Genomic DNA, 47,172 nt, shown 5'->3' with positions numbered 1-47,172 from the left:
TTGGATACCTGCGCGAAGTTGCCGATCCTCTCCGGCGACATGTATATGACTTCACCACCGTTCTGTATTACCTTGATCACCTCACGCCTCGCTATTGTTGGGAAGTGGTCCTGGGTCACGCCGGCTAGTATCAGTAGCTTTGTATAATCACTGTCCCAAGCACCATACTCCCACCACGCACCACCCATTGCGTATGATCCACCGGCGGCAACATTAAGTGCGCAGAAGCCGCCGTGACCTCCTTGATTTGGTGTGCCGAACATTGCTGCGAACCATGTGTTCTCCGCTGGGTTGTATTGGTCCCTGCCTGTGAAGTAGACGAACTTGTATGGGCAGCACTCCCTAATCTGCTTAAGCCCCAGGAAGCCGTACTTCCAACCCCTCTGGGTTAGGAATGATGCGTTATCGCCGTTTATCAATATGTCAAGCATGTCGTCATATGTTATCTCAATGAAGTCGCCCTCGCATCTCTCGCTCGTTGGCACCCTCAATAATGGAGACCTAAGCCTCGCTGGGCTTAGGTAGTGGAGCATTGCTGATGCACCTATGCCGCATGTGGCACCTTCGTTCATGGTGAATATGGACCCAGCTATGAACCTGGGTAGCTTCGTCTGTCCACTAATTATGACCTCAACATTGCACCTACCCAAGCAGCCGTAGCAGGTTGTAAAGGCGACAACATCACTAGGTATCCCAGATGCACCACTACTCTGCTCAAAGACCTGGCTGAATAGGTACATCTCCTTCCTGACAGCTAGGTAAACCCCAGTGACTACCGCTGTTGCCCCAACCAGCTTCAGGAAGTCCCTTCTAGTTAACATGACTTCCGCCATGCCCCCTCACCCCCACCATGGACCCCATTGGGGCTCCGCATTAACCAGCGGTGTGAACGGGGCATGGTAGTAGGCTACCGCCATCACTATGTACCTAAGCATGTAGCCTCCTAACATGACGGCTATGAATATTACTAGGATAGCCCACTTGGCGAAGGTGCCCATTGGGTCAACCTTGAATAGGGCAATCTCAAGGAGCAGTGGTATTGCTATGCCTAAGGTTATGACGAAGCCCCAGAAGTACGGTGCGTAGGTCTGCAGTAGAAGTTGAGTTAACGGTATCCTAGCCTCATAATGGTTTGCGTAGGCCACGGTTAAGAATAGGGCCCATGAAAAGCCCTCGAAGATTACTGCAAGTAAATCTACCCAGCCTAATTCATGAATCAAACGCCTAGCATCAAAGGCCCCACCATCAGTCTTAACACCTGGTGTATAGAAGAATCTCGCCACCAATAGTGAAAAGGCTGTACCGTAACCAAGCCCTGAGGATAACCAAAGTATTGGTAAGGTACCATTCCACCAGTATGACTTACCTCCAGCGGCCGCGAATAGGAAAGCTGTGTACACTGTTGCAGCTATGCCAGTTATCATAACCAAGTAGTCTAGGGTTAATCTAGTTGGCCTAACTAACCTAGCTAGCCCAAGTGACCTAACTAGCTTAGAGGTTGCCCATGGTAAGTAAAATATGACCAGGAATATTAATCCCCATATGACCATGCCCCCAAGAAACATAACACCCCAAGCCATCCATGATTGGGCTAACCTACCGTTTGGGTAACCAATTAATATTATATTACCGGCCCTCGGCGGCTGACCCAGGTCTATTATGAAGAAGGCTAGGGCAGCTAGTATGAATACCCAACCGGTAACCATGTTTATCTTAACCATCCTCTGCGCCTTACCCCTAACATCATAAAACGCCGCCAGCAGCATTGTCATGCTGCCAAGCGCCGTTAAGAATATCGCAGCCGCAATGCGCCAGCCCCATATCATGTGGAAGCCAGGTGGTACATATGGGCCCCATCCACTCATAACGCTCAACCTTTAAGATTAACCAATCACCTTAAGGCTTACTTTCAGGCTAGGAAAAAGTGGATGATTTAATGATGAAGTTAGCATAGATTTAACTTTCATGAGTTAGAAATTTAAGAGTGTCGGTTAATGTATTAAGAGATTAATTAGGTTATTGGCAATTGGGCACTCGCCCAGCGTATACCCATGAATTCTACACCTTAAGGCTAATGTCCTATACCTAATTGCATCACCCTGACGACCCCAAACCATCAATGCGGCCTCGCAGCTATCCTTGAGGGTTACCGTTGGGAAGAGTTCCAGTATTGCCTTAGCTATAACCCTCTCAGCTGACTTAACGAGGGCTTCATCGCCTATGTATTCGCTTATCGCCTCCCTCACTGGCTTCTTCCTAAACTTCTCCGGTAGTATCAAGAACACTGTCCTTGGGAATGAGTCTACGCAAATACCCAGTACGCTGAGTCTACGCCTCTCCATACCCTTAACTAGTAGCTTCACGTAGTTGAACACCTCATCATCACTGAACTCCTCCAGTCCCCAATTCTGCTTAAGTCTCCTTAGACTTGCGGTGGCTAGCTCATTATTAACCAACCTGCTTCCAGTAATGTAAAGGTACAGTATTGTGAAGTAACCCTTAGTGGTGATTGTATAATTACCCCTACTCATCTTAGCTAATATGCCGTAGTTCATTAATTCCAGGGCCCTCCTGTAAAGAGTGGCTATGCTCACGTTTTCGATCATGGATATTTTATATAGTGAAAAGCCCTCAGCATCACGAACATTTAACCCCTTAAACATAGACCCTAATATTAAATACTTAAGTATAATCATGTGAACCATGTCTAAGGCAACTCCATTGACGGGGTGAACCATATTAGTGATTGCTACTATGCCTATTTATTTTTCTAACTTAGTCATAAATTTGACTATTTAATAATTTGTCAATTTTATAGTAAATACGAGATTTTACTCTTTTTCTCTTTTCCTACTAATCATCGTTGAGATGGCTGCACCGGTTATGTAAAGCATGGACATGGTTACCCCTATTATTGTTTCGATAACCCCTCCTGTAGTTCCTGGAGAAACTATTAGTGCGAATATGAAGCTTACTAAGACACCCCAGCGCCAGTACCGCCACCAGGTGGATGCCTTAACCAGCCTGAACTTGGTTAGCAGTACCATTATTAACGGGGTCTGGAAGGCTAAGCCCATTGAGAACATTAGGGATAGTACGAATTGAACAAAGGATCTTAGGCTTATTGTCGGCGCTACATTAAGTGACTTGGCGTAGAACAAGAAGAATTTAAACATAACAGGGATTATAACTAGGTAGGCGAATAATGCACCCAGGGCGAAGAGGCCCATTGCAGGTAGCACTGATGCCTTAAGCGCACGCTTCTCATGCTCGTAAAGCCCTGGTGATACGAAGGCCCAGAACTCCCATAGGATTATCGGTAGGGCTATCACTATGGCCAGGAATAAGGATACTTGGGCAGCCGCCAGGAGAGGGTCAAAGGGTGATAACGTTATTATCTCAACTCCCCTGGGCACCATGGCGTGTATGAAGAATTTTATTACCGAGACCGAGAATGAGTCATCTATGGAGGGCATAGGCACTATGATTGGTATGCCCGGTGGGTTAACGTCAACTACGCTGTACTTGAAGGCGAAGACTAGGATAAAGGCCACTAAGATGGCGTAGAGTGCCTTCCTCAGCCTGTCAATCAACTCCACCACGTGGCTGATCAGCGGCTGCTCCTGCATTCCAACTAGCTTCTTAAATCAACGTAATCTAAATAAGCTTTCTTCCAGGATTTTGAAAAATTCACGTGAAGCCTAGCCTAGATCAGCATGTAGCTTAACGACGGGTGTGGGTGGAAAAGTTAATAAACCATCGGCTTTATTGACCCTAGGCGGCCGTGGTCTAGCGGTCTAGGATGGCGGCCCCCCGTGCGGCGGTGCGGTTGAAAACTAATCATCTTTATTAAGGCCCTCACCGGCATTTTAAGACATGGTTAGCGTGAGGGATACTGAAGTGGTAATGCTCGAGATGGTTCAGCCCTTTGACGCCAATTCGATAGGTAGATTATTCGGTGGTAGAATCCTTGAGTGGATAGCCAACGTTGGCACGGTGGCTACGGTCAGGTTCTCAAGGGGGCCAACTGTGCTGGCTTACATGGATAGGCACTTCTTCCTAGCCCCAGCCTTCATAGGGGATACCGTGACGCTTAGGGCTAGGGTCGAGTACGTGGGTAGGTCATCAATGGAGACTTACATTGAGGCAATCAGGAGGCACAACGGCGAGGAGGTAGTAATGACCATGACCACTGCCTCCTACGTGGCCGTTGATGAGTATGGGCAGCCCAGGTTGGTTAAGAACGAACTCAAGCCAAATCCTGATGAATTGATGATTTACAACAACGCTAAGGCTAGGTATGAGGCTAGGAAGGGTAGGATTGCCAATAGGCGTGAGGAGAGGTATAATGTTAAGGACCCGACGGAGGGCCTTAGGTGGAGGGTTGAGTCAAGTAGGTGGGTTACACCCCAGGACGCCTTCATGGCTAACATGGTTTCGGCAGGTAGGCTACTGGCCTGGATAGACAACATAGCCGCGTCACTGGCAAGTGAATACGCTAAGTCTGTGGTGGTCACAGGCTCAATAGACGACACGATCTTCTACTCCCCGATACGTACAGGTGAGATTGTTAGGATTGCCGCAGGGATAACCTACGTGGGGAGGAGTAGCCTAGAGACCCTCATCCACGTGACCACTGAGGATGCCTACGGTAATGTTAAGAGGGTTTGCACAGCCTACTACACCTACGTGGCCATTGACGACAAGGGAAGGCCCCAACCAGTTCCACAGTACCAGCCGGCCAATGACTATGAGAGGAGGCTCTTCGAGGAGGGGGCGAGGAGGAAGGCCCTTAGGGATGAGGAGATTAGGAAGCTTAAGGAGACTAGGTTAATCAAGTGATTAACTTAACACCACTTGGCTTAGGCATCCTCCTAACCAGTTCAGGTATCGTTATTGCCTCACCACCAGCAGCCTTAATCTTATCAACGGCTGTCTTTGAGAATGACCAAGCGGCCACAGTGACTTTTTTACTCAACTCACCGTCGCCAAGAACCTTACCCGGCACGACAGCTATGTCACCGTCGTTGAGCAGCCTGTTTAACTCACCCACGTTAACAATAACCCTACTCCTCCTAGGCCTACTAAGCAGTTCAGCCACAGTGGCCCATAGGGCGGCGTTGTACTGCCTGTGAGCCTTCTCAAGGAACCTAACCGTCATCCTCAGGTGGGGGTTTGTTGACTTCAACTCCACGGCTACGCCCCAGGTGCTATTCTTAAAAAACTTAACCTTAAGTCAAGCAACCCAGCATGGGCATACCCTACTTACTGATAGCCCTAGCCGTGGCCCTGTTAATGGATTACGCATACCCAATGCATAGGGGCTTCATGTACCTCATACACCCAGTTCACTTAACGTACAGCTTAGCCATAAGGCTGTATAGGCCGTACTCAGGCAGGGCGTGGGGGGTGGTTGTGTGGCTCCTCTCAACGCTACCCATCCTAATAGCCTACACGGCGCCAGTCTTCATCATCCCCCTGGGTAATGCCTCAATCGCCATAATCATGTTGATCTACGTGGGCTTTGTCATTAAGTTAAGCATCTCACTAAGGCTACTCCTAAATATTGCTTGGGATTACGTTAAGGCTGTTGAATCGGGGGATTTAACCAGCGCCAGGGGGCTTGCCCAGCAGTTGGTTAGGAGGAACGTGTGGGTCCTCGATGAACCCCACGTCCACTCAGCAGTAATTGAATCACTCTTCGAGAGCCTAGTGGACGGATTCTCATCACCACTACTTTACCTAGTAATCATGGGTCCGGTGGGGGCTATGCTGCAGAGGCTGGCTAACACCATGGATAGTGCACTAGGCTACATAGACGAACCCTATAGGCGGGTGGGCTGGTTCTCGGCTAAGGTAGATTCCATACTTAACTATGTACCAGCCAGGTTAACAGCTCTATTAATAATGCTGGCGGGCCTATTAATAGGGAGGAGACCTAACCTAGGCATCTACCTTAGGTACAGGTCAGCCACCAGGAGCATAAACGCTGGCCACCCCCTGGCGGCTGCATCATCAGTGCTGGGTGTGGTTTTGGAGAAGGTTAATGAGTACAGGGTTGGTGAGGGTGAATTACCCAGCTACAACGACCTACTCACGGCAATTAAGCTGGCTGAGGCTGCCTCAGCCCTAGTGCTATTGGTAACTGTATCCTGCCTAGCCGTAGCATCCTCACTGAAGCTGGGATTACTGGGCTCGTTAATTTAATATGGCGGTTAGGCAATTACCTTATAAGGTATGTGGATTAACCACCGGCGATCATAATCCACGGCTTAACCGGCCTAGGATTTACGTGGCTCACCAGTTATGGCACCTTAACATTAATGGTTTTTAAACGCTGTCCCGGTGCTAAGCCTGGGCATGAGTAGTGTTGAGGTTAGGCGCCTGGTTAAGGTGTATGGAGATGTTGTGGCGTTGAACGGCATTGATTTATCGATTAGTAAGGGTAGGTTATTCGCGTTAATTGGGCCTAATGGGGCAGGGAAGACGACCCTACTCAGAATAATAGCTGGCTTGAATAAGCCGACGAGTGGTGAGGTTTGGATTAATGGGGTGCTGGTTGCCTCACCTGAGGCTGGCGTATTCATACCACCGGCTAAAAGGGGTGTTGGGGTTGTGTTTCAGAACCTAGGCCTATACCCGCACATGACAGTCTACGATAACGTAGCCTTACCCCTCAGGGTTAGGCATGTACCCAGGCTTGAGGTGGATAGGTCAGTCAGGTTAATAGCTGAGGAGCTTGAAATCAGCGACCTGCTGAGTAGGTACCCAACCCAGTTGTCCAGCGGGCAACAGCAGAGGGTGGCCATAGCCAGGGCCCTCGTGGGTAACCCCAGCATACTCCTAATGGATGAACCATTCAGCAACCTCGACGCTAGATACAGGCCTACGGCCAGGGAGTTGGTTAGGGGCATTCAGAGGAGACTTGGAATAACGGTTATCATAGCCAGTAATGACCCATCGGACGTAATTAACCTGGTTGATGAGGCTGCCGTGATTATTAAGGGTAGGGTTGCCCAAGTCGGTGAACCAGTCAGCCTGTACAGGGAACCAGCCTCATTGGAGGTGGCTGGCCTAATGGGTGAACTTAACGTAATCGAGGCCGTGATTACCAATCCTCTTTCACGGGAAGCCAGGGAGGTTTACCTTGGGGTTAGGCCAGGGGACTTAACAATAGCCAGCGGTGATTCTGGTTTAAAGGACTACGTTGAAATCGGTACTGGGGTTGTTGAAGCCGTGGAGTTTCAAGGCAATTACAACTTGGTCTTGGTCAACGTCAATGGCCGCATCTTAAAGATGGCAACTAACCTAACCCCCACCGCGGGTAGTAGGGTTACCATAGCAGCCAGGAGGAGCGGTATCATGCTTTTTAGTAAGGCTAATGGCAGGTTAATCAAGGTTAACGATGGGGATATTTTAGTATCCGTGAAGCCTTAGTGGGGAAGCCTTGATGATTAGTAAGAGGGGTGGGTGATGCTGATGTTAATCTTTACAATAATATGAGAGTAAGTGTAATAAGCCAAGGAATACGTCATGCAGTTTATGAAGGCCACAATAGTTATTATAGTGGCCCTTACTTTAATCACTGGATTACTCACTGGGTATTACGTGCTTGTGGGTAGGGGTGACGCCAACCCCAGGATCCCGGTTATAACCGCCTCGCTGTATGCTGAGTTGTTTAAGGAGGCTGGCGTTGGGGCTGGTGTCCCAGTTGCAATAACGGCTATGGGTTCTGTTGAGGCTGCTAGGCAGGTCCTGCTTAACCCGGGTTACTACGGGATATACGCCTCCATAGATCCGTACATTTTGACGTCAATATTGTACCCTAGTCACGATGCGAGCTGGTACATTGCCATAGCCGGCGATGAAATAGTGATAGCCTACTCACCCAAACTCCCAGAGCCACTAATGGGTGAGGTTAAGAACCTAACAGCGGAGGAGGCGGCAGCCCTAAAGACCGGCAATTACCAATTAGCGGTTAACATAACGGTCAAGTTCCTCAACCTAATGTCCTCAAACTACACCATTAGCCTTGCCAGGAGGTATGGGGCTTATGTAATAGGAGCCTCAAACCCCAACACTGACCCTGAGGGGTATAGGGCTTTAATGGTTCTTCAACTAGCCGGCATAGCCTCAGGTATTGGGGTGGGTTATTACGTTAACCTGTTTAATGAATTGAATAGGACTGGGGAGGTGTATGAGGTTTTGGCGGGGAGTGAGCTATTGGGTCCTCTACAGTTAGGTAAGGTTCTGTTCGACATAGCCATATACAAGTCCTCGGCTGAGGTGGCTAACCTGCCCTACTTCCCACTACTACCCATGATTAACCTCGGTGACCCCAGTTACAGTAACCTTTACTCTGAGGCATCAGTCACAATAATCGTTAATGGGAAGCCACTCGTCATAAGGGGGGCACCTATTCAACTGGCCGTGACGATACCAAACCAGTATAGGTATAAGGATGAGGCCGTTAAACTGATACTGTTTCTGATATCTCACCGTGGCCGTGAGTTAATGAGGGGGCTGGGCATAACCCCAATTAAACCGGCCATAATCTACGGCAACTTAACCCAGGTACCCACCCAGTTGAGGCTGTTGGTGAATTCAAGTGAGGTGGTCTACAATGGATAATGGTTACCTACCCTTCTACTTCTCAGTAGTGATACTACATGATTTTATTAGTAGCACCACTGGCTACGCTCATATACATGGGTTTAGCGGACCCCCTTAACCTGCTGTCTATATTCACTAACAGTCAATTCACGCAAAGCCTAACCTTAACCTTCACGGGTGCCATGACTGCGGCGGCACTTGGCCTATTACTGGGCGCCCCTGTCGCGTATGCGTTGGCAAGGGGTATGGTGCCTGGGTGGGCTAGTAGGGTCACCTCGGCGTTATTATCCTCACCAATAACCATACCCCACACCGTGGTTGGCTTAGCGATACTCATAATGGCGTCACCCCTATCACCAATACCCCTGGTTAGGCGACTACCCATAGTGAACTCACTGCTTGGCCTAGTACTGGCCTACTTCATAGTATCTTCACCAATAGCCGTAGGTTCACTGGTCCAAGTCTTCGAGAGGATTGACCCAGTCTACGAGGATGTTGGGTTAGCCATCGGCATGAGTAGGATGCGTGTCTTCACAAAATTAATACTACCCATGACAATTGGCGAGGTGGTGGAGTCCTATCTACTGGCATGGGCTAGGGCCATAAGTGAATTCGGTTCAATAGCCCTAGTAGCCTACTACGTAATCACCCCACCACTGTTTAACTATGTCTACCCAACCTCAGTGCTTGTGTGGTACTACTACGAAACATATGGGTTAGAGCCGGCGTTAAGCTACGCCGCAGCCACATTACTCGTTTCACTGGTGGTGCTTGTCATCATGGAGGCGGTTAGGCATTACCTCAACAGGCCTATTAACGGTTAACCGCCAGTCACGTTAACCAGTATGAGTGAAACCATGTTAACCTGAGTGCCCGTGGGGCCGGTTACGACTAGGTCGTTTAGCCTGCTGAACAAGGTGTATGTGTCGTTATTGGCCAGGGACTCGTCGATGCTTAAACCAGCAGCCAACGCCCTAGACTCCGTGGTGTGGTCAGCATAGGCGCCTGCGGCATCCGTGTTGCCGTCAATGCCATCGGTGGCTAGGGTTAGTATTGATACCTTGCCTTGACCACTGACGGACTTGGCGAAGGAGGCGGCCAACTCCATTGTCCTACCACCCCTACCACTACCCCTAACCGTCACGGTTGGTTCACCACCAGCCAGTAAAACACCCCTCCTCAGCAACGTACCCCTCCTGGCCGAGTCCAGGGCCACCGACGCCAAGGCTCTCCCAACCTCCCTAGCCTCACCCTCAAGCCTAGACGTCAGTATAACTGACCTAAACCCAAGTTCACTTAACATGGTCTTTAAACCTCTTAAAACGTCCATGTTGGTTAAGATAACCCTATTAAACGCCCTCAGCCTCTTCGGCGTTTCAGGCACCACTCCCTTAACGCCGTCCTCAAGGAGACCCTTAACCACCGCTGGCGCACTACCCCAGATCCCCCTAACCTTAAGCACATTGACTGCGTCTACGAAACTAGACTTATCGGGCACCGTTGGTCCACTAGCTATTAGTGATGGATCATCACCAGGTACGTCACTCACGTACAACCCAACGACGCTGATGCCCCTACTTGTGAAGTACCTGGCCAATTGACCCCCCTTAACCATTGAAACGTGCTTACGCACTGTATTAATCTCACTGATGCTCATGCCTGAACTCAACATTAGCCTATTCAACTCCGTCAAGTCCTCGATTGTTAAGGGTGGCCTAGGCAACTCCACCAGGGCACTACCACCGCCACTGATTAGGAAGATGACCAAGTCACCCCTGCCCAGCGTCCTAGATAATTCAATGATCTCCTCAGCCGCCTTGATGCTTAGGTCGCTTGGCAGTGGGTGCGTGGATTCAATAACCTCAACACCACTAACCCTAGGCTTAACCCAACCCCTGGGTATCACGGCTAAAGCCCTCGTCACCTCAATGGAACCCAGTGCACCGTCGATAAGCCTAGGGGCGGCCTTGCCAATAGCCACCACCGCCACATGCCTAGTCTTAAACCTCCTACCGCAAATTTCAACTAAGCCAATACCCAATTGCCTTAGGCACCTCTTAACCACGGGGGCTGGGTCTGATAGCACTAGAATGTGGTTAACTAGTTTAAAAGCCAAATTCCTACCCTGGTACGTAACCGACGCCATGAGCCACCCACCTGCTTAACTGGGGGCCTGTGCGAAGTGTTAATAAGCGGCTTTTAGCTCTTAATTAACGTGAGGATACTGGCTACCTCTGATGTTCATTCACCACACCACCTGGGTGAGTTTAAGGATAGTTTAGCAAGTATTGACCACGTTGATGTTGCACTATTAGCCGGTGACATGGTTGACGGTGGTAGGGTTGAGTACTACAGGATCATCCTGGATCTACTTAAAGGTAAGGCAGACTCAATAATAGCTGTACCAGGTAACGAGGAGTATGATGAGAAGCTGAGAGGGTTAAGGGGATTGAACGGTATGATACTGCTTAATGATGAGGAGGTGGTGGTTAACAATGTGAGGGTAATCGGATCCAGAGGTATCTTGGATAGGCCAACCAAGTGGCAGGAGAGGAATGTTAAAAATATTGGGGAAGTGTATAGAAGGAGGGGTGATTGGTTAATCAGTAGGCTTAGGGGGCTTAGAGGAGCCATACTTTTAACGCACTATTCACCAACATACGCGACCCTTGAGGGTGAGGATGAGGCCAATTACCCATTCCTAGGGACGAGGAGACTTGAATATGCATTATCAACAGCTAGGGTCTTGGCTATACATGGCCATGCTCACCGTTCAAGGGTCAGGTGCGTTAGGCTAGGTGAATCAACAGTGGTTAACGTAGCCTTCGAGGGGGCTGGTTCACCATTCATAATTGATTACAGCAACGGCGCTGTGAACATAATTGAACCTGATGAATACCGTGAGTGCAGGGAGGTCAAGGTTGAGGGTAAGGTTAAGGGGGCTAGGTCCATGGGCCTTGACGAGTGGCTTAAGTAACGGCAGATTCCCTTTTAAACCAGCCATGGATTTACCTAAGGCTAATGAACATCAACGTGAAATATCAAGAACTCGTGGAGTCACTGGTCAAATGCAGGTTGTGTGATAGGTTAGTTAAGTATAGGGAGAGTGTTAAACCATCACTTAGGTTTATGGGTGAGGAGTACTGGAGGAGGCCTGTACCACCGTGGGGTGATTTAAGCAATTCAAGGTTAATGATAGTTGGCCTGGCTCCAGCAGCCCATGGCGGTAATAGGACTGGGAGGATGTTTACCGGTGATTCAAGCGCCAAATTCCTTTTCAAGGCGCTTTACCAATGTGGTTTATCCAATAACCCATACAGCATTAATAGGGCTGATGGGACCATTGTTAAGTGCGTTTACATAACCTCTGTAGTTAAGTGCGCACCACCTGGCAATAAACCCGCAACCATTGAGTTAAGGAACTGTGTCTCTAACTGGTTTGTTAGGGAAATGGAATTAGTTAGGCCTAGGGTCATTGTAACCCTTGGTGCCGTGGCGTGGAGTGGTGTCCTAATGGCCCTTGGTTTAAAGGCCCCCTTTAAACACGGCAAAATCCTTAGGCTGAATGGTTTAACGATATACGCCAGCTACCACCCAAGTCCGAGAAACACAAACACAGGTAGGTTAAGTCTCAACGACCTGGTTAACATCCTTTGTGCAGCCTCTAGGGAGGCTGGTTGCTTTAATCCTCGACATCAAGGAACCCCTCAGGGGTTACGTTGACCCTGTAGGTCTTTAGTGGAGCCTTAACCTGCATGTACTCGCACGGCGCGTCAGGCCTAACTGAGGGCTTCTCAATCATCTCACCAGTCCTCACGTCGTACTTAGCCAGGTGGGCTGGGCAAGTGGCCACGTAACCATTAACGTCAGTTAATAGGGCGCAACCCATGTGGGCGCAGACCGCGTCCATGCCGTAGAACCTATCCCCATACTTAACTATCAGGATGGGTTTATTGTTAACCCAGGCTATGATTGAATTCCTCCTCTCAAACACCTTAACCAGTATGTTAACCCTGAAACCCATGAAACTCAACCAAAATGCACCACTTATAAGCGTTACCCGAATGTGAAGGGAAAAGATTATGGTTTTGAATTTTAATATATCACTTACGGGTTGTTACTGGGCATAGCCCCAGTCGTTTATCTTCAGCTTGAGCACGTACCTCAGCGTTAGCATGCTGCCTATCATGACCATTATTAGGAATAGGAAACTTGAAACAGCCATTTGTACGTCGCCACTCAATATGTGACCACTGGCGCACCCATTAGCCATCCTAGCCCCGAAGAGCACTAGGTAGGCTCCAAAGAAGGAGCCGAGGAACCTCTTCCATGTTGAGTAGCCGAACCTGTGGGCCCAAACCCTCGGTATCTGCGGCTTAAAGCCCATGAATCTCCTTGATATGAACAGAGATGATATTAAGCCGCCTAGGAACGTGCTTAAGTCTGTTATGGGTTCCCAGCCGATCTCACTGAAGGGCTTATTAACCGGTACACCATTAACTATGTGCATACCGCCAAAGAGCTGGAAATATGGGTTAGAGGCAGCCCAATACGGGTTAACTAAGTAAGATAACTGGGCACCTATCCAGGAGTAGGTTGTTGACTCACCGAAGATTTGGTGAAGTATTATCACTGCGACGGCCTCTATGGTGAATGCCGCACCCAACACCAGTATGAACCTCGCATTCCTAACACTACTCTCATTTATCAACTCAACCAGGAACCTGTTCTGGTTAGGGTACTTCGCTATGTCATCGTTCATCATGTCCGTGAACCTTATGGTGGTCTCCTTACCAATACCAGCCAAGTGTGGGCCGCAGGCGTGCTTAATGGGCTGCTTGGGGTACCTGGGTAGGAATAGGAAGACCAGGAGCATTATTATGCCGAACACTATAGCCCCCTCAAACATCCCAACCTTATCACTGAAGGGTATTCCAAACAACTGGGGCCATGTTATGGTGCCGAAGTTTAACGCATCCCATAGTGGACCCCTAGCCCAGCCGAATATCACAGACCAGGTGAAGGCGCCAAGTAGGCCACCTAACACTGCGTAAACAGCATCCCTCCTACCCTGCCCAAGGGCTATCCATATGGTGCCCGGGAAGTAACCAGCTAAACCAACCCCAACACCGAACAGTAAGCCCCCAAGCACTATGCCACCGATGAAGAGCGCCTTAATGCCGAAGTTGGGGTGTGTGAATAAGTTTAACCCATATAGTAAAATTGCGCCAAGGCCTATTGCAAATCCGAAGCACGCCACCAGGAACCTATCCTGTAGCGCCATAACTCTAAATAATGTGTCAGGATCTGAGAAGTTCCAGAGCTCAAGCGGTATGGCCAGTGGTAGAGCGGCAAATATACCAAGCCATAGTGGGGCCTTGGTTTCATGAAGAACAACCTGCATGTATATACCGCCTAGTAGCATAGCCAGCGCCAGGGCTAGTAGAGCCCAGCTGGCTATTGAGACCACCATCCTATCCTTCTCGTAGACCGTTTCCAACTTCACCTAAGTCACCTCAAAAAGGTTAGCCAGCTAGTCCAAAAAATACATACTTAGCCAAATATTTGACAATATTATGCTTAATTAAACATATGGTCCATTGTTTGACCAATACTTTTAAGAGTACATGGTGTAAGGCCTTAAGGCGCTATCCCGATGATGGAAAAGGTTTAGTAATTATATCAAACCATGCAATACCTAAATCATTCCCGGTAAAAGAGGAGCATTAAAAATACTAGGCCCTTCGCCTCATCTTATTGGCCTTGGGGCATTATGCCGTATTTAATAGCCTCATTGAATAGTTCATGGAGTACGGTTAGGTAATCCTCGTCACCATTCTCGACATTGTCCATGCGCTTCTCAACCATCCTAGTCCTGTCCTCGCTTATGAGGCACTTGAAGTTCACGCCGCATTGATTAATTAAATTGTTGAACTCAGCGTCCTCCTGAGCCTTATTACGCCTCGTGCTTAGGTATAGCTTAGCCAATTCCCTATCGCTGGATAGGCATACGTAGGTTAATACACCGCGCTTCGTGGGTATTAGGACCTTGGTTGCCCCAACTGCCTTAACGTAACCCCTCCTCTTAAGGGTCTCTATTATCTTGGCGTAGGTTGATGGCCTGCCTATACCCCTTCTCTTCATCTCGGCGACAATGTCACCCTCCCTGTATGGGTATGTCGTGTGGACAGTCTTGACGGTTACCTCATCCTCATCGGTTATGGGTAGTTCCATTGATGATCCTGGGAATTGAGTGATCCTTATGGTTGGGTATATGGCTAGGAAGCCCTCCTTAACTATGCCCGTTACGAATTCATCGCTCTTAGTTGATAGTACATCGCCGTTGCGCATTAACCTGACCTCAACCTTAATCCTCCTAACGACGCCGCTGGGCATTTGGCTTGCTATGAACCTCCTGAATATCAGGTCGTAGAGCATTATGTGCCTATTAGTTAACTTAAGCTTAAGCACGCCGCTGTCTATTAGGCTCCTCAACTCCTCGGCATCAATGGGCCTCGTAGGCCTAATACACTCATGGGCACCCTCCTCACCTGCACCCCACTCCCTAGCCGTAAACATACCCTCACCAAACCTGTTGGTTATGTAATCCTTAGCAACGTTAATGCCTACCGCTGAAACCCTGGTGCTATCTGTCCTGTGGTACGTTATTAAACCCATTTCAAACAGGTCCTGGGCAAGTTTCATAACCTCCTCAGTTCCAACCCTAAGCCTAGTGGTGGCCTCGGTTAGCATTGAGTCCGTGGTGAAGGGTGGAGGTGGGTTAACCTCCTCTTCACTCTCACTAAGCTTATTGATAACCAGCCTCAACTCACCCTTGTTCTTAGCCACATCCCTTAAGTCATGCCTAACCTTAGCCGTTTCATCACCATTAGTGGCCCTGTCAAAGGAAACATCAATGAATCTGCCATCACTGAGTCTCTTCCTAACGGTAAGCCTAATCACCCTATTCCTCCTGTACTCAATGTACCTGTCTATTATCCACTTTAGCACGGGGGTCTGGACCCTACCAGCCGACATGTTCCTGTCGTTGAAGGCTCTCTGGAGGTATGAACTGAGACCGAAGCCAATCCACCTATCCTCAATGCGCCTAACCAGCTGCGCCTTAACCATACTGCCACTGACGCCCCTTGGGTTAGCTAGGGCGTTCATTATAGCCCTCTTGGTGACCTCGTGAAACTCAATCCTCCTTATGTCCTGAACGAAGGGCCTAAGCATGTTGTAAACGTCCCAGGCTATCTTCTCCCCCTCAGAGTCCGGGTCCGTGCCTATTAGAACTAGGTCAACCTCAGTTGCCAGGTCCCTTAGCAGGTTAACAATACTCTCACTGCTAACCAGTGGTGTGTTGTCGAATGGGCATGTGGTGACTTCATCGGTGAATGTCCTCCCGCAGGTTGGGCAACGCTTTATCGTTGAGTATATTGGTATGAAGTTGCCGTCAACCTTCAACACTGAGTAGTAGTCCCTAACATTGCTTGACACGTACCTGGCCACGTATTCAACGTCCCTGCCCGTTGACTGGGTGAACTGCTCAGTGGCCAACTCGAAGACATGCCCCTTGGTGGCCACTATGTTGAGGAGTAGGTTGCCTGAGGTAACCTCGTAAACCATCAGGTTGCCGAGCACCCTAACGCTGGGTTTACCGAAGAAGTTGGCTATAGTCCTCGCCTTGGTGGGTGACTCAACTATTATGAGGGTTGATTTAAGTGGGTCAATCTGCCTTATGCTGGGTGGTACGTTACCGCTCATTATCTGCCTAATCAACTCCCTCTCCTCATTAATGGTCTTAAGGAGTTCATCAATGTTAAAGTCCTCGTACTTAATGAACTGGAAGTCAACTAGCCTGTACTTCAAGTCCCTGCTTAGGCTATTGAAGACCGCCTCATTATCCACTATAAGCACCGATAGTCCGTGCGTTATGCCCCCCAGGAACATCCTCGACGCCCTACCGGTGCCCTGAATGTAGGCTGGTGAGTCTGGTAGGATTACGTATATTTCATTACCCACACGCTGTATGTTCACGATTGACTTGCCCATGGCCTCCTTCACTTCATCCCTGTTAAGCAACTCCTGGGCTAGCTTAACGGCATTGCTAATCACCTCAGATGCGTACTTATCAAAGCCCTGCAGCTGCTCACCGCTCTCAAGGGCCTTAATCAACTGGTTAATCCTATCCTGGCTCATGGTCATTATGTTCCTGAGGCCGGCGACTGCCTTATCAATCCTCAACTTGTACTCGTTGGGGGCTATGACCCTGAGAGAGGAGAGGAGCATTATGTAGCGCCCTGGGTTAAACTCCTCCATTGAAAGCCTGAACCTCATCTTAGGCACGCCGGCGAACACAACGTACCTGATCCTATGCGGTAGGTCAATACCCCTAACCAGGGCTGACCTTAAGGTTGCCAGGCCTATTAGAACCGGTATTAAACCCTCCTCAAAGCCCTCCAGGAGCTTCCTCTTAGGCTTCAGGTAAAGCCCAACGTTAACCCCATTATCAGCCAGGTACTTGGCCAACTCCTCGGCGAATTCCCTACCCATGTCGGTGGGTACGTAGATTATGCCACCATCACCAAGTCTCCTCACCACTTCAAGGATTATGCGCCTCACGTCACCCCCAGGCTTAATGTAGAGGTCCACTATGTTTCTAAGCCCCTCAGCCCTACCACCAACATCGAAGCCCAGTATCTCCCTGAATAATGCGGCGCGGGCCGTCCTCCTAACCCTAGTTAGCATACCGCTGACCACCAGTGAACCTATTACCTTACCCTCGAGCATCCTCCTCAGCTCACTCAACCTGGTCTCCCTCTCCTTCTGATCCCTGGCCTTGGCAACCTCAAGGGCCTTATCTATGGCTTCCCCCGGCACCCCAAGTAGCAGTAGGAGCCTCTCAATGTTCCTACTTGAGACCTTCATAACGCTATCCACGTCGTCAACGAAGATTAGGTTAAACCTGAACCTACCAAGCAACTCCATGCCCTTGGGTAGGAAGGCGTTTGTTACAATAAGTACGTCAAAGTCCCCGGACTTAATCGCCTTGAGAGACTCCTCCTTATCCTTATCACTCAGTAGGCCATTATAAGTAACCACCCTGACGCCGCTATTAACGGCATCCCTGTAGGACAAGGTCTTCTTATAGACCTGGTAAGCTAAGGTTGACGTTGGGAACACCATTAGGACCTTACCACCCTTGCTGGCTACGTATAGTGATGCAACTATGCCGAAGGTGGTTTTACCACTACCCGTTGGTGCAACTATTGCGAAGCTCTTACCCTTAACCAGCCTCCTAGCCCAAAACCTCTGGGCACCCCACATGGATGCGCCGGTAGCCCTCTTGAATAATTCGCAGAACTCATTGTACTTAGCCAGGTGGTTCGACATTTCCCTAAGCCTAATCAACCTACCTGACTCATTGAGTATGTTCAACACCTCCCTGAGTGACGCAGCCCTAAGCCTGCCCACCTCAGGGAGGCAGACGTGGCATGGTAGACCGTTGCCTAGCCTATCCGAGGTGATTGGGCCACCGCAGTTCGGGCACATACCGTGGTAAAGCACCAGTGGTTCCTCACCGCTGCCGCTACTACTGCTTCTCATTGGGATTCAATCCGTATTGGTTGTGGAGGATTTAAAAAGCGTTTCTTGAAAAACGCCGCACCACCCGCATGGAAGGCCGCCCTTAGGAAGGGGCTGGGGTTCTTCATTAACCAAGGCTTAACTTAAATTAATAAGCGTTTCCCCATTAAAGACATCTAAAATCACCCATGAGCAACCGCACCGTCTCTCTGCGGGTGGTGGTTTTATTTGTCTGTTTCTTAGCGGTTTCCTTGGGCTTACTCACAGTAGCCGCCCCCATTAGTCGCCTAGGGTTCCCAGCCATTACGGGTCTCGGAAACCCAAGGATAACCAATAAGGGCGTTAAGGCTAAGTTTATTAAGTTTATTTGAGGGTAACAATAATAAACGTTGCAAATAATCATGAAACTGAGGCAGCCCCAGTTAAGCGATGAAGCATGGGGTTAATCTGGGTGCAGCTTTAAATAAATCCCCTATACATATACACTCCACGTGTATCATTTAGCTGATGCAGTAGTTGAGCGAATGCGTAATGCGATGGTGGATTTCGGCGGGTACAGGATACACTTTAGGGATAGGGAGAATGAGGCTAGGGTGTTCCTTGGTGAGGCGTTGAGGTACGTGGGTATTCGCATTATCTATGGGCCCTATGGTGCTGGGAAGACCACATTCCTCTCACTGATTAACAGCACCCTTAAGTCACTGGGTGGGGAGGTATTCATTGTTTACATGAACTTTGAGGGGAGGGCACTATCAAGCATACTGGAGTCCAGCCTACCCAATGGTAGGGAGGTTGTGGAGAGAGTCCGCTCACTGTTGGGTAACGTGGATACCTTAAAGGCGGGGATACTGATTGCCGAGGCCTTAAAGGAGGGCATAACATACGCCATATCAAGAGTTAAGGTAATGGAGGCAAGGCGCCTACTCATACTAATCGACAACCTTGATAAGTACCTAAAGGAGGAGAGGGGGGATGGCGAATACGTAGCATTATCCAGCCTACTTGAATTCTTCGCTGAGGCCCACGAACACCCAGGCGAGGGGGTTTGGAGCTACTTCACGGATAAACCCAAGGTTACTGTATTTGCACTAAGCGACCAAGCGGCGGTAAACGTTGCAAGGAGGCTTGGTAGTAAGGGGCTTACATCACTTTTTCTCCTCTGGAACCTGCCCAAATCAGCCTTCATAGAGGTGATTAATGAGGTAGCTGCGTTAACAGGTAAGCGTGACATTAATGCCGAGTTGCTATGGAACCTGCTGGGTGGGAACGTGAGGATGCTTGAGGACCTCGTGATCAGGCACAATTGGAATGTTGAAAGGTGGCTTAGCGGCGTAGTGAGTGAGGTTAATAATTTAATAGGGAATGTGAGTACGTTAACTAAGTTGATGGAGTACGGTAAGGGGAGGTTGAGCAGCCTCGGCATTAATGAGCAGTACGTGGGTCAACCAGATGGAACAGGCCACTCTGAAACATTCTGGGGTGAGTTTCCACTATTTAGACGACTACTTGAGGAGAATATCTTAATCAGCCTGGTGGGCGCTGAGGGTTTGAGCAACTTACCTGGTGAACCGTGGATTGGCAGGTATTACGCATACCAAATCCCAGCCCACTACTGGGTGTTGAGGGCTATGATTAGGAGGGGGAGCATTAACGTGAAGCCTGAGGATGTGCTTAAGGAGATTGGTGAAATAAGGGTTGATTAAACTTAAGGCGCCCTACACTAAGCCCTCACTCTTAAGCAAATCACTGAACCTTGATATGAAGTTTTGCAGGGTTATGCTGCTCGCCTTCACCACCGATGCCGATGAGTAGTGGCCCCAGGCTTTAGCATCCTTGAGTAGCCTTGCTATCGAGTCAACGGCCTCATCAACGTTAACGTAACCTAGGCCGGTGTTGCCCTCCTCAACCAGGTCACTCCACGCACCACCACTCTTATGGACCACCACCGGTAGGCCCCTCGCCATCGCCTCAGCTACAGCTATACCCCAATGCTCATTTATAGTTGCGTGGAGGAACACCCTCCCTGAATCCATCATCTTATTTATCAGCTGCCTGGGTGCATTGGGTATCACGTAGACGTCAGCCTCCTGGTTTAGGTCCCTTGAAACCCTTAAACCAGCCCTTGAGGCTAGGTCAATGACCCTGTTCATGTACATTAACTGGGTCCTGGTTGTTGCACCACCGAATATAATGAGTTTAACTGGCCCCACCTCCTTGAGTAGCCTGGGCATTAACTCACCCACAACCCAATGATACCTCTTCTCCTCGCTGAACCTACCGAGCATGACAACCCAGTTGCCCCTCTCATCGAAGGGCCTTGGCTCGCTCACTATCTCTGTGTTGGGGGCTATTGGTGGGTTAAGCACTGTGGGCTCCTCACCGTAAACCATCTTAGCCACCCCAGCGGTCCACCTTGAGTTGGTTAGAACCAGGTCTGCATCGTTAAACGGGTTCTCCCTAATGTAGTGTGGGAGTAGCCTAGTGAACACGCCCCAGTACATGTTCATCGGGAATCTACTGTACCTCTCCGTAACGTAGGGGTCCTCCCCGTAGGCTAACCCAGTTCCCCTAAACCTCGGGTCAACCACGACCTCGAAGGGGAAGTGTATGTACTCTATTATGCTTAAGCCCCTGTCCCTATACTGCACTATTGGCTTATAGGTCTCCTCATCCGTGAACATGATCACGGCCTGGTACCTGTTAATAGCCTTAGCCGCCGGGTACCACACAAATAACCTCGTCCAAAGCCCAAAGGCCTTAATGCCACCAAGTGGTAAGGTGACCACGGGGTACTTTGATATGTCTATGCCATACCAATCCACGTACTTACTTGGGTTGAATTTAAAGGTCCCAGTCAACACTGGGTTAAACCCAAGATGCTCTAGGGCTAGGGCCGCTGAGGCGCATACCAACTGCCCACCTCCAGGTGACCCCCAGTAATGGTGGGTTACAAGGACGTTATTACCCACGCCACCCACCCCACATGTCCTTCATTGCTTCACCAACCTCATGACTGTTACGCATTAACCTCAGTGGTGTTACTGGTTGAATCTTCCATTGGGCTGGTTGACTGTGAAGCAGCAATCCGCATTGGGCGAGACTCCACACCCCCACTTCAATAATGTTATCCACGGAGAGCAGTAATAGCTGAGGGTTTTTCTCTTTTATGCCATACCTAATTAAGGACCTGCAGGGCCATTTACCCTCATGAAACATGCCGATGCGTCAATGAGCCCAATGTAATGGTATTCTGAGGCTCCCTAGGGGAAGCGGGAGTTAACTTATGGGTAATGCTTAAAAATATAGACTGTATAGGGGGATTCTTAGATTGGTATGGAATTCGGGACCCACGTGGAATACCTGGAATGGTAAAGGGGGCTAGGGCAAACTTGGTTAATAAGATCAAGGAGGTAAGTGATAGGGCCCGTTCAATATTAACAGGCCTAAGCCTAATAGACCCACACACTCACCTAGGCTCATCACTATCAAGCCTGGACATACTGGCGACACTATACCTAATGGTTAACGCCTTTGATGAGGATCCGTTGAAAAGGGACTACATAATATTGTCAAAGGGACACGCCGCGCCAGCCCTATACGCAATCCTCTCCGAACTGGGTGTTATTAATAAAAGCGAGTTGATGATGATCAATGAACCGTGGAGCCCGCTTCAAGGCCACCCAGAGACTAAACTACCCACGGTGCCCGTGTCAACGGGTAGCTTAGCCCAGGGGTTAAGCACTGCAGTGGGCTTGGCGAGGGGGTTATTGGCTAAGGGTGCATCGGGTAACGTTTTCGTGGTGGTTGGGGATGGGGAGCTTGACGAGGGGCAGGCCTGGGAGGCGTTAATGGATGCGGCTGAGGCTAGGTTAAGCAACCTCTACGTAATAATAGACTACAACGGTGTTCAACTGGATGGACCCGTAAGGGGTGTTAAAGCAGCGCTCGTCGACATGCTTAAGGCCCTTGGATTCGCAGTAATCGAGTGCGATGGCCATGACCCAGGTGAGTTGATAGATGCCTTAATCCAGGCCCATGGAGTCAATGGCCCAAAGGCTATTATTGCAAGGACGATTAGGGGTAGGGGGGTTTCCGAGATTGAGGGTACGAGCAGGCAGAGGATACTTGACGATGGAGGTGAACCAGGCTTTGGGTCAATGAGGGATGCCGTCGGGAAGGCACTGCTTGAGGCTGGTGAAAGGTACAGGGACCTTTACGTAATCACGGCCGACGTGGGTGGTTCAACTAGGGCTATTTGGTTTAAGGAGAAGTACCCCGATAGGTACATTGACGTTGGCATAGCTGAGCAGCACATGATAGGGGTGGCCAGTGGCCTAGCCATAGCCGGCTTAAGACCTGTTGCAATAGCCTTCTCAATGTTCGTGATGAGGGCTTGGGAGCAGGTCAGGAACACGGTGGCTAGGATGAACCTAAACGTCAAGATAATCGGGACCCATGCCGGCTTAAGCGATTACGCCGATGGCGCATCGCACCAGGTCTTAGAGGACCTATCGCTAATGAGGACGCTGCCTAACATGACCGTGGTGGTTCCAGCCGACCCCAACGAGGCGGGTAAGGCTATCCTAGCCTTAATGGAGCATCAGGGGCCCGCCTACGTCAGGATTGGCAGGGATTACGGACCCAGGATCACTGGTGATGGGGAGTTTAGGATTGGCAGGGCAACCGTGTTGAGGGATGGTGATGACGTAGCCATAGTGGGTTCAGGGCCTGTGCTGTGGGATGCATTAATGGCGGCTGAGGAGTTGGGGAAGCTTGGCGTGTCGGCCATGGTGATCAACCTAAGCACCCTGAAGCCAATAGACGCTGACACCATAATTAAGGCGGCTAAGAAGACCGGGGCGCTGTTGACCGTTGAGGAGCATTCCACAACAGGCGGCGTTGGCTCCGCTGTGGCTGAGGTTGTTGCCCAGGGTTACCCAGTACCCATTAGGATGATTGGGGTTAACGGCTTCGGTAGGTCGGGTAGGTCAACTAGGCAGTTGATGGAGTACATGAACCTAACCCACAGGAGGATTGTTGAGGAGGCCCTTAGGCTGGTTAAAGGTGAGTAGCGTGCTGTGGCAGTTAAGGAAGGAGATTGATACCGTTGACGATGAGATAATTCGGCTACTTGCCAAGAGGTTGTCGATAGCCGAGGCCATAGGTGACGTTAAGAGGAAGCTGGGCATACCACCTGTGGATAGGGAGAGGGAGGAGGAGGTCATTGGTAGGTGGGTTAATGGACTCGTTGAGGCTGGGTTTGACGAAGCCTCGGCTAGGGGCATAGCTGAACTAGTGGTGAGGGCAGCCACCAGGAGGCAGACGAGGAACCTATACAGCGTAAGAGTTACCGTGGTTGGCTCAGGGAGACTGGGCAAGGTGCTTAAGGGGGTTTTAAGCCCAGTCACACCCACAACGCTGATCAGCATGAGGGATGAGTTGCCAAACTCAGACGTAGTCATACTGGCCACGAGACCCACTGAGGAGACCATTAACTACATTAGGGTTCACGGCGATAAACTGAGGGGTAGGGTTTTGATGGATGCCTTCTCCGTTAAGTCAAGGATGTTTAAGGTCATTGAGGAGGAGTCTAGGGAGTTAGGCTTCAGGTACCTTAGCATACACCCACTCTTCGGTAACGTGGCTGATACGTGGGGTGAAGCAGTAATCCTAATACCATCGGTTACGAGTAGGGATTCACTACCAATGGCAATGCAGCTTTTTGAGGCGGCAGGCCTAAAGCCAGTCATAATCAGTGACCCTGAGACGCACGATAAGGTGATGGCCTATGTGCAGGCCGCCCACCACTTAACACTACTGGCCCTCTACATGATGCTTAGGGATGCTGGTAAACTGGGCAACGTCAACATAGGGGCTGTGGCCACCCATAGCCTAAGATACACCATGAGGGCCATTGAGAGGGTCCTGGAGCAGATTGATGTGGTTGAGGAGATACAGGAAATGAACCCGTATGCGGGGGAGGCTAGGGGTGAGTTGATTAAGTATATTAATATTGTTAATTCAGCGGTTAGTAGGGGTGAGTTGAGTAAGGTAATCGAGGGGTGAGGCCGTGATAATAAGGGTGACCCCAGGGAGGCTGGGTGACGTTGCCTCAGCCTTAGATAAGGTTAAGGTGAGGTTCAGGGAGGTTAAGGTACTTGGGGAGGAGTTAATAGTAACGTGGCCGGACTCCATAGTTGACGAGAGGCTTGTTAAGTTAATAGACCCAGGGGCCGTGATCATTAACGTTAAGACTAGGTACCAGTTGGCCAGCAGGCAGTGGAGGCAGAGGAGTATCATTGATGTTTCAGGGGTTAGGGTGGGTGGCGATGAGGTTGTGGTTGCCGCAGGGCCGTGCGCCGTGGAGGGCTATGAGCAGGTGAGGGAAACAGCCGAGGCTGTTAAGGAGGCCGGGGCTAGGTTGCTTAGGGGTGGTGCCTTTAAGCCTAGGACAAGCCCATACAGCTTCCAGGGGCTTGGGGTTGAGGGTTTGAAGATACTTAGGAGGGTTTCTGATGAGGTTGGGTTACCGGTGGTCTCCGAGGTCATGGATACTAGGATGGTTGAGACCGTGGCCAGCTACGTGGATATGCTTCAAATAGGCGCCAGGAACGCCCAGAACTTTGACCTACTCAGGGAGGTGGGTAGGGCCGGTAAGCCAGTCCTACTTAAGAGGGGCATGGGCAACACCGTGGAGGAGTGGCTTGAGGCAGCTGAGTACATAATGCTTGAGGGCAACGGCAACGTGGTGCTTTGCGAGAGGGGCATAAGGACCTTCGAGAACTCCACAAGGTTCACACTGGACCTAGGCGCCGTGGTGGTTGCTAAGAGGCTAACCCACCTACCCATCTGCGTGGACCCATCCCACCCAGCCGGAAGGAGGGAGTACGTCATACCACTCGCCCTAGCAGCCATAGCAGCCGGCGCCGACATGCTCATCGTTGAGGTTCACCCCAAACCCTGGGAAGCGTTGTCTGATGCGGACCAGCAGTTAACCTTCGACATGTTCCGTGAATTAATGAGCAAGGCCAAGGCGGTGGCGTACGCATTGGGTAGGGGTCTATGAGGAGCTTCACCTACAGGAGCCAGTGCAGTGGGGAGGTTAAGGTCCTGGTTAATCAACCACTTGATGAGGAGATTAGGAGGCTCCTTGAGAGGTACACAGGGTGCGTGTTGATTACACCATCATCAATAAGTGGATTGGTTAAGCAGGGGTACTGCCCAAGGATCATGATTAAGGATGGGGAGGAGGGGAAGAGCATTGAGACGGTTCTTGAGGTGATTAAGGATTCAATGAACCACTCGCTGGATAGGGGTGGGGTTATGATTGGTGTAGGCGGTGGCAGCACCCTAGACGTGGTGGGCTTCGCCGCGGCAATATACATGAGAGGGATTGACCACGTCAATGTGCCAACCACGACGCTGGCCATGGTTGATGCCGCCCTGGGTGGGAAGACAGGTGTTAACGCGGCTAATCTGAAGAACGTTATTGGTGTTTTCAAGCAGCCTGTTGAAATAGTGGTTGATCTAGGCTTTGTAAAGACCCTACCCCAAGCCAGTTACCTAGACGGATTCGCCGAGGTCCTCAAGTACGGCGTAACCATGGATAAGGGGCTGTTCAGGAGGCTCAACGACAATGTAGACAGAGTCATGGCTAGGGATGGGACGTTGCTTGAGGATTTAATATACTCATCACTGGTTAATAAGGCTAAGGTGGTTGAGGCCGATGAGTTTGATAAACTTGGTGTCAGGATAGTGCTTAACTACGGCCACACGGTGGGTCATGCCCTGGAGTCCGCATCAGGCTTCAGCATTAGTCACGGTAGGGCAGTGGGGCTTGGGATGGTTTGCGAATCCTCAATAGGGGTTAAGCTGGGTTACACAAAACCAGATGTACCAGGCCTAATAGCCGAATCCCTAACCAAGCTGAACCTCATGCAGGATATTAAGGTTAACCTAGACTCCCTGCTAAGGGCCATTATGGGTGATAAGAAGAGGACTGGGGATTACTTAAACATACCCATGGTCACTGACGTGGGTGATTGGGTCAAGGTTAAGGTTAAGGTTAGTGATTACCTTAGGCTGGTGAGGGAGGTATGCGGGTATTTGGGTTAATAGGCTACCCACTGGAGTACACTCTATCACCCCAGATACACAACTATGTCTTCAGGAGGCTAAACATCGATGCCGACTACGTGCCACTCAGGGTAACCTCAAAGAGGCTACCCCACTTTATTGAGTTTGCTAGGGACTCCCTCAACGGGTTTAACGTAACCATACCCCATAAGGTTGCGGTGGCTAGGCTAATAGATGAACTTGACGATGACACCAGGGCTATAGGTAGCGTGAACACTGTGGTTAATAATGAGGGGAGGCTTATTGGCCACAACACCGATTACCTAGCTGTTAAGGACTCACTGTTGGCGAGGGGTTACGGGGGTGAGGAGGCGTTGATAATAGGCGCTGGGGGTGCGGCCAGGGCTGTGGTGCTTGCCCTGTCTAAGCTTGGGTGCAGGTCCATTAAGGTCCTAAATAGGACTAGGGAGAGGGCAGTGGACCTATGCAAACTAGCCGACACCCTGGGCGTTAACTGCAGTGTCACTGAATTAGGTAGTGACTACGGCAAGCCCCACCTACTCGTGAACGCAACACCCATCAGTGGTGAGGAGGCTTGGATGCTTAACCTGGGGAAGCTTGAGGTTTCAATGATACTGGACATGGCCTATGGGCCAAGTGACACGGAACTGGTTAGGAGGGGTAGGGAACTGGGGTTAACGGTCATCGATGGCATTGAGGTGTTGGTTAGGCAGGCCATTGAGGCTGATAAACTGTGGATTGGGGGGTTCAGTGAACCAGGCGTGGAGGAGGTGGTTAAGTTCATTAGGGGTATCACCAAGTCCTCTGGGGAGTAGTGGATGGCTAGGGCTATCTTGGTTGCATCGGATAGGAGCGGCTCAGGTAAGACCATAATTACCTCGGTGATGGCGGCGGCATTATCGAGAAGGTTCAGGGTTAGGGCCTTTAAGGTTGGCCCGGATTACATAGACCCAGGCTACCATAAGGTGGCCACGGGGCTACCATCAATTAACCTAGACCTATGGCTAATGGGTGAGGTGGGTGTTAGGGAAACCTTCTGCAGATACATGAGGGGAGTTGACTTGGGAATCATTGAAGGTGTTATGGGGCTTTACGACGGCGTTGAGGTTGGCTCAAGCACCTTCCAGGTGGCTAAGCTACTTTCAACACCAATAATACTCGTAATCGACTGCTCTAACATATCCTACACAGCTGGGGCAATAGTGAAGGGTATGGTGGATTACGGCCCATCAAACGTGGTTAGTGTAATCTTCAACAACGTAGCCTCTGAGGGCCATTACAACTCATGCAGATTATCACTACCAAGCGGCGTTGTCGACCTGGGTTACCTGCCCAGGGATAAAGAACTCGTGGTTAATGAGAGACACTTGGGTTTAGTGACCGTCGAGGATTATTATAAGGAGGTTGAGGAACTGATTAAACATGGCCTTGAGCTAGCTGAGAAATACATAAACCTAGACCTAGTGTACGAATTGGCTAACCCAGTTAACTGTGGTGAAGGCGACGGCGAAGATGATGGCGGAGGTAAGCTCGGGGTGGCTGCCGTGGCCTACGATAATGCCTTCCTCTTCTACTATAGGGCCTCACTGGACCTGTTATCAAGTCTATTTAACCTAAGGTTCTTTAGCCCAATTAACAACGAGGTCGTTGACGATGCTGACTTCATATACATCGGTGGTGGTTACCCAGAACTACACTTAACCGAGCTTGAGAACTCAATAGACACGGTAAGCTGGATTAGGAGGAAGTCCAACTCAGGTACGCCAATACTGGCTGAGTGTGGTGGCTTAATGTACCTGTCGAGGTACATTAGGTCTGATAGGGAGTACAGGATGGTTGGCCTCTTCGACATTGGCATAGTGGCCAAGGGCAGGTTAACCATAGGTTACACGGAGCTTGAGGCGGTTAAAGACAGTTTCCTAGCCCAAAGTGGAGTGAGGATTAGGGGGCATGAGTTTCACGTATCCTATGCCGAATACTCGAATGAAGGTTACGTGTTTAGGAACGTTAAGGGGAGGGGTATTGCCAACGGGTTTGATGGTGCCATGGTTAACAACACCCTGGCCCTATACACCCACACCTACCTACCCTCAATAAGAGGCATTAAGGATAGGTTAAGGGCTACGCTTAAGAAGTGATTTCATGCTAATGGTATAGCCAACACGCCACCTTACGTCCATCCTTAAGATCAATCATCGGCGGGTCCTCCCTGCGGCAAATGTCCATGACGTATGGGCACCTTGGGTGGAACCTGCAGCCACTGGGTGGGTTAATTAGGCTCGGCACCTCCCCAGGTATGAAGGATAGCTTCTTATCCTCCCTAAGCGTCGGGACACTTGTCATTAAGCCCTGGGTATATGGGTGCTTTGGATCCGTGTATACGAGGTCCGCTGAACCCAGTTCAGCCACCCTACCAGCGTAAAGTACGAGGACCTTATCGGCCAGTTCACTGGCTAGGGCTAAGTCGTGGGTTATGAATATGTAGGATAACTTGAACTCCCTCTTAAGTCTCTTAAGGAGGTTCATTATGTTGGCTTGGGTCATCACGTCCAGGGCTGAGGTCGGTTCATCAAGGATTACTAACTTCGGCCTTGCCTGAATGGCCATCGCTATTATTACCCTCTGCTTCATACCCCCTGACAGTTGATGCGGGTACCTGTTCAAAGTGTCCTTAGGTAACCCAACGCTCTCAAGGGCCTCCCCAGCTATCTTAATGGCGTCGACCTTAGGGACACCCCTGAGCACCAGGGGCTCTATCATCTGGTCCACGACCCTGAGGACCGGGTTAAGGGAGTTCATTGAGCCCTGCGGGACCATGGCCACCTTAACCCACCTGTAATTCCTCCTAAACTCCTCCTCACTAAGCTTAAGCACATCAACACCCTCGAATATGACCTCTCCGCCTGTTATCCTGGCGTTCTCCTCAAGAACCCTAACAATGGCCTTAGCTATCGTTGACTTACCACTACCTGTCTCCCCAACCACAGCTATGGTCTCATTCTCATCCAAGTCGAAGCTAACCCTATCAAGCGCCTTAACCACACCCCTCATGGTGATGTAGTTGACGCTTAGGTTTCTAACCTCAAGTAGCGGCACACCCATCACCTCCTCAACCTCGGGTTAACTATAGGTTCTATTGCCAGCGCTGTAACTATGAATGTAACTGCAACTAGGACTATGAGTAGGCCGGGTGGCACAACCCACCACCACATACCAGACTCAAGTGCCCCATACTGCTCCGCGTAGTAAAGTATGTTACCCCAGGTTGGGTAGTTCGCACCAGCCAGGTTGAGGAAGTTTAAACCAGCCAATGTTAATATCGCCCCAGGTACACCTACGACGATTAGATATAGCGCATATGGGAGTATTTGGGGGAGTGCGTGGTTTCTGAGGATCCAGAGGTTGCTGGCTCCTCCAACCTTAGCCAGCTCTATGTAGGCGGCCGTCCTAATCTGCATTGTTATAGACCTAATTATCCTAGCCGCACCACCCCATGATAATATGGCTAGGTAAAGCATTGCCTGCCATATGTTAAGCCTAAGTAGGACTGATAAAACCACAAGTATAACGAAGGCTGGTATGAGTATGACGAAATCCGTTAACCTCGTTAAAACCTCATCCACCACACCACCCATGAAACCGGCTGCCAAGCCCACGGCTATGGCTATTGCGGTTGATATTAAGGCGTAAACCACACCAACCTCAAGGCTTAAGGGGAACCCGGCTAATAAACCTAGCCATAGGTCGTGGCCAACGGCGTCAGTACCCATTAAACCGTAGACATTGCCCTCAAGGACCAGTGAAATCAACCTATTACCAATACCCTTAGATGGGTTGTTGGCGATTAGGGTTAGGTTGATAACATAAATACCTTTAAGGGGCTTTAACGAACCTGAGGAGACTGTTGAGAATATGTACGGCACTGCGGATAAGCCTTGGGGTACCGTGAGCATGTAGCCGTATTTAGCTAGGTAGAATTGAATAACCTGGCTCTCAACCTGCTGCGTTGTACCAACCTCAGTATACATTGAGCTTATGAGTAACGGGCCAATTGTAATCACGTAACCATCAGGCCTACGTATACTTAAGTAGGCTGTAAATGTTGATGAACCAGACATGGGTTTAATAACAATGTAAAGGTCCCTCCAAGGCACGGAGTACTCGTTATCCACCCTGAAACTAAACCTAACAGTGCTACCCTGCGTTGAAACCTCCCTCCCAAACATGACCTGGGGGGCATACCCATTACCCGAGAGATAGTTAACCCAGGCTGGAGGAGCATCCTTTGGGTAAATCTGCCAGTAAAGTGGGTTATTCCACAAGCTGCCAAAATTAGGTGGTAGTGTTACGGCGGCGTATATTGATGCACCAATTAATATTACAAACAACGCTATGGAGACCTTACCTAGGGTTGAGGATACGTATATCTTCGTTATTTCGCCCAGGGTCATCCCGGCTATTCTTAGTTCAGATACCTTAGCCATTCACATCACCCCTGGCTCTCCCTAATCCTGGGGTCTATGTAGTATATAAGTATCTCCAGTATGAACACCAGCACTATGTACAGCAGCGTACTCATGTATGTATCAGCGAGTATCACAGGCATGTCAGGAGTAGGCACACCCACAATGGCTATGTTGAGGACGTAACCCAAACCCCACCATTGGAACACAGCCTCAGTTAATAGGAACCCACCAAATATTATGAAGGGTATGGATATGAAGATGCTGGTTAATATGGCCGGCATCGCTGGCCTCATTATGTACCTACTCACAATTTGACCCTGAGGAAGACCCTTAACCCTGGCGAAGGTTACGTAATCCTCCCTAATTATGTTCAACACCACCGATCTGGCGAAGTAGGCCCACCCACCAATGTTAACTATGAATACCGTTAACATTGGGAGGACCATGTGGTAGAGGAGGCTGGCAAGTATCTTAGGGTTAATGAAAGCCTTAGCTGTGTCGTAAAGCCACACGTTGTAGTACTGGGGGTCAACTATGCCGCCGTAGGGGAAGACTATGGGTGAGTGGATTAGTCTCAGGTAAACGGCGAAGACAAGTATCATTAATATTCCAACCCACCATTGGGGTATACCGCTATCAACAGCACCGTAGTAAGTTATAGCCCTATCGTACAGTGAACCATACTTTAAGGCCGCTCTCAACCCCAATTCAATACCTATCAATGCACTCAGCAGTATGCCTAATGTGTCAAGGATTATTGTCCCAGGTAATGCAGACATGATTATTGAAACCACGCTACCACTTGGGACACCATAGGCATCTGGGTAGTATGAGAAACCCCAATTAAACGACAGTATGTTGAATAACACGTAGAAGACCCTGATGTAGACAGGTTTATTTAAACCATAGGCATTCTCAAGTTGCTTAATTATAGTCTGCTTCAACTGCTCAGCCTGGGCGGGTGTCATGGGGTGGTGAAGCATTATCGTAGTCACCATTTCACTGGTCTCCCTCTGGATAGTATCCTTAAGGACCTGCGATGCCGGGCCTGATAACACAGCAGCTATCACTATTAAAACCACTAGCAGTATTACAGTTAGGTTAATTATCCTTAAAGCTATTCCACGTAGCATACTCATACTGACACCTAGATAAGGATGAATTTTTAAGTTTTTTCAATAATTATTAAAAAGTAAAATGAAGATTTTAACCTCTTAGTGAATTAATTCAGTCATTAACTGCTGACTGTTATGGAGGCGGTGTACTGTGATGGTATCGGCACCACGCTTGTACTGTAAAGCACAATGAGTGTGTATGTACCTGGCGTTAGCGTTGAGGTTACTGATGCTGGGATGGTGAAGCTGATAAATCCACTAAAGCCCACGGCGGTACCGTTGTAGGCACCACTAAATACGATAACACCACTTGGCGATATTAAGTAAACGCGAGCCTCAGGTATACCAACTGGGTTATATGCAGTTATATTAAACGTCGCAGGTTGACCGATGGTTATTGACGTTGGCGTCAGCAACGTAACCTTGGGCACCAGGTTACCTCCTGGTGGTAGTGTAGTCACGCCAAGCCTAACGTATATCTGCCTGAACCAGTAGGTATAGTTGTATGGGTAACCACTCCAACGCACAAGTGTAGCCGACTGAGGCGTCACGGTTACAATGTTCTTGAGTATGTATGGCCCATTGCTGATGAATAGGTTACCGTAGGTGTTGTAGAAGTTTAAGGCATCCTCATAAGCCTCAGTAACCATACTGCTGTTTAGGAAGTTGTAACCATTTATAATGGCCCATGAGCCATTATCCCAAACGTAACCGGTACTAAGCCAATTCTTAATGACACTGGCTAGGTATGCATTGTCACTTGGGCTCCTCAAGTCAAGCTGCGGGATGTTAAGTGACTGAGCCTCACCACTGCTGAACGCATACTTACCCTGGGCGAAGGCGTATAGCTGAACCGCCTGGATAACCCACGGATTGGCGAAGGTTGGGAAACCTGGGGCATAGAATGAAGCAACGAAGTTGGGGTCTGGGAACCAGTAGTCACCGTAAATAACCACCGTGCCATTGGGGAAGAACTGCATACCCACAATGGTAGGTACAAGGGATGATAGCGCGGAGCCTATATCACTTAGCGCTGAGACGTGGGGTCCAAGGTCTGGTACGGAGGCTCCGGTTGTGGTCGCGTATAGGTCGAACCACGTGTAGTAGTAGAATATGATGTCAGCCATGGTTATGGGTTGCCCATCCTGCCAGTACTGGCCAATCCAAGTACCGTTAAAGTACAGGTACACCACAGCCTTAGCGTACTGACCTGGCCCAACATCAACCCACTTATCCAATGTAGCATTCCAAATGACTGCATTAGGCGGCACTGGGAATATTGCTGAACCATTGGGGCTTAACTCCACGTACCAACCACCCCTAAGCGGCATTGGCTCACCGCTGAATGGGTTGGCACCGGCGAATGGATCCCCAACCCAACCCTGCAACACATCAACATCATATAGCCAAACCTGGACGTACCAGTTGTAGGTGTTCCAATCCTGAACAGTCACGTGAAGCATACCGACCTTCAGCGTGTCTGGGTGGAGCGTTGAGTAGGCGAACTTAGTGCCGAGAGGCCATTCAAGGCCGAAGATGCTGGGCATGTAATTATTCACACTGCTTAACACTGGGTATGGGAATGAGTTAGCCACCTGCCAAACCCTAACAGCCTGCTGGAAGCAGTCGAATAGCGTGATCTTTGAAATGTTCTCAAACTGGGCCATTGACGTGAAGTTGCCTATGGCCACCTGGTAGGTTAAAGAATCAATGGTTGAGTTCGTGTATTGCCAGTAACCTGAAATACCCCAACCAGGCATGTCAGTGGTCCATGATGCGCAGAAAGCTGCACCAGCGCCGGTATCCCATGACTCAGGGGTGATGGACCAACCCTCAGTGTATATCTGCCACTCCATATTGGCTGGGTTTGAGGAGTACACTAACGGTATAGCGGTCTTACCTGGACCATATTCAGTCTGTACCGTGAAGCCCAGGCTCTCTAAGGCGCTGGCAAAGGCATTACCCATAGCCATCCTATACGGGTCATCATTCCTAATGAAGAACAGTATAGTCACGGGCTTGGGTGTCGTGGAGTTTGGCGGTATGTAGTACCACTGGTGGTTAATATAAAGTATCCTATGCTTCCAGACAGGGTCTGTTGCATTGATCTGCTGGAATAGGGCAAATATGGATGCATTGACGTAGGCTGGGTCATAATGAATATTATATTTAACTATCTCTGGAAGTATGAGCAGGTAGCTGTATATGCCGAAGACGTAAGGCCAAGCTATCATGGGCGTGGCGAAGCCGTGGAACACCTGGTTAACAGCATATGAATGGTCAACCAGGTAATTCATTAGGAACCTGAACTGCCAGTAGGCGAATGGGTTGAACGTGGTGTTGCTGGGGTATGGGTTGAAGAGCAGGTCATCAGCACCGGTGACGGCTGGTGAAACCAATGAAACACCTGGTATGGTGGTTAGCGTTTGGAATATGTTTGACGGTATTGCAAATGGGTTAAGGAACAGGTCAATCTGGTCAGTCTGAAGGTACTGGGGTACTAGACTGGGCTGAACCTCCATTACCTGAACAGTCTGAGCCATGGGTATTGGGGTAACCGTAGTAGTTGCTACTGAGGTCGTAGTAACAGTTGTTGCTGTCGTTGTTACTGCGGTTGTTGTTGCGGTGGTTGTTGTTACTGCTGTTGTTGTTACTGTTGTTGCTGTTGATGTTGTCACTGTTGTTGCAGTGGTTGTGACAGCGGTAGTGGTCGTTGTTACCGTTGTCGCCGTTGAAACAGTCACAGTTTTTGTAGGTGGGTGGGTAACGTAGTAACCAACCAAACCACCAGCCACAGCCACAACAACCACAGCCACCACCACAGCAGCCAAAACACCCCTAGATATCCCTAGGTTTTGATTGTATCCCATAAGCCTAATCAGTGAGTGAATCCTTTTTAAATTTTACCACATTAATCTTTATCCACTACCTCTTACCTCTAGTGCTAATGCTTGATTCCAGCAGCATCAAGTAGCCTATGATAATTAATGCTACTGAAAATATGAATGATGCGGTCATTATTAACCAAAGCGGTAGGTAGTACGCAGGTCTCCTTAATAGGTATACACTTACGTATAGGCTTGGTGAACTGCAGTTAATTGCAATGCCTAGCACTTGGCCGTAGGTTAATATGGTTGTGTTTAACGGCGTTACACTAATGTTATACTCCTGCGGTATTGTTATGTTTGTTTGAGGTATATGTTGGTTGATTAAAAGGTTCAAGGCAGCGGCTTCATTACCGGTATTGTTAAGGATGAGTAAAACATCGCCCCTGACATTAACGCTATAGTTACCCTCACAGCTTCTATTAACGATAATTGGACTTAACGAGTACTGGTTAAACATTAGAATCACGGCTAATGCAACAGCCAAGAGGCCTAACGCAAATCCAACACCGATGTACCTATTTAACCTCAGCACCTTACCCGCAGCGGTTAAATGCTTTTTAATTTATTTAAAGGCTCAGTGGCATTATCTTAAGGATGGAATATGGCAAACCCTATAAGCAGCCCGGATCGGTTCCCGTAGCCGTGGAGTTCGTGATCATTACCGCCCAGTGGGAGGTGGGTATTGGGTTGGTTAGGCATTACTGCAGGGCTTTGATTAATCGGGGCTTTAGGTGCAGGCTAATGATGATTAATGAAGATAACGCTAAGGATCTGCTCATTAGGTATGGTGTTAGGGAGGGTGTTGTTAAAATACCCCTAATACTGATGATTAATGACGGAGAGGTGAGAGTGATATCGATAGATGATTTAAGGGAATTCACCAGGGGATGAGCCTAGTTTTTGTGATTACCCATATGGATTGAGCAATGAGTTTATTGAGTTTGCGTTTCTTAAGCTTAATTGGTTACCCCGAGTTTCCGAGATCCATGGTGGCTGAGAACCCTAGGTGACGGGTGGGGAGTACTGATTTGAGTAAGCTTAAGGAAACCGCCAAGAAGCAAGCGAATAAAACCACCACCCGCAGAGAGGCAGCAATTACCCAGCCGCCCCTCTTCATCGTAGTTTACGGAAAAGTATTAAAGGGGGTAGGGGTAATGCTACTTGAGGGTAGTCCCCCCAGAGACCTGCGTTGGCAGGCCAGTGAAGGGGGTGGGGTTACCCGGCCAATTACGTGGATTTACCTTAACGTAGCTTATTTTATACTTGAGCGAAAGGCTTATAAATGGGTAAAGTTTTAATTAGGTGGAAAGGAGGTTGCCATGGGCGTTTCACAGGGGGATTCTAACCAGCAGGATGAAAACAGAAGGGAGTTGATAATCCAGAAGTTTAGGCTCTTTAGGAGGGAGGGTAATAACCTAGAGTTCATTGACCAGAGCAGTGGTGAGAAGTTAAGGTGCCCAATATGCGGCAACACCGTGTTCATTGAGGATGCGGAGCGAGGCCAGATAGTCTGCGCCTCATGCGGATACGTGCTAATGGAGCACATTTTGGATACAGGGCCTGAGTGGAGGGCCTTCACACCTGAGGAGAAGGAGGATAGGGCCAGGACAGGTGGACCCCTTGAGAGGGCCACTAGTGAGGAGCTTGTAACTAGGATTGAAACCACGCTTAAATCACCTGACCTGAAGAAGAAGCTTGAGATTCTTAAGTATAAGAAGTGGCAGCAGAGGATTAGGGTACAGACAAGCTACGAGAGGAACCTAGTCCAGGCCACCCATGAGCTTAACAGGATTGCCCACCAACTCGGTGTGCCTAAGTCATGCATAGATGAGGCCCTGGCCGTGTATAAGCAGGTCCTTAAGAGCGGGTTGGTTAAGGGTAGGAGCGTTGAGGCTATTATAGCGGCCTGCCTACACATGGCCTGCAGGATGCAGGGCATGCCCAGGAGCCTTGATGAAATATCCCAGTACACTAGGGCTCCTAGGAAGGAGATAGCTAGGTGTTTTAGGCTAATAGCCAGGGAGCTTAGGATTAAGCTACCTTTAAGTGACCCAAGGCAGTACGTGCCTAAGATAGTTGAGCAGCTTAAGTTACCTGGCGACATAGCTAAGGAGGCTATTAGGGTCCTTGAGGAGGCTAAGGATAAGGGGTTAACCGCAGGCAAGGACCCGGCCGGCCTAGCCGCTGCCGCCGTCTACATAGCGTCACTGCTTAAGGGTGAGGTCAGGACACAGAAGGAGATTGCCCAGGCGGCCCAGGTCACAGAGGTCACGGTTAGGAATAGGTATAAGGAGTTGGCTAAGGAGTTAAACATAAAGATACCCATCAAGTAACCGGGTAATGAAGATTCCCGGCGTTGAGTACAGGACACTGTGTAAATACTGCAACCTAAGCAATGAACTGCTCATAGCCGAGGAGGGCGGTTTCAGGGTATACGCCTACGATGAACCGTTCAACAACGGCCACTTGGTCATAGTCCCAAAGAGGCATGTACCCCTCACTGAGTTAAGCACCAGTGAGCTCTACCATGCGCTTAAACTGGTTAGGAGGGCTGAGGCGGTTTTGAGGAGGGTTTATAATCCACATGGGTTGAACGTTGGATTAGTCACCTACCCACATGCAGCATTTCACGTGGTGCCTAGGTGGAATGGTGACGTGAGCTTCATTAAGGTCTTCTTTAATGCTAAGCCAATACCCGAGACGCCGATGGAGTACGCTAGGCGCATAAGAAATGCCTGGGAACAGGCTTAAGCCGTGTATTCGGGTATTGATTCGTATATTACCAGGACCTTCTCATAGTCGCTGGTTAGGTTTCTGAAATCACCCAGCTGCCTCACCTCAACCAACTCATTAATCCTCCTTATCTCGAAAACCTTAAGCAGCAACCCCCTATTTAGGTTACTTGGCTCAACACCCGGGTTAACCCTAAGGATCCTAATCCCCAGGTTACCCCTCCTGAAGCTGAGGGTCTCATCAGACTTACTCATAAGCAGTTGAATACCCAGGATCAGGGGGGATACTGAGGATAATGGCCTAATTGCCTTAACCCCAGACTCCTTAATGGCATTAATGTACGGGTCTACTAGTTCCCAATCCAGCAACTGGTCATACACTATGGATATACTTCCACCTGATGAAGTAACCTTACTGGCTATGAAAACCACCTGGTCAGGCCTAGTACCCTCAAGTGGTAGTGAGGCGCATGTGCACTTGGTGTACTCTAGGAATGACTTAGGTACGTGGCTTGTGTAGTAGACTATTGCAGATGCCCTAATGGTCCTGTAGACCCTGAAGCTCATCATGCTTGGCACACCCACACCCACGTCAACCAGGTAGACGCCACTTTCAACCTGCTCCTCAATTATGCTTATGTTGCTTGGTATCAACCTGTACAGGTACCTCCTCCCCCTTGAGACGTCCAGTATAGTCTCAACTACACCCTTAGCCTTAAGTTCACTTAAGGCACCCCTAACAGCCCTTTGGCTGAGGCCCGTGTTCTCAACTATGTCGTTGAAGGTCACGTAGGGTCTCCCATTGATCATGCTCTCGAACTGAAGGTAACTCACTATTATCCTGGCCGATGGCGACAGGTCCATAAGCCTATAGGGTAGTTCAATATTCCTTCTTTCACTAGACACAGTGCGGAGTATTAACGAACCCTATTAAACATTATTTAGCAGCTAAAAATGGGTGAATTACCTACAGTGAAACCTCCAGCCTTGGGTAACTTCACACCTTCCCCATCCAATTCATCCCTTGCCGGGTTTACCTTATTCTTTGAACTTGCAGATCCCCGTCCACGGGTGAAGATGCGGTATTAAGCCATAGGCGGGGTTAATAGTCCATGAGCCTCCGATATGACCCCCTTCCCGCCTTTTGGGCGGGGTTTCACCGTGGGGGTCTCGGGCGTTACCCCCTCTTTGGGGGTTAATGGCTTCGTCTCGGGGTGGTGATGAATGGTGGGGTATCGCCCCACCGGCTCATCTAACGTAGGGAAACCCCCTCTCGGGGGCACCACCCCGAGTACCGAAAACCCATGCAAAACTGGGATTAATAAACCTATCGCTATGAAACCCACGCAGTGGGGTAACCCCGCCCTAAAGGGCGAGACTTGTCATGTCCCTGTCAATATGCAGCGTTGGGCGGCAATGCCTTGCTAATGGGGAACCGCCGGTAAGTCGTAGGTCGGTTTAAAAACTAGGCTGCCTGAAGGTAGTAAGTGAAGGTTGGGTATGCTGGTAATGAGGTTGGGTGGATGGTTTACGATAAGGTCTTTGAGGTGGCTAAGGTAATCGGTAGTTTGGGTATTAGTCAAGATAACTACACTGACTTGGACTATTACCCACCTGTGGATGTTGACCTTGAGCTCCAGGTCATGTACTTCATGGCTATGGTGTCCATAGACCACAGGCTTAATGTACCCGGCCACCAATTCAAGTCGATGATCAATGGCAAGGTTTACGTGGGTTCAGACCTCCTTTGGAGATTTGGTGTTGAGAAGCTGAGGAGTGATGCATCCTTCTTCACCCCAAGGTCGCTGGCTGGGTTGAAGCCCAGTGACGTTAAGGATTGGCTTGGTGACGTGTGGGATTACGGTGTAAGGGCATTCCTACTCTCTGACCTAGGCCGTAAGGTGTTGTCGTTTTTCAACGGCTCGGCACTAAGCCTACTGAAATCCACAGGTGGTAGACTTCTTGGATCTGGGGGATTCACGGACATGATGAGGGTTTTCACGGCCTACACGGACCCAGTTGAGAAGAAGACCTTCCTACTGGCCAAGTTCCTGCATGGTAGGGGGTTAATCAGGTTCATTGATGTTGATGACGCCCAGGTTGCGGTTGACAACCACCTAACCAGGTTAGCCCTCAGACTTGGGTTAGTTGAACTGGAGCAGAGGTACCACGACATGGTTACTGGTGGTGTGCCATTCACGCCCAGTGAGGATGTTAACCTCAGGGGCTTGGTTAGGGATGCTTGGAAGTTGGTCTCCGTGAATGCTGGGGTTAACCCCTTCGCCCTTGACGATTACCTATGGAGGCTGGGTAGGTCTGTGTGTATTCAGGATACCCCAAAATGCTCAGCATGCCCCTTAAGAGGCGTGTGCAATGCATACGAGAAGGGGGTTTTCATCAACGAGCATCAGTTTTACCCAACCTACTGGTACTAGCCGACTCCAGCTAGGTTGCTCAGTAGTGAGACAACAGTCCTTAAGTCGTCGAGGGTCACGTCACCCATGACCCCTATCCTTATGCTCCTCTCCCTAATGCGCCACATGCCACCACTTATCACGTAGCCATTCTGCCTTAGGTAATCCACTACCTTACCGGGGTTAATTGGACTGTAGAAGGCCGTCACCGTCCTGCTGGCGTAACCTAGGTTGAGTGGCACTGGTTTGAAGCCCAGCTTACCCAGCTCACCGTAGAGGAACCTAACCTTCTCCTCATGAAGCTTAACATACCTCTCAAGCCCAACCTCATCGAGAATGTACCTTAGCGACTCTCTCAGAGCGTAAAGCACATTGATAGGTGGGGTGTAGGGTGTCTCAAGCCTGGCGCTGTACTTTAAGTAATTACCCAGGTCCATTGATGGTGGCTTCGGGTAACTAATAATCAATCCAGGGTCCTTGAAGGCCACAATTGAGCCGCCGGGTGGAGCCAGTAGCGCCTTATGGGTTGCCGTGGCCACTACATCAGCCCCCTCACCCACTGGTTCAGCCGGTACACCTGATACACTGTCGATGAGGATTAAACCCCCATTATCGTGAATTAGCCTAGCTACCTCATCAATGCACCTATTAGCAACCCCCATGCTGGTTTCATTATGAACCATGGCCAAGGCCCTAGCCTTAACATTAAACTCATCAATGTGGTCGCACAGCGATTCACCAGGCTCAACATAAACCCTCTTAACAACAGCACCCCTTGACTCCACTGATTGGGCTAGCCTCTCCCCGAATTCACCGTTAATCGGCACCAGTACCTCATCGCCGGGTTTAATGAAGTTGTACACCATTACATCAACGGCGAATGTACCAGTGCCCGGCAGTATGCTCACCGTATACCCTCTGAACACCCTACCCAACTGGTTAACTACATCACTGTACAGTTCACTAAACTCCCTACCCCTGTGGAACATCGGCTGCTTGGCGTAGGCATCAATAACCCTCCTCGGCAATTGAACTGGACCTGGGGTTAGGTACTTAACCATGGTTCCTCACCCTCTCAAGCGCATCCTGAATATTAGCCACCAACTCCTCAACAATCCTCCCCTGGGCCTCCACGGTCTCAGCCCCTATGTGGGGCGTCACTATGACCTTTGGGTGCTGTATCAACTTAAACTCCCAATCCTCCCTGGGGGGTTCATGCTCAAGTACATCAAGCCCTACGCCCCATAGCCTATCCAGGTGGTTGAGCAGGGCCCTGGTGTCTATGACCTCACCCCTACTCGTGTTCACTATCATCGCACCATCCTTAATCAACCTGAGCCTATCATCATTAACCATGTGGTACGTGTCCTTAGTTAGGGCTACGTGGAGGGTGATCACATCGCTGAGCTCCAGGAGCTCACTGAGGCTAACCAGCTTAACGCCAAGTTCATTAGCGTACCTTGATACATCAATAATGTCGGTGGCCAACACCCTCATGCCAAGCGCCTCCGCATACCTCGCAACAGCCCTACCTATCCTGCCAAAGCCCACTATACCAAGCGTCTTACCCCTAAGCTCAACCCCCTCGTAGGTGCCCTTACTCCACTTACCGTTTTTAACGTCAAATATGTGGAGGTGCACATTCCTAGCCAGCATGAGCATTAGGGTTAGTGTTAACTCAGCCGCCGAGTAAGTGGCTGCGTTAGGTGAATTGATAATCACGAGGCCCCTCTTTAAGGCGTACTCAACGTCTATATTATCGAGGCCAACCCCCGCCCTGGCTATTATCTTGAGTGAAGTACCCCTATCAATAACCTCCCTATCCACCTTAGTCCTACTCCTAACCACAAGTATGTGGTAACCATCAATTAACTTCAGGAGTTCGTCACGTTGTATACCGGGCTTGTAGTCAATAACCATACCCATGCTGCGGAGCCTATTCAACAGTTTTTCATCGACCTTATCCGTCACCAGTACCTTAAGTTGGATTCCGGATTCCCAACCCATTCCAGCTTATCCATAGAGGGGTCACCCCACTATATTTTTAAACATTACCCAGGTCCAAAACTAACATACAGATAAGTAAGCTATATAGTGGCACTTAATTCATGCACAACACAATGGGAAAGATGAACACCTCTAAGGGGTGGTGTTAAAGGCCATTGGGGAGGTGCCTTAGATTGATGAGTATGGTAGTGAGTTTATGAAACTCATGTACTCCCTATTGCGTATTATTGATGAGTAAGCCTCGGTTAGGTTCCTTGATGATGGGACTATGTCGCTTAGGTACCTCACAACCCACTTAACTATGTTCCTAAACGTGGCGTCGTAGTCACCCCTATAAATGTAGAATAGCTCAGTTGGTGTTGGTTTAAGTTCACCAACGGTGATTACCCCATCAGCTAAGCCCCTTAGTTTAACGTAATTAACATACCCTATAGTAACCACTATTGAGTCACTTGGGTAATCCCTGGGCTTATCCAGCGTTTCAACTGCCTGCCTATGAAGCTTAATCCACCTCTCAAGCTCAATACCAGTTACAGTTGACCTAGCGGTTAAGGCAACCATATCAACCGCTATCTTGCTTATCCTCCTCTGGTCATTAAGACTTGGGCCGCTTGAAACCAGGTTAACCCATGGGTACTCCCTGTAAAGCGTCAGTATTAGGTCTATTAACGGGGAGTGGGTTACCAGCCACGCGTTACCTAGGCTACCCCTCAGGAACTCGACCACCGCACCCTTACCTGACGATAAGGCTAACTTAACTACTATGCCCAGCAACTCCCTAGGTATGGGTATGGCCACGTTCTCAAACCTACCCTTAACCAGTAATGCTGATACAACCCTACTTACCGAGGCGACATGCGTCTCTGTGGATGGTGAAGAAACGGCTAAGAGCATTAAAAGCTAGGTTAGGTACCCTTTAATTAACCTATGTTCATGACTAAAGAACGGCAAGCATCGCCCTTCAAGGTGGGGTTACCTCACTACGTGGAGTTTCATGGAGATATTCCACTGAGGTTTTCAAAAAACCGTAGTGGGGGTAACTATCAAGACCCCAGGGTGAAACCCCACTCCCTAGAAGGGGCAGGGAAGGGGTCATTAAAACACCAGTAACCCTACCCAAGGTAAGCATCCTAATAAGGGGGACTAACGGGAATTGGCATAGTAGGGCTAACAAGCACCCCTACATTGATGGACCGTGGCCAAGCCGTAAACACTTATAAAACCCAACTTAGTTAAGTTAGGTATATGGGAGGTAAGAAGAAGCCGACCATATCCCAATTAGCCAAGAAGGAGGCTAAGGAGAAGGAGCAGGTTGAAAAGAAGGGTAAGGGGAAGGGTAAGGCAGCTGAGGAAGCTGTAAAGAAGGTGGTGGCCACTGTGCCGGCTGAACTTTATGATCAGATAACTAAGGATATTAAGGATATGGATTACGTAACCACCTACATCATATCGTCTAAGTATGGACTTAAGATGGGTGCAGCCACCAGGGTTCTGAATGACCTAGCTAAGAAGGGGGAGTTAGTACTTGTGTCTAAGGGGCATAGGATGAGCGTCTATACCTCTGTGGAGAGGGCCAGGAAGCTTGGTTTAATCCAGTAACGGTAAAGGTAAAAATATTATTTTGAAAAACACTATATTTGATTCATTATAATTAATGTACGTTAAACGGCCTTATACTTACCTTCAGCCACCTTCTGGACCCTACCCTCCTTAGCTAGTCTGGTTAATTGAGCCTTAACTACGTTAAGTCTCTGTTCACCAACTGCCTTAGCTATATCCTCAACGGCCAATTCCTTACCCCTATTCTGGGTTAGGTAGTCTAATATCTTCTTCTTTATTCCATCTGACATACCAGGGATAAATCCAAGTCAGCTACTTTTATAGGTTTCCGCAATACAGGCTGCGTGTATTCAGCAAATTCCGTTTAATTCGGGTATTACTTAGGTGCCTATACTCGATAGTGGCAACGTCAGTGGCCGTAATATTTAGTCTCTTTTTACAATACAGACCCCAAGAATAAAGCATGCTCATGGTTATTTTAATGACATATATCACGTATATAATGATTAAAAGAGGTCCTAATAACAGTAATATTGAAGTTAAACTCGCCCCCTCTAGAGGTGAGGTTACCTGCTGCGTAGGGTTCGGAGCGGTACATTATGTTTTATTTTTAGATTCCTAGTAGCTCCTTAAAGGGTAAATTCTAAGGCCCTGAGGAAACTTCACTACTTAAGGCAGAGAGGTATGACCCCCTCCTCGCCTTGATGAGTGGGGTTTCACCCTGGGGGTCTCGGCAGTTACCCCGCTTATTGCGGGGTTATTGAATAACCCAATGGGGCTGGTTTTCATAAACCCATCTCCGTGGAACCCTACAGAATAGCGCAACCCCACCCTAAAGAGCGAGACTTGTCGTTTGTTTTGTCATGGGGGCCCAAGTCAGCACTAAGGGGCTTACTGAACACCTTAGCAAGACTGAAGTTTAAAAGCAACCTCCATGAAACCCTACTATAGGGCGAGGGTTTGGCGGTTTATTAGGAAAACCTAAGTAAAGTAATTAAATGCGGTTGGTGTTAAGGTTAACTGAATGATTAGTGTAGTTAAGAGGTTTGGTGGGATTGAGGTATCGTGCTGCGGACGCCATATTCTAGTTGACCCAACCCGTAGATTCCCCTCAGGTAACTATGATGCAGTGCTCATTACGCATGGCCACAGTGACCACTACACGAGCCACATATCAAAGGCCAGGAGGGTCATTATGAGTGGTGAAACCTTGAGGATTCTCAGGGAATTCAGAGGGGTGAGACTTGGGGCTAATGTAACCGTCGCCCACCCCAATAGGCCAATAATCTTCGACCACTTCAGTGTGGTACCGCTTAACGCTGGTCATGTCATGGGTAGCCTAATGTACCTACTGGAGTTTAGGGATGGTTCAGTGCTGGTGACGGGCGACATGAATGTTGAGGATAGTGTTCTGCTTAAGGGGGCAGAACCCTACCCAGACGCGGATGTACTGGTCATGGAAAGCACCTACGGTGACCCAAGCTTCCAATTCGAACCACGCGGTGAGGTGTATAACGAGATACTGGACCTGGTGGATAGGGTTAGGGGTAAGGGGCTTAGGCTTGTCCTCTCAGGCTTTGCCCTCGGTAAGGGCCAAGAATTATACGCATTACTCAGGAACAGCGGGATCGACGTATCAATGGACACTAACGTTGACTCGCTAAACAGGATACTCCTAGGCGTGGGCAACCGTAACGATGGCGACGTGATGGTGGCTGATTTACCACCGAGGGTTAAGTTGAACGGCGACTCAGTGGTGGCTATGGTGACTGGGGGAGCGCCTGGGGGGTGGTTGAGGAGTAAGGTGCACATAAGGTTGAGTAACCACAGTGACTTTAATGGCTTGGTGGAGTTCGCCATTAATTCCAGGGCTAGGAGGATATACACTGTCTACGGCTATAGTGAGAGGTTGGCAAGGCACCTTAGGCTTGAGTATGGCTTAAGCTCCTACCCAATACCCGACAACACGTTAATTTAGCAGTGGGTTAACCGACTGTTAGATGCTAGTCGAATTCATCCCCCATTTCAAGGAGGTTATCCAGTAGCTGTTTGCGGTAATCCTCATCAACCTCCTCCCCTGAATTACCCTTATTCTCAACTATAGGTACCTTGGTGCGCTTACCCTCATTAACAACGCTCTTCTCTACGAAGGACTTCCTATCCTTCTTAGCAACCTTCTCCTCATAACCACACCTAGGGCACCTTAGGTACGTTGTACCTCCCTTCTTCACCGGAACCATTGCGGTTCCACACTTTGGACAGAACTTCATAACCTAAGTTATCACAGCTTATTAATAAACGCTTCGGTAGTTAAAAAAGCCATTCCATTAAACTTAATCCAGTATTTAATAACATGCACCCTTAGACATTACATGGATATGAAGCGGCATCGCCGTGCAGCTAACTGTACTAATATCTATTGCGTCATTTTGCATGAATTCATTTAAATGTGGCCAACAACAATGAATATGAGCATATATGTAAATATTTTTCAATGGTCTCTGCCTCGTAGTAATTTTTATAAATTGAGCTAGTTATATATCGGGCAACAGATATGGCTGGTTATGATGCATTGCGCGTACCAAATCATATTGGGATAATACCAGATGGTAATAGGAGGTGGGCCGTGGCTCATGGTGTTGACATATACACCGCATATCTAATCGGATCTGATAAGGTTGAGGATGTTTTAGAGTGGGCCCTTGATAACAATATCCAAACAGTCACCGTGTATGTACTATCCTACGAGAATTTCATTAATAGGAGTGAGATTGAGAAGAAGATACTTTACGAGCTACTCATTAGGAAGCTTAAGAAGGCTAGGGAGGACCCCAGGATACATGATAATAAGGTTAAGGTCACCTTGATAGGCCGCTGGAGAAGCCTACCACCTTATGTTGTTGATGAGGCTATTAAAACGATGACAGCCACTGAGTCGTACAACTCACACTTCCTCAACCTAGCTGTTGTATATGGCGGCTACCAATCAATCGTGGACATGGTGAACATGGCCATTATGAAGGTGGGTAAGTTAATTAAGGACGAGGAATTAGTCAAATTATTACCGACTGGTTTCCTACCAAAACCCTTCATAGACTTGGTCATTAGGACAGGTGGCGAAAGAAGACTAAGTAACTTCTTCCCGCTGGAGTCTATATACGCTGAACTGTACTTCCTTGACAAGTATTGGCCAGACTTCAGTAGGGAGGATTTCCAAGAAGCCTTAAGGTACTACGCTAGTGTTGAGAGGAAATTCGGAAGGTAATTCATCTTTCACCAATTAACTTAAGCCGTGCGTGAAATTTTTACGTCTCCTTTAAGGTCCTTAACGCTGCAATACCTTAATCACACTACCCTCCTTTTCTCAAGTATCTTATCTATGAGTGTTAGGGATTCCCCATCATGCTCAATGATCTGCTTAGCTGGTGGTAGCTCAAAGTAATTGCTTATCCTCGATGCTACCCTCTCCCCATAAGTTGGTACAAATTCATTCTGGTAGAATATGCCTATGGGTATTTCCTCATCCATGGGTTTCCTAGCCCTCTCAATAGCCTTAACCAATTTTTCATCTGCTTCCTTTGGGTCTTTTACCACTGGGTCCCATTTTTCATCCTCTAGTTTTCTTATCCTCTTCTCGTACCATTCCTTAGTGTTTATGTCATTGTATGTTGGGCATGGTTGCAATACGTCTA

The 47,172-nt window shown here is 49.1% G+C and carries 44 protein-coding genes and 1 pseudogene; 22 read left to right on the top strand and 23 right to left on the bottom strand.

All coding sequences use genetic code 11. The annotated features are described in order from the left end of the window. The 4 genes from AAX04_RS06310 to tatC form a co-directional block, all read right to left on the bottom strand. Positions 1-833, bottom strand: an 833-nt coding sequence (locus AAX04_RS06310; RefSeq protein WP_156519728.1) for a twin-arginine translocation signal domain-containing protein, incomplete at its 3' end; no start/stop codon positions are given. Positions 834-839: 6 nt separating this feature from the next. Further along, positions 840-1,865, bottom strand: a complete 1,026-nt coding sequence (gene nrfD, locus AAX04_RS06305) for an NrfD/PsrC family molybdoenzyme membrane anchor subunit (RefSeq protein WP_066795701.1) — start codon at positions 1,863-1,865, stop codon at positions 840-842. Between the two features lie 126 nt (positions 1,866-1,991). Then, complete coding sequence (locus AAX04_RS06300; protein WP_066795698.1) at positions 1,992-2,738, bottom strand: hypothetical protein; 747 nt, start codon at positions 2,736-2,738, stop codon at positions 1,992-1,994. 93 nt (positions 2,739-2,831) lie between these two features. Next, positions 2,832-3,629, bottom strand: a complete 798-nt coding sequence (tatC, locus tag AAX04_RS06295) for a twin-arginine translocase subunit TatC (RefSeq protein WP_066795695.1) — start codon at positions 3,627-3,629, stop codon at positions 2,832-2,834. A gap of 247 nt (positions 3,630-3,876) precedes the next feature. Here tatC and AAX04_RS06290 point away from each other — a divergent pair, with 247 nt between their 5' ends. Next, positions 3,877-4,842 carry an acyl-CoA thioesterase gene (locus AAX04_RS06290; protein ID WP_066795693.1) on the top strand — a complete coding sequence of 322 codons (966 nt, stop codon included), beginning with the start codon at positions 3,877-3,879 and terminating at the stop codon, positions 4,840-4,842. On the opposite strand, the gene AAX04_RS06285 is transcribed toward AAX04_RS06290, so the two are convergent. Then, complete coding sequence (locus AAX04_RS06285; protein ID WP_084761230.1) at positions 4,835-5,194, bottom strand: 50S ribosomal protein L18e; 360 nt, start codon at positions 5,192-5,194, stop codon at positions 4,835-4,837. The genes AAX04_RS06290 and AAX04_RS06285 overlap by 8 nt on opposite strands. A 56-nt stretch (positions 5,195-5,250) precedes the next feature. Between AAX04_RS06285 and AAX04_RS06280 the strand changes: the two genes are divergently transcribed. From AAX04_RS06280 to AAX04_RS06265, 4 genes are all read left to right on the top strand, one after another. Next, positions 5,251-6,207 carry a cobalamin biosynthesis protein gene (locus AAX04_RS06280; RefSeq protein WP_066795691.1) on the top strand — a complete coding sequence of 319 codons (957 nt, stop codon included), beginning with the start codon at positions 5,251-5,253 and terminating at the stop codon, positions 6,205-6,207. 153 nt (positions 6,208-6,360) lie between these two features. Next, positions 6,361-7,437 (top strand): ABC transporter ATP-binding protein, encoded by a 1,077-nt coding sequence (locus AAX04_RS06275; protein ID WP_066795689.1) that lies wholly within the window; start codon positions 6,361-6,363, stop codon positions 7,435-7,437. Between the two features lie 105 nt (positions 7,438-7,542). Continuing rightward, positions 7,543-8,631, top strand: coding sequence for a substrate-binding domain-containing protein (locus AAX04_RS06270; RefSeq protein ID WP_066795685.1), 1,089 nt, complete (start codon positions 7,543-7,545; stop codon positions 8,629-8,631). Between the two features lie 38 nt (positions 8,632-8,669). After that, complete coding sequence (locus tag AAX04_RS06265; RefSeq protein ID WP_066795681.1) at positions 8,670-9,437, top strand: ABC transporter permease subunit; 768 nt, start codon at positions 8,670-8,672, stop codon at positions 9,435-9,437. On the opposite strand, the gene AAX04_RS06260 is transcribed toward AAX04_RS06265, so the two are convergent. Further along, on the bottom strand, positions 9,434-10,759 hold the full coding sequence (locus tag AAX04_RS06260) for a glycerate kinase (protein WP_066795678.1): 1,326 nt from the start codon (positions 10,757-10,759) through the stop codon (positions 9,434-9,436). The two genes, AAX04_RS06265 and AAX04_RS06260, sit on opposite strands and share 4 nt — an antisense overlap. A gap of 69 nt (positions 10,760-10,828) precedes the next feature. Here AAX04_RS06260 and AAX04_RS06255 point away from each other — a divergent pair, with 69 nt between their 5' ends. Both AAX04_RS06255 and AAX04_RS06250 read left to right on the top strand, forming a co-directional pair. Then, entirely contained in the window at positions 10,829-11,590 is a 762-nt protein-coding gene (locus AAX04_RS06255) for a metallophosphoesterase (RefSeq protein WP_162270118.1), read from the top strand. Between the two features lie 74 nt (positions 11,591-11,664). Beyond that, complete coding sequence (locus AAX04_RS06250; protein ID WP_369818410.1) at positions 11,665-12,336, top strand: uracil-DNA glycosylase; 672 nt, start codon at positions 11,665-11,667, stop codon at positions 12,334-12,336. On the opposite strand, the gene AAX04_RS06245 is transcribed toward AAX04_RS06250, so the two are convergent. From AAX04_RS06245 to rgy, 3 genes are all read right to left on the bottom strand, one after another. After that, the gene (locus AAX04_RS06245; protein WP_066795666.1) at positions 12,296-12,637 is read right to left on the bottom strand and encodes a Rieske 2Fe-2S domain-containing protein; all 342 of its coding nucleotides are present in this window, start codon (positions 12,635-12,637) and stop codon (positions 12,296-12,298) included. The two genes, AAX04_RS06250 and AAX04_RS06245, sit on opposite strands and share 41 nt — an antisense overlap. Before the next feature lie 93 nt (positions 12,638-12,730). Continuing rightward, on the bottom strand, positions 12,731-14,119 hold the full coding sequence (locus tag AAX04_RS06240; RefSeq protein ID WP_084761229.1) for a YeeE/YedE thiosulfate transporter family protein: 1,389 nt from the start codon (positions 14,117-14,119) through the stop codon (positions 12,731-12,733). A 248-nt stretch (positions 14,120-14,367) separates the two neighbouring features. Beyond that, on the bottom strand, positions 14,368-18,222 hold the full coding sequence (rgy, locus tag AAX04_RS06235) for a reverse gyrase (protein ID WP_066795663.1): 3,855 nt from the start codon (positions 18,220-18,222) through the stop codon (positions 14,368-14,370). A gap of 503 nt (positions 18,223-18,725) precedes the next feature. Here rgy and AAX04_RS06230 point away from each other — a divergent pair. Then, positions 18,726-19,904 (top strand): ATP-binding protein, encoded by a 1,179-nt coding sequence (locus AAX04_RS06230; protein WP_156519727.1) that lies wholly within the window; start codon positions 18,726-18,728, stop codon positions 19,902-19,904. Positions 19,905-19,916: 12 nt separating this feature from the next. On the opposite strand, the gene AAX04_RS06225 is transcribed toward AAX04_RS06230, so the two are convergent. Then, positions 19,917-21,170 (bottom strand): glycosyltransferase, encoded by a 1,254-nt coding sequence (locus tag AAX04_RS06225; protein WP_066795713.1) that lies wholly within the window; start codon positions 21,168-21,170, stop codon positions 19,917-19,919. Then, entirely contained in the window at positions 21,163-21,333 is a 171-nt protein-coding gene (locus tag AAX04_RS11905) for a hypothetical protein (protein WP_156519726.1), read from the bottom strand. Before AAX04_RS11905 ends, AAX04_RS06225 begins: the two co-directional genes overlap by 8 nt. Before the next feature lie 257 nt (positions 21,334-21,590). Here AAX04_RS11905 and AAX04_RS11635 point away from each other — a divergent pair, with 257 nt between their 5' ends. The 6 genes from AAX04_RS11635 to AAX04_RS06195 are packed head-to-tail and all read left to right on the top strand — an operon-like array spanning position 21,591 to position 28,436. Further along, the gene (locus AAX04_RS11635) at positions 21,591-23,273 is read left to right on the top strand and encodes a transketolase C-terminal domain-containing protein (protein WP_162270117.1); all 1,683 of its coding nucleotides are present in this window, start codon (positions 21,591-21,593) and stop codon (positions 23,271-23,273) included. Further along, positions 23,266-24,267 (top strand): chorismate mutase, encoded by a 1,002-nt coding sequence (locus AAX04_RS06215; protein WP_162270116.1) that lies wholly within the window; start codon positions 23,266-23,268, stop codon positions 24,265-24,267. Before AAX04_RS11635 ends, AAX04_RS06215 begins: the two co-directional genes overlap by 8 nt. Before the next feature lie 4 nt (positions 24,268-24,271). Then, positions 24,272-25,267, top strand: coding sequence for a 3-deoxy-7-phosphoheptulonate synthase (gene aroF, locus AAX04_RS06210; RefSeq protein WP_066795657.1), 996 nt, complete (start codon positions 24,272-24,274; stop codon positions 25,265-25,267). Continuing rightward, entirely contained in the window at positions 25,264-26,316 is a 1,053-nt protein-coding gene (locus AAX04_RS06205) for a 3-dehydroquinate synthase family protein (protein ID WP_066795655.1), read from the top strand. Before aroF ends, AAX04_RS06205 begins: the two co-directional genes overlap by 4 nt. After that, positions 26,298-27,113: a shikimate dehydrogenase gene (locus AAX04_RS06200; protein WP_066795652.1), complete on the top strand. Its 816-nt coding sequence runs from the start codon at positions 26,298-26,300 to the stop codon at positions 27,111-27,113. Before AAX04_RS06205 ends, AAX04_RS06200 begins: the two co-directional genes overlap by 19 nt. Before the next feature lie 3 nt (positions 27,114-27,116). Beyond that, positions 27,117-28,436, top strand: a complete 1,320-nt coding sequence (locus AAX04_RS06195; RefSeq protein WP_066795650.1) for a cobyrinate a,c-diamide synthase — start codon at positions 27,117-27,119, stop codon at positions 28,434-28,436. Between the two features lie 7 nt (positions 28,437-28,443). On the opposite strand, the gene AAX04_RS06190 is transcribed toward AAX04_RS06195, so the two are convergent. From AAX04_RS06190 to AAX04_RS06170, 5 genes are all read right to left on the bottom strand, one after another. Beyond that, the gene (locus AAX04_RS06190; protein ID WP_066795647.1) at positions 28,444-29,400 is read right to left on the bottom strand and encodes an ABC transporter ATP-binding protein; all 957 of its coding nucleotides are present in this window, start codon (positions 29,398-29,400) and stop codon (positions 28,444-28,446) included. Next, positions 29,400-30,782 (bottom strand): ABC transporter permease, encoded by a 1,383-nt coding sequence (locus tag AAX04_RS06185; RefSeq protein WP_066795644.1) that lies wholly within the window; start codon positions 30,780-30,782, stop codon positions 29,400-29,402. The genes AAX04_RS06190 and AAX04_RS06185 overlap by 1 nt, the downstream gene beginning before the upstream one ends. A gap of 5 nt (positions 30,783-30,787) precedes the next feature. Next, complete coding sequence (locus tag AAX04_RS06180) at positions 30,788-31,903, bottom strand: ABC transporter permease (protein WP_066795641.1); 1,116 nt, start codon at positions 31,901-31,903, stop codon at positions 30,788-30,790. A gap of 95 nt (positions 31,904-31,998) precedes the next feature. Beyond that, the gene (locus AAX04_RS06175) at positions 31,999-34,749 is read right to left on the bottom strand and encodes an ABC transporter substrate-binding protein (protein WP_066795638.1); all 2,751 of its coding nucleotides are present in this window, start codon (positions 34,747-34,749) and stop codon (positions 31,999-32,001) included. Positions 34,750-34,804: 55 nt separating this feature from the next. Continuing rightward, on the bottom strand, positions 34,805-35,299 hold the full coding sequence (locus AAX04_RS06170) for a hypothetical protein (RefSeq protein WP_066795636.1): 495 nt from the start codon (positions 35,297-35,299) through the stop codon (positions 34,805-34,807). 110 nt (positions 35,300-35,409) lie between these two features. Between AAX04_RS06170 and AAX04_RS06165 the strand changes: the two genes are divergently transcribed. The 4 genes from AAX04_RS06165 (at position 35,410) to AAX04_RS06155 (ending at position 37,518) form a co-directional block, all read left to right on the top strand. Then, complete coding sequence (locus tag AAX04_RS06165; RefSeq protein WP_156519725.1) at positions 35,410-35,658, top strand: hypothetical protein; 249 nt, start codon at positions 35,410-35,412, stop codon at positions 35,656-35,658. A gap of 137 nt (positions 35,659-35,795) precedes the next feature. Further along, the gene (locus AAX04_RS11900; RefSeq protein ID WP_156519724.1) at positions 35,796-36,065 is read left to right on the top strand and encodes a hypothetical protein; all 270 of its coding nucleotides are present in this window, start codon (positions 35,796-35,798) and stop codon (positions 36,063-36,065) included. Between the two features lie 21 nt (positions 36,066-36,086). Then, the gene (locus tag AAX04_RS06160; RefSeq protein WP_066795631.1) at positions 36,087-37,100 is read left to right on the top strand and encodes a transcription initiation factor IIB; all 1,014 of its coding nucleotides are present in this window, start codon (positions 36,087-36,089) and stop codon (positions 37,098-37,100) included. 7 nt (positions 37,101-37,107) lie between these two features. Continuing rightward, complete coding sequence (locus tag AAX04_RS06155; RefSeq protein WP_066795628.1) at positions 37,108-37,518, top strand: HIT family protein; 411 nt, start codon at positions 37,108-37,110, stop codon at positions 37,516-37,518. Here the strand turns inward: AAX04_RS06155 and AAX04_RS06150 are convergent. Then, positions 37,515-38,405 carry a hypothetical protein gene (locus tag AAX04_RS06150; RefSeq protein ID WP_066795625.1) on the bottom strand — a complete coding sequence of 297 codons (891 nt, stop codon included), beginning with the start codon at positions 38,403-38,405 and terminating at the stop codon, positions 37,515-37,517. The genes AAX04_RS06155 and AAX04_RS06150 overlap by 4 nt on opposite strands. Before the next feature lie 581 nt (positions 38,406-38,986). On the opposite strand from AAX04_RS06150, the gene AAX04_RS06145 reads away from it, so the two are divergent. Continuing rightward, positions 38,987-39,934: a hypothetical protein gene (locus tag AAX04_RS06145; RefSeq protein ID WP_084761226.1), complete on the top strand. Its 948-nt coding sequence runs from the start codon at positions 38,987-38,989 to the stop codon at positions 39,932-39,934. Here AAX04_RS06145 and AAX04_RS06140 read toward each other — a convergent pair. The 3 genes from AAX04_RS06140 to AAX04_RS06130 all read right to left on the bottom strand — a co-directional run bounded on the left by AAX04_RS06140 (position 39,931) and on the right by AAX04_RS06130 (position 42,814). Continuing rightward, positions 39,931-40,974, bottom strand: coding sequence for an alanine--glyoxylate aminotransferase family protein (locus tag AAX04_RS06140; protein ID WP_066795622.1), 1,044 nt, complete (start codon positions 40,972-40,974; stop codon positions 39,931-39,933). The two genes, AAX04_RS06145 and AAX04_RS06140, sit on opposite strands and share 4 nt — an antisense overlap. Next, positions 40,967-41,920, bottom strand: coding sequence for a D-2-hydroxyacid dehydrogenase (locus AAX04_RS06135; RefSeq protein ID WP_066795619.1), 954 nt, complete (start codon positions 41,918-41,920; stop codon positions 40,967-40,969). The genes AAX04_RS06140 and AAX04_RS06135 overlap by 8 nt, the downstream gene beginning before the upstream one ends. Positions 41,921-42,088: 168 nt before the next feature. Beyond that, positions 42,089-42,814, bottom strand: a complete 726-nt coding sequence (locus AAX04_RS06130; RefSeq protein ID WP_066795616.1) for a hypothetical protein — start codon at positions 42,812-42,814, stop codon at positions 42,089-42,091. Positions 42,815-43,165: 351 nt separating this feature from the next. Between AAX04_RS06130 and AAX04_RS06120 the strand changes: the two genes are divergently transcribed. Beyond that, a complete protein-coding gene (locus tag AAX04_RS06120) occupies positions 43,166-43,519 on the top strand; it encodes a 30S ribosomal protein S25e (protein ID WP_066795611.1) in 354 nt (117 codons plus the stop codon). 62 nt (positions 43,520-43,581) lie between these two features. Here the strand turns inward: AAX04_RS06120 and AAX04_RS06115 are convergent, their stop codons facing one another. After that, complete coding sequence (locus AAX04_RS06115; protein WP_066795610.1) at positions 43,582-43,770, bottom strand: TrmB family transcriptional regulator; 189 nt, start codon at positions 43,768-43,770, stop codon at positions 43,582-43,584. A gap of 734 nt (positions 43,771-44,504) precedes the next feature. On the opposite strand from AAX04_RS06115, the gene AAX04_RS06110 reads away from it, so the two are divergent. After that, a complete protein-coding gene (locus AAX04_RS06110; RefSeq protein ID WP_066795607.1) occupies positions 44,505-45,458 on the top strand; it encodes an MBL fold metallo-hydrolase in 954 nt (317 codons plus the stop codon). Positions 45,459-45,483: 25 nt separating this feature from the next. Here the strand turns inward: AAX04_RS06110 and AAX04_RS06105 are convergent, their stop codons facing one another. Next, entirely contained in the window at positions 45,484-45,750 is a 267-nt protein-coding gene (locus tag AAX04_RS06105; RefSeq protein WP_066795605.1) for a zf-TFIIB domain-containing protein, read from the bottom strand. A 302-nt stretch (positions 45,751-46,052) separates the two neighbouring features. On the opposite strand from AAX04_RS06105, the gene uppS reads away from it, so the two are divergent. Further along, a complete protein-coding gene (gene uppS, locus AAX04_RS06100; RefSeq protein ID WP_238377818.1) occupies positions 46,053-46,745 on the top strand; it encodes a polyprenyl diphosphate synthase in 693 nt (230 codons plus the stop codon). Positions 46,746-46,825: 80 nt separating this feature from the next. On the opposite strand, the pseudogene AAX04_RS06095 reads toward uppS, so the two are convergent. Next, positions 46,826-47,172, bottom strand: a pseudogene (locus tag AAX04_RS06095) (2-oxoacid:ferredoxin oxidoreductase subunit beta); the annotation flags it as partial.

The organism is Caldivirga sp. MU80 (genome assembly GCF_001663375.1).
Classification (GTDB): Archaea; Thermoproteota; Thermoprotei; order Thermoproteales; family Thermocladiaceae; genus Caldivirga.
The sequence above is the reverse complement of the archived record's forward strand: the minus strand, read 5'-3'. Positions and strand labels throughout refer to the sequence as shown.

What these genes read in the sequence shown, in the direction of transcription:
- nrfD (WP_066795701.1), bottom strand. Translation starts at nt 1,865, where the DNA reads ATGAGTGGATGGGGCCCATATGTACCACCTGGCTTCCACATGATATGG.
- AAX04_RS06300 (WP_066795698.1), bottom strand. Translation starts at nt 2,738, where the DNA reads ATGGTTCACCCCGTCAATGGAGTTGCCTTAGACATGGTTCACATGATT.
- tatC (WP_066795695.1), bottom strand. Translation starts at nt 3,629, where the DNA reads ATGCAGGAGCAGCCGCTGATCAGCCACGTGGTGGAGTTGATTGACAGG.
- AAX04_RS06290 (WP_066795693.1), top strand. Translation starts at nt 3,877, where the DNA reads ATGGTTAGCGTGAGGGATACTGAAGTGGTAATGCTCGAGATGGTTCAG.
- AAX04_RS06280 (WP_066795691.1), top strand. Translation starts at nt 5,251, where the DNA reads ATGGGCATACCCTACTTACTGATAGCCCTAGCCGTGGCCCTGTTAATG.
- AAX04_RS06275 (WP_066795689.1), top strand. Translation starts at nt 6,361, where the DNA reads ATGAGTAGTGTTGAGGTTAGGCGCCTGGTTAAGGTGTATGGAGATGTT.
- AAX04_RS06270 (WP_066795685.1), top strand. Translation starts at nt 7,543, where the DNA reads ATGAAGGCCACAATAGTTATTATAGTGGCCCTTACTTTAATCACTGGA.
- AAX04_RS06265 (WP_066795681.1), top strand. Translation starts at nt 8,670, where the DNA reads ATGATTTTATTAGTAGCACCACTGGCTACGCTCATATACATGGGTTTA.
- AAX04_RS06260 (WP_066795678.1), bottom strand. Translation starts at nt 10,759, where the DNA reads ATGGCGTCGGTTACGTACCAGGGTAGGAATTTGGCTTTTAAACTAGTT.
- AAX04_RS06245 (WP_066795666.1), bottom strand. Translation starts at nt 12,637, where the DNA reads ATGGGTTTCAGGGTTAACATACTGGTTAAGGTGTTTGAGAGGAGGAAT.
- rgy (WP_066795663.1), bottom strand. Translation starts at nt 18,222, where the DNA reads ATGAGAAGCAGTAGTAGCGGCAGCGGTGAGGAACCACTGGTGCTTTAC.
- AAX04_RS06230 (WP_156519727.1), top strand. Translation starts at nt 18,726, where the DNA reads ATGCGTAATGCGATGGTGGATTTCGGCGGGTACAGGATACACTTTAGG.
- AAX04_RS06205 (WP_066795655.1), top strand. Translation starts at nt 25,264, where the DNA reads ATGAGGAGCTTCACCTACAGGAGCCAGTGCAGTGGGGAGGTTAAGGTC.
- AAX04_RS06200 (WP_066795652.1), top strand. Translation starts at nt 26,298, where the DNA reads ATGCGGGTATTTGGGTTAATAGGCTACCCACTGGAGTACACTCTATCA.
- AAX04_RS06195 (WP_066795650.1), top strand. Translation starts at nt 27,117, where the DNA reads ATGGCTAGGGCTATCTTGGTTGCATCGGATAGGAGCGGCTCAGGTAAG.
- AAX04_RS06190 (WP_066795647.1), bottom strand. Translation starts at nt 29,400, where the DNA reads ATGGGTGTGCCGCTACTTGAGGTTAGAAACCTAAGCGTCAACTACATC.
- AAX04_RS06185 (WP_066795644.1), bottom strand. Translation starts at nt 30,782, where the DNA reads ATGGCTAAGGTATCTGAACTAAGAATAGCCGGGATGACCCTGGGCGAA.
- AAX04_RS06180 (WP_066795641.1), bottom strand. Translation starts at nt 31,903, where the DNA reads ATGAGTATGCTACGTGGAATAGCTTTAAGGATAATTAACCTAACTGTA.
- AAX04_RS06175 (WP_066795638.1), bottom strand. Translation starts at nt 34,749, where the DNA reads ATGGGATACAATCAAAACCTAGGGATATCTAGGGGTGTTTTGGCTGCT.
- AAX04_RS06160 (WP_066795631.1), top strand. Translation starts at nt 36,087, where the DNA reads ATGGGCGTTTCACAGGGGGATTCTAACCAGCAGGATGAAAACAGAAGG.
- AAX04_RS06155 (WP_066795628.1), top strand. Translation starts at nt 37,108, where the DNA reads ATGAAGATTCCCGGCGTTGAGTACAGGACACTGTGTAAATACTGCAAC.
- AAX04_RS06140 (WP_066795622.1), bottom strand. Translation starts at nt 40,974, where the DNA reads ATGGTTAAGTACCTAACCCCAGGTCCAGTTCAATTGCCGAGGAGGGTT.
- AAX04_RS06135 (WP_066795619.1), bottom strand. Translation starts at nt 41,920, where the DNA reads ATGGGTTGGGAATCCGGAATCCAACTTAAGGTACTGGTGACGGATAAG.
- AAX04_RS06130 (WP_066795616.1), bottom strand. Translation starts at nt 42,814, where the DNA reads ATGCTCTTAGCCGTTTCTTCACCATCCACAGAGACGCATGTCGCCTCG.
- AAX04_RS06120 (WP_066795611.1), top strand. Translation starts at nt 43,166, where the DNA reads ATGGGAGGTAAGAAGAAGCCGACCATATCCCAATTAGCCAAGAAGGAG.
- AAX04_RS06115 (WP_066795610.1), bottom strand. Translation starts at nt 43,770, where the DNA reads ATGTCAGATGGAATAAAGAAGAAGATATTAGACTACCTAACCCAGAAT.
- AAX04_RS06110 (WP_066795607.1), top strand. Translation starts at nt 44,505, where the DNA reads ATGATTAGTGTAGTTAAGAGGTTTGGTGGGATTGAGGTATCGTGCTGC.
- AAX04_RS06105 (WP_066795605.1), bottom strand. Translation starts at nt 45,750, where the DNA reads ATGAAGTTCTGTCCAAAGTGTGGAACCGCAATGGTTCCGGTGAAGAAG.